The 57,671-nt window shown below is 43.6% G+C and carries 60 protein-coding genes and 2 pseudogenes (2 of these 62 running past the window's edge); 18 read left to right on the top strand and 44 right to left on the bottom strand.

Features of this window, described 5'->3' with window-relative positions:
• The 9 genes from DEHRE_RS15020 to DEHRE_RS10015 all read right to left on the bottom strand — a co-directional run.
• Positions 1-112, bottom strand: the 5' portion of a protein-coding gene (locus DEHRE_RS15020) for a hypothetical protein (RefSeq protein ID WP_167539427.1). It extends 32 nt beyond the left edge of the window; 112 of the gene's 144 nt are visible here — the first part of the coding sequence; the start codon lies at positions 110-112; its stop codon lies beyond the left edge, outside the window.
• Positions 113-125: 13 nt separating this feature from the next.
• Positions 126-1,298, bottom strand: coding sequence for a uroporphyrinogen decarboxylase family protein (locus tag DEHRE_RS09985; protein WP_025205952.1), 1,173 nt, complete (start codon positions 1,296-1,298; stop codon positions 126-128).
• Positions 1,299-1,301: 3 nt separating this feature from the next.
• The gene (locus tag DEHRE_RS09990) at positions 1,302-1,937 is read right to left on the bottom strand and encodes a cobalamin B12-binding domain-containing protein (RefSeq protein WP_025205953.1); all 636 of its coding nucleotides are present in this window, start codon (positions 1,935-1,937) and stop codon (positions 1,302-1,304) included.
• A 273-nt stretch (positions 1,938-2,210) separates the two neighbouring features.
• Positions 2,211-2,354 carry a hypothetical protein gene (locus DEHRE_RS15025; protein WP_015043201.1) on the bottom strand — a complete coding sequence of 48 codons (144 nt, stop codon included), beginning with the start codon at positions 2,352-2,354 and terminating at the stop codon, positions 2,211-2,213.
• Positions 2,355-2,367: 13 nt separating this feature from the next.
• The gene (locus tag DEHRE_RS09995) at positions 2,368-3,543 is read right to left on the bottom strand and encodes a uroporphyrinogen decarboxylase family protein (RefSeq protein ID WP_025205954.1); all 1,176 of its coding nucleotides are present in this window, start codon (positions 3,541-3,543) and stop codon (positions 2,368-2,370) included.
• 3 nt (positions 3,544-3,546) lie between these two features.
• On the bottom strand, positions 3,547-4,185 hold the full coding sequence (locus DEHRE_RS10000; protein ID WP_025205955.1) for a cobalamin B12-binding domain-containing protein: 639 nt from the start codon (positions 4,183-4,185) through the stop codon (positions 3,547-3,549).
• 254 nt (positions 4,186-4,439) lie between these two features.
• Positions 4,440-5,435: an SPL family radical SAM protein gene (locus DEHRE_RS10005; RefSeq protein WP_025205956.1), complete on the bottom strand. Its 996-nt coding sequence runs from the start codon at positions 5,433-5,435 to the stop codon at positions 4,440-4,442.
• A gap of 28 nt (positions 5,436-5,463) precedes the next feature.
• Positions 5,464-5,892, bottom strand: coding sequence for a hypothetical protein (locus DEHRE_RS10010; RefSeq protein ID WP_025205957.1), 429 nt, complete (start codon positions 5,890-5,892; stop codon positions 5,464-5,466).
• Positions 5,893-6,120: 228 nt separating this feature from the next.
• Positions 6,121-7,095, bottom strand: coding sequence for a D-alanyl-D-alanine carboxypeptidase family protein (locus DEHRE_RS10015; protein WP_025205958.1), 975 nt, complete (start codon positions 7,093-7,095; stop codon positions 6,121-6,123).
• Positions 7,096-7,210: 115 nt separating this feature from the next.
• Between DEHRE_RS10015 and DEHRE_RS15340 the strand changes: the two are divergent.
• Positions 7,211-7,462, top strand: a pseudogene (locus DEHRE_RS15340) (VanZ family protein); the annotation flags it as partial.
• A gap of 21 nt (positions 7,463-7,483) precedes the next feature.
• On the opposite strand, the gene vanS reads toward DEHRE_RS15340, so the two are convergent.
• Both vanS and vanR read right to left on the bottom strand, forming a co-directional pair.
• Positions 7,484-8,650 carry a vancomycin resistance histidine kinase VanS gene (vanS, locus tag DEHRE_RS10025; protein WP_427846242.1) on the bottom strand — a complete coding sequence of 389 codons (1,167 nt, stop codon included), beginning with the start codon at positions 8,648-8,650 and terminating at the stop codon, positions 7,484-7,486.
• On the bottom strand, positions 8,628-9,335 hold the full coding sequence (gene vanR / locus DEHRE_RS10030) for a VanR-ABDEGLN family response regulator transcription factor (protein WP_207637302.1): 708 nt from the start codon (positions 9,333-9,335) through the stop codon (positions 8,628-8,630). Before vanR ends, vanS begins: the two co-directional genes overlap by 23 nt.
• A gap of 394 nt (positions 9,336-9,729) precedes the next feature.
• On the opposite strand from vanR, the gene DEHRE_RS10035 reads away from it, so the two are divergent.
• Genes DEHRE_RS10035 through DEHRE_RS10055 form a run of 5 tightly spaced genes read left to right on the top strand, consistent with a single transcriptional unit; the run spans position 9,730 to position 12,364 of the window.
• Positions 9,730-10,053 (top strand): PadR family transcriptional regulator, encoded by a 324-nt coding sequence (locus tag DEHRE_RS10035; protein WP_207637310.1) that lies wholly within the window; start codon positions 9,730-9,732, stop codon positions 10,051-10,053.
• Between the two features lie 2 nt (positions 10,054-10,055).
• Entirely contained in the window at positions 10,056-10,427 is a 372-nt protein-coding gene (locus DEHRE_RS10040; RefSeq protein ID WP_025205963.1) for a DUF1048 domain-containing protein, read from the top strand.
• 2 nt (positions 10,428-10,429) lie between these two features.
• Positions 10,430-10,783: a DUF1048 domain-containing protein gene (locus DEHRE_RS10045; protein ID WP_025205964.1), complete on the top strand. Its 354-nt coding sequence runs from the start codon at positions 10,430-10,432 to the stop codon at positions 10,781-10,783.
• Positions 10,780-11,544, top strand: a complete 765-nt coding sequence (locus DEHRE_RS10050) for an ABC transporter ATP-binding protein (protein WP_025205965.1) — start codon at positions 10,780-10,782, stop codon at positions 11,542-11,544. The genes DEHRE_RS10045 and DEHRE_RS10050 overlap by 4 nt, the downstream gene beginning before the upstream one ends.
• A 49-nt stretch (positions 11,545-11,593) precedes the next feature.
• Entirely contained in the window at positions 11,594-12,364 is a 771-nt protein-coding gene (locus tag DEHRE_RS10055) for an ABC transporter permease (RefSeq protein WP_025205966.1), read from the top strand.
• Positions 12,365-12,472: 108 nt separating this feature from the next.
• On the opposite strand, the gene DEHRE_RS10060 is transcribed toward DEHRE_RS10055, so the two are convergent.
• The 4 genes from DEHRE_RS10060 to DEHRE_RS10075 all read right to left on the bottom strand — a co-directional run bounded on the left by DEHRE_RS10060 (position 12,473) and on the right by DEHRE_RS10075 (position 17,527).
• A complete protein-coding gene (locus DEHRE_RS10060) occupies positions 12,473-13,507 on the bottom strand; it encodes a helix-turn-helix domain-containing protein (protein WP_025205967.1) in 1,035 nt (344 codons plus the stop codon).
• Positions 13,508-13,829: 322 nt separating this feature from the next.
• Positions 13,830-16,160, bottom strand: a complete 2,331-nt coding sequence (locus DEHRE_RS10065) for a xanthine dehydrogenase family protein molybdopterin-binding subunit (protein ID WP_025205968.1) — start codon at positions 16,158-16,160, stop codon at positions 13,830-13,832.
• A 1-nt stretch (position 16,161) separates the two neighbouring features.
• Positions 16,162-16,641, bottom strand: a complete 480-nt coding sequence (locus DEHRE_RS10070; RefSeq protein WP_025205969.1) for a (2Fe-2S)-binding protein — start codon at positions 16,639-16,641, stop codon at positions 16,162-16,164.
• A gap of 10 nt (positions 16,642-16,651) precedes the next feature.
• Complete coding sequence (locus tag DEHRE_RS10075; RefSeq protein WP_025205970.1) at positions 16,652-17,527, bottom strand: FAD binding domain-containing protein; 876 nt, start codon at positions 17,525-17,527, stop codon at positions 16,652-16,654.
• Between the two features lie 331 nt (positions 17,528-17,858).
• Here DEHRE_RS10075 and DEHRE_RS15645 point away from each other — a divergent pair, with 331 nt between their 5' ends.
• A complete protein-coding gene (locus DEHRE_RS15645; RefSeq protein ID WP_144284048.1) occupies positions 17,859-17,975 on the top strand; it encodes an RNA polymerase factor sigma-54 in 117 nt (38 codons plus the stop codon).
• 36 nt (positions 17,976-18,011) lie between these two features.
• The gene (locus tag DEHRE_RS10080) at positions 18,012-19,526 is read left to right on the top strand and encodes a sigma-54-dependent Fis family transcriptional regulator (protein WP_025205971.1); all 1,515 of its coding nucleotides are present in this window, start codon (positions 18,012-18,014) and stop codon (positions 19,524-19,526) included.
• Positions 19,527-20,017: 491 nt separating this feature from the next.
• Here DEHRE_RS10080 and DEHRE_RS15350 read toward each other — a convergent pair.
• The 7 genes and pseudogenes from DEHRE_RS15350 to DEHRE_RS10115 all read right to left on the bottom strand — a co-directional run.
• Positions 20,018-20,257: pseudogene (locus DEHRE_RS15350) on the bottom strand (hypothetical protein); the annotation flags it as partial.
• Positions 20,258-20,803: 546 nt separating this feature from the next.
• Positions 20,804-21,394 carry a flavodoxin family protein gene (locus tag DEHRE_RS10090; protein WP_025205973.1) on the bottom strand — a complete coding sequence of 197 codons (591 nt, stop codon included), beginning with the start codon at positions 21,392-21,394 and terminating at the stop codon, positions 20,804-20,806.
• A 213-nt stretch (positions 21,395-21,607) separates the two neighbouring features.
• Positions 21,608-22,510 (bottom strand): methylenetetrahydrofolate reductase [NAD(P)H], encoded by a 903-nt coding sequence (gene metF, locus DEHRE_RS10095; protein ID WP_025205974.1) that lies wholly within the window; start codon positions 22,508-22,510, stop codon positions 21,608-21,610.
• Between the two features lie 75 nt (positions 22,511-22,585).
• Positions 22,586-23,260 carry a cobalamin B12-binding domain-containing protein gene (locus tag DEHRE_RS10100; RefSeq protein ID WP_025205975.1) on the bottom strand — a complete coding sequence of 225 codons (675 nt, stop codon included), beginning with the start codon at positions 23,258-23,260 and terminating at the stop codon, positions 22,586-22,588.
• Positions 23,261-23,867: 607 nt separating this feature from the next.
• Positions 23,868-24,902 carry an MFS transporter gene (locus tag DEHRE_RS10105; RefSeq protein WP_025205976.1) on the bottom strand — a complete coding sequence of 345 codons (1,035 nt, stop codon included), beginning with the start codon at positions 24,900-24,902 and terminating at the stop codon, positions 23,868-23,870.
• Positions 24,903-25,143: 241 nt separating this feature from the next.
• On the bottom strand, positions 25,144-26,340 hold the full coding sequence (locus DEHRE_RS10110) for an MFS transporter (RefSeq protein ID WP_025205977.1): 1,197 nt from the start codon (positions 26,338-26,340) through the stop codon (positions 25,144-25,146).
• A gap of 203 nt (positions 26,341-26,543) precedes the next feature.
• Positions 26,544-27,830 (bottom strand): aminomethyltransferase family protein, encoded by a 1,287-nt coding sequence (locus DEHRE_RS10115; RefSeq protein WP_025205978.1) that lies wholly within the window; start codon positions 27,828-27,830, stop codon positions 26,544-26,546.
• 344 nt (positions 27,831-28,174) lie between these two features.
• Here DEHRE_RS10115 and DEHRE_RS10120 point away from each other — a divergent pair, with 344 nt between their 5' ends.
• The 4 genes from DEHRE_RS10120 (at position 28,175) to DEHRE_RS10135 (ending at position 30,956) form a co-directional block, all read left to right on the top strand.
• Entirely contained in the window at positions 28,175-28,630 is a 456-nt protein-coding gene (locus DEHRE_RS10120) for a DUF441 family protein (protein ID WP_025205979.1), read from the top strand.
• Between the two features lie 116 nt (positions 28,631-28,746).
• Complete coding sequence (locus tag DEHRE_RS10125; protein WP_025205980.1) at positions 28,747-29,820, top strand: hypothetical protein; 1,074 nt, start codon at positions 28,747-28,749, stop codon at positions 29,818-29,820.
• A 56-nt stretch (positions 29,821-29,876) separates the two neighbouring features.
• Positions 29,877-30,320, top strand: coding sequence for a helix-turn-helix domain-containing protein (locus tag DEHRE_RS10130; protein WP_025205981.1), 444 nt, complete (start codon positions 29,877-29,879; stop codon positions 30,318-30,320).
• Between the two features lie 441 nt (positions 30,321-30,761).
• Positions 30,762-30,956 (top strand): IS3 family transposase, encoded by a 195-nt coding sequence (locus DEHRE_RS10135; protein WP_025205982.1) that lies wholly within the window; start codon positions 30,762-30,764, stop codon positions 30,954-30,956.
• A gap of 398 nt (positions 30,957-31,354) precedes the next feature.
• Here the strand turns inward: DEHRE_RS10135 and DEHRE_RS10140 are convergent, their stop codons facing one another.
• The 16 genes from DEHRE_RS10140 to DEHRE_RS10215 all read right to left on the bottom strand — a co-directional run bounded on the left by DEHRE_RS10140 (position 31,355) and on the right by DEHRE_RS10215 (position 47,407).
• On the bottom strand, positions 31,355-32,215 hold the full coding sequence (locus tag DEHRE_RS10140; protein WP_144284049.1) for a DnaJ-like cysteine-rich domain-containing protein: 861 nt from the start codon (positions 32,213-32,215) through the stop codon (positions 31,355-31,357).
• 54 nt (positions 32,216-32,269) lie between these two features.
• On the bottom strand, positions 32,270-33,814 hold the full coding sequence (locus tag DEHRE_RS10145) for a helix-turn-helix domain-containing protein (protein WP_025205984.1): 1,545 nt from the start codon (positions 33,812-33,814) through the stop codon (positions 32,270-32,272).
• Between the two features lie 78 nt (positions 33,815-33,892).
• The gene (locus tag DEHRE_RS10150) at positions 33,893-34,792 is read right to left on the bottom strand and encodes a hypothetical protein (protein ID WP_025205985.1); all 900 of its coding nucleotides are present in this window, start codon (positions 34,790-34,792) and stop codon (positions 33,893-33,895) included.
• Between the two features lie 162 nt (positions 34,793-34,954).
• Positions 34,955-35,578, bottom strand: a complete 624-nt coding sequence (locus DEHRE_RS10155; RefSeq protein WP_025205986.1) for a hypothetical protein — start codon at positions 35,576-35,578, stop codon at positions 34,955-34,957.
• A gap of 149 nt (positions 35,579-35,727) precedes the next feature.
• Complete coding sequence (locus tag DEHRE_RS14140; RefSeq protein ID WP_025205987.1) at positions 35,728-36,873, bottom strand: hypothetical protein; 1,146 nt, start codon at positions 36,871-36,873, stop codon at positions 35,728-35,730.
• Entirely contained in the window at positions 36,852-37,535 is a 684-nt protein-coding gene (locus DEHRE_RS10165; RefSeq protein WP_025205988.1) for a hypothetical protein, read from the bottom strand. The genes DEHRE_RS14140 and DEHRE_RS10165 overlap by 22 nt, the downstream gene beginning before the upstream one ends.
• Positions 37,532-38,092, bottom strand: coding sequence for a hypothetical protein (locus DEHRE_RS10170; protein ID WP_025205989.1), 561 nt, complete (start codon positions 38,090-38,092; stop codon positions 37,532-37,534). The genes DEHRE_RS10165 and DEHRE_RS10170 overlap by 4 nt, the downstream gene beginning before the upstream one ends.
• Before the next feature lie 164 nt (positions 38,093-38,256).
• Positions 38,257-39,195 (bottom strand): hypothetical protein, encoded by a 939-nt coding sequence (locus DEHRE_RS10175; RefSeq protein ID WP_025205990.1) that lies wholly within the window; start codon positions 39,193-39,195, stop codon positions 38,257-38,259.
• A 40-nt stretch (positions 39,196-39,235) separates the two neighbouring features.
• Positions 39,236-41,422 carry a radical SAM/SPASM domain-containing protein gene (locus tag DEHRE_RS10180; RefSeq protein WP_025205991.1) on the bottom strand — a complete coding sequence of 729 codons (2,187 nt, stop codon included), beginning with the start codon at positions 41,420-41,422 and terminating at the stop codon, positions 39,236-39,238.
• The gene (locus tag DEHRE_RS10185) at positions 41,422-42,726 is read right to left on the bottom strand and encodes a hypothetical protein (RefSeq protein ID WP_144284050.1); all 1,305 of its coding nucleotides are present in this window, start codon (positions 42,724-42,726) and stop codon (positions 41,422-41,424) included. The genes DEHRE_RS10180 and DEHRE_RS10185 overlap by 1 nt, the downstream gene beginning before the upstream one ends.
• 16 nt (positions 42,727-42,742) lie before the next feature.
• Positions 42,743-43,177, bottom strand: coding sequence for a hypothetical protein (locus DEHRE_RS10190; protein WP_025205993.1), 435 nt, complete (start codon positions 43,175-43,177; stop codon positions 42,743-42,745).
• A gap of 37 nt (positions 43,178-43,214) precedes the next feature.
• Complete coding sequence (locus tag DEHRE_RS10195) at positions 43,215-43,445, bottom strand: hypothetical protein (protein ID WP_025205994.1); 231 nt, start codon at positions 43,443-43,445, stop codon at positions 43,215-43,217.
• Positions 43,446-43,527: 82 nt separating this feature from the next.
• Positions 43,528-43,881, bottom strand: coding sequence for a hypothetical protein (locus DEHRE_RS10200; protein ID WP_025205995.1), 354 nt, complete (start codon positions 43,879-43,881; stop codon positions 43,528-43,530).
• Positions 43,882-44,040: 159 nt separating this feature from the next.
• Positions 44,041-45,801 carry a protein kinase domain-containing protein gene (locus DEHRE_RS14145; RefSeq protein ID WP_025205996.1) on the bottom strand — a complete coding sequence of 587 codons (1,761 nt, stop codon included), beginning with the start codon at positions 45,799-45,801 and terminating at the stop codon, positions 44,041-44,043.
• Positions 45,794-46,252: a hypothetical protein gene (locus DEHRE_RS14150; RefSeq protein ID WP_025205997.1), complete on the bottom strand. Its 459-nt coding sequence runs from the start codon at positions 46,250-46,252 to the stop codon at positions 45,794-45,796. The genes DEHRE_RS14145 and DEHRE_RS14150 overlap by 8 nt, the downstream gene beginning before the upstream one ends.
• 411 nt (positions 46,253-46,663) lie before the next feature.
• On the bottom strand, positions 46,664-47,407 hold the full coding sequence (locus tag DEHRE_RS10215) for a formylglycine-generating enzyme family protein (RefSeq protein WP_025205998.1): 744 nt from the start codon (positions 47,405-47,407) through the stop codon (positions 46,664-46,666).
• A 297-nt stretch (positions 47,408-47,704) separates the two neighbouring features.
• Between DEHRE_RS10215 and DEHRE_RS14840 the strand changes: the two genes are divergently transcribed.
• From DEHRE_RS14840 to DEHRE_RS14445, 4 genes are all read left to right on the top strand, one after another.
• The gene (locus tag DEHRE_RS14840; protein ID WP_158407249.1) at positions 47,705-47,848 is read left to right on the top strand and encodes a hypothetical protein; all 144 of its coding nucleotides are present in this window, start codon (positions 47,705-47,707) and stop codon (positions 47,846-47,848) included.
• Positions 47,849-47,902: 54 nt separating this feature from the next.
• Positions 47,903-49,450 (top strand): IS21 family transposase, encoded by a 1,548-nt coding sequence (istA, locus tag DEHRE_RS10220; RefSeq protein ID WP_025205999.1) that lies wholly within the window; start codon positions 47,903-47,905, stop codon positions 49,448-49,450.
• A 46-nt stretch (positions 49,451-49,496) separates the two neighbouring features.
• Positions 49,497-50,906, top strand: coding sequence for an IS1182 family transposase (locus DEHRE_RS10225; RefSeq protein ID WP_019226930.1), 1,410 nt, complete (start codon positions 49,497-49,499; stop codon positions 50,904-50,906).
• Positions 50,907-51,006: 100 nt separating this feature from the next.
• Positions 51,007-51,153: an IstB-like ATP-binding domain-containing protein gene (locus DEHRE_RS14445; protein WP_084544193.1), complete on the top strand. Its 147-nt coding sequence runs from the start codon at positions 51,007-51,009 to the stop codon at positions 51,151-51,153.
• A 66-nt stretch (positions 51,154-51,219) separates the two neighbouring features.
• Here the strand turns inward: DEHRE_RS14445 and tnpC are convergent, their stop codons facing one another.
• From tnpC to tnpA, 3 genes are all read right to left on the bottom strand, one after another.
• A complete protein-coding gene (gene tnpC / locus DEHRE_RS10230; protein WP_025206000.1) occupies positions 51,220-52,761 on the bottom strand; it encodes an IS66 family transposase in 1,542 nt (513 codons plus the stop codon).
• 94 nt (positions 52,762-52,855) lie between these two features.
• Positions 52,856-53,212, bottom strand: a complete 357-nt coding sequence (gene tnpB / locus DEHRE_RS10235; RefSeq protein WP_025206001.1) for an IS66 family insertion sequence element accessory protein TnpB — start codon at positions 53,210-53,212, stop codon at positions 52,856-52,858.
• Complete coding sequence (gene tnpA / locus DEHRE_RS10240) at positions 53,206-53,562, bottom strand: IS66 family insertion sequence element accessory protein TnpA (RefSeq protein ID WP_025206002.1); 357 nt, start codon at positions 53,560-53,562, stop codon at positions 53,206-53,208. Before tnpA ends, tnpB begins: the two co-directional genes overlap by 7 nt.
• A 133-nt stretch (positions 53,563-53,695) precedes the next feature.
• Between tnpA and istB the strand changes: the two genes are divergently transcribed.
• On the top strand, positions 53,696-54,310 hold the full coding sequence (gene istB, locus DEHRE_RS10245) for an IS21-like element helper ATPase IstB (RefSeq protein ID WP_144284051.1): 615 nt from the start codon (positions 53,696-53,698) through the stop codon (positions 54,308-54,310).
• 414 nt (positions 54,311-54,724) lie between these two features.
• Positions 54,725-55,015 carry a hypothetical protein gene (locus tag DEHRE_RS14690; protein ID WP_144284052.1) on the top strand — a complete coding sequence of 97 codons (291 nt, stop codon included), beginning with the start codon at positions 54,725-54,727 and terminating at the stop codon, positions 55,013-55,015.
• A gap of 293 nt (positions 55,016-55,308) precedes the next feature.
• Here DEHRE_RS14690 and DEHRE_RS10255 read toward each other — a convergent pair whose 3' ends face one another.
• The 3 genes in view from DEHRE_RS10255 to DEHRE_RS10260 are tightly spaced (each overlapping or abutting the next) and all read right to left on the bottom strand, a layout consistent with a single transcriptional unit that may run on beyond the window.
• Positions 55,309-57,369, bottom strand: coding sequence for a S8 family peptidase (locus tag DEHRE_RS10255; protein WP_242836943.1), 2,061 nt, complete (start codon positions 57,367-57,369; stop codon positions 55,309-55,311).
• Entirely contained in the window at positions 57,333-57,518 is a 186-nt protein-coding gene (locus tag DEHRE_RS15355) for a hypothetical protein (RefSeq protein WP_242836945.1), read from the bottom strand. Before DEHRE_RS15355 ends, DEHRE_RS10255 begins: the two co-directional genes overlap by 37 nt.
• On the bottom strand, positions 57,511-57,671 hold the final stretch of the coding sequence (locus tag DEHRE_RS10260; protein ID WP_025206005.1) for an ATP-binding protein. It continues 907 nt past the right edge of the window; the window shows 161 of its 1,068 coding nt (coding positions 908-1,068); its start codon lies beyond the right edge, outside the window; it ends in the stop codon at positions 57,511-57,513. Before DEHRE_RS10260 ends, DEHRE_RS15355 begins: the two co-directional genes overlap by 8 nt.

A 57,671-nucleotide genomic window follows, 5' to 3' on the forward strand; every position in this document is an offset into this window, starting at 1 on the left:
AAATCATTTCCTGTCCGATATCCCAGCTCATAGCCATTGCAGGATCCTTATCTGCGAGTTCCGGATGCTGTTTAACGATATCACTCCAAGAGATTAACAATTGTTCTTCCACCGTGAAGCACCTCCTATTTATAAATACCATACTCCATGACAAATTTGTTTACGGCAATGACGTTTTCTGCTTTAGCATCCTGCGGCGCGATAAGTTCCTTATCGGTACCAAAAATGTATCCTCCACCAGGTGCCAGATTATCCAATAATTCTTTTGCTTTGGCAATACATTCTTCCTTGGTGCCATATTGCAGCAGTGTCGCCGGGAAAAGTCCGATGATGCACATGGTATCTTGGAGCTTTTGTTTCATTTCTTTGGGATCTCCGTGTTCAAACCAGCCCATTGTTTTCTTAGCCGGAAGTTCTTGAAGATGATTGTAAAAACGTGACCAATCGCCTTCGTAGAACGGTATTACATAGACATTATGGGCAGCGAAAAATTCCATGATCATTTTAAACGACGGCCAGTAATACTTGTCGAAGTCCGCTACTTTCAGCATGGTAGGTAAATGCAGCGGTAAAAGAAGAGCTTTTGGGTTTGGGCTCGGCGGTGCCATGTGAACCTGCCCCATGCCAAGTCTGATGACCAACGGTGTAAACGCTTGGATAGCCTCTGACAATTCCGCCGGACGACGGCGAATGTCCCCGAATACTCCTTTAATGCCCCTGAAGAAATCCGCAATCCAATCCATTGGGTGTAAAATAATGCCGTCAAATAGCACGGGCATTCCTTGCGCGGCAAGTGAACCCTTAATGGCTCCCTTTTGGGCGCCAAACATCCCAAACTTCATGGCGCCTTTGGCAAATGCTAAATCCCTCATCGGTGAATCCTTAGCCAGCTCAGCGTATTTTCGCGGCAACACCTTCTCTACCAAGAACCTGAATGGATCTTTGCTGAATTCCGGATATTCATCATCTTTCATTATTTGGGCAGATTCGTCGGAATACTGGACAATATTGCTGTCACTTAAGTAGTGAAATGCCTTACTCCCCAACGCCTGATAAACGCCGCCTGGTCTGGCAAAAGGCTGATGAAGCATATCCATCGGAATATCATTCGCCATCTTCAGCATTGCTTTACCGCATTTATCCATGTCCCAATTCGTCTCAGAATCAGTATATCCTCCATAGTAAGCACCCCAAGTCCCATAAGTACCTAGCACTGGGACGCGATCCGCTTGTTCCAACCTTAAAGTTTTGAAGACACGGTCCAAACGTTCTTGATAAGTATTCATTACTTCACTCATTGATCAACCCACCCATCCTTGGCATATTTTCACACCTTCAGCTGCGTTTGTCGAGAAGGCGTCGGCACCTATGCTTTTACAAACAACCTCATTAACCGGTACTCCGCCGATAATCACCTTGACTGAACTTCTGAAGCCTGCTTCATTAAGCGCATTAACCGTTTCCTTCATACTATCCAGCGCCAAAGTCAATACGCCGCTTAATCCCACAATATCAGGATTAACCTCTTTAACCTTGTCCACGATCTGGCTGACCGGAACATTGATCCCCAGGTCGATTACCTCAAAATTTGCGGCTTCAACCATGGATCTGAAAATATTTTTACCTATGTCATGAAGATCTCCGAAAACTGTAGCCAGGACAATTTTTCCACCTTTTGCTGAGGAACCTGCACTTAAAGCCGGTTTGAGCTTGTCCATTACACTTTGCAACACTTCCCCGGCAAAGACCAAGTCTCCGATAAAGTACTCGCCCGAATCATAACGTTCACCTACGAGCGTCATACCTTGCTGACAGGCTTTAACAACTTCTTGAGCTGCGGCATTGTCGTCTTTGCTTAGTACTTCATCAATCGCCTTGTTTAACACGTCTTCGTCCAAATCGGACATCGCTTGAGTCAGGACTTTCAAATCCACCACTTCAAATCATCCTCCTTAAATTTTTTTGTTTAGTTTTGTAATTCTGAAATAATTTTTTTATTCCATTAACTCGTCTATACAAGTAAAGATATCATTTGCAAAAAACATATGAATTAGTGGGCGATAATTTGTTCATAGGTCTTTTGATTTTTTCCAATGATAATCGTTAAGTCTCCCCTTTATGATTAAGTAAAACGGGGCCGTTGCAAAACGAATTAAGATAATTCGTTAGCAACGGCCCCGTTTTATTTAGTCTTCCTTATTCTCTTTGTTTTAAAAGAGTGCAAGGAAAGTTACATAGGCAAAAATCATTTCCTGTCCAATATCCCAATTCATTCCCATCGCGGGGTCCTTGTCTGCGAGTTCCGGATGCTCTTTAACGATATCACTCCAAGAGATCAACAATTGTTCTTCCATCGTGAAACACCTCCTATTTATAAATACCATACTCCATGACAAATTCATTTACGGCGATGATGTTTTCCGCCTTGCCATCAGCTGGCGCAAGAAGCTCCTTATCGGTGCCAAAAATGTATCCTCCGCCAGGTGCCAGATTATCCAATAATTCTTTCGCTTTGGCAATACATTCTTCCTTGGTGCCATATTGCAGCAGTGTCGCCGGGAAAAGTCCGATGACGCACATGGTGTCTTTGAGTTTATCTTTTATCTCTTTAGGATCACCATGTTCGAACCAACCCCCTGTTTTCTTGGCTGGAAGCTCTTGAAGATGATTGTAATAACGCGACCAATCACCTTCGTAGAACGGTATTACATAGACATTATGGGCAGCAAAAAATTCCATGATCATTTTAAACGACGGCCAGTAATACTTGTCGAAGTCCGCTACTTTCAGCATCGTAGGTAAATGCAGCGGGAAAAGAAGGACTTTGGGGTTTGGTTTCGGTGGCCCCATGTGCACTTGACCCATGCCAAGCCTGATGACCAACGGTGTAAACGCTTGGATGGCCTCTGCGAATTCCGCCGGACGACGGCGAATGTCTCCAAATACTCCTTTTATGCCCCGGAAGAAATCCGCAATCCAATCCATCGGGTGTAAAATAATACCGTCAAATAGCAAAGGCATTCCATATTGCGCGGCAAGTGAACCCTCAATAGCTCCCTTTTGGCCGCCATACATTCCAAACTTCATGGCTCCTTTGGCAAATGCTAAATCCCTCATCGGTGAATCCTTAGCCAGTTCGGCATATTTTCGCGGCAAAACCTTTTCTACCAAAAACCTGAACGGATCTTTGGTAAATTCGGGATATTCATCATCTTTCATTATTTGGGCAGACTCGTCGGAATACTGGACGATATTGCTGTCACTTAAGTAGTGGAATGCACTGCTCCCCAATGCCTGATACACGCCACCCGGCCTGTTATAGATCATATGGATCATATCTACTGGAAGCTCATCTGCTACTTTCATTAGGGCTTTGCCGCATTTATCCGTATCCCAATTGGTTTCTGCATCGGTATACCCTGCAAAGTAAGAACTCCAAGTTCCATACGTGCCCAGCACAGGAACACGGTCGGCTTGTTCCAGTCTTAAGGTTTTAAAAATTCGGTTCAGACGTTCTTGATATAGGTTCATAACTTCACTCATTAATCAACCCACCCATCCTTGGCATATTTTTACGCCTTCAGCGGCGTTTGTTGAGAAAGCATCTGCCCCTATGCTTTTACATACATTCTCATTAACGGGTACGCCGCCGATAATAACCTTAACTGAATTTCTAAGGCCTGCTTCATTAAGCGCATTAACTGTTTCTTTCATACTATCCAGCGCCAAAGTCAGTACACCGCTTAATCCCACAATATCAGGGTTAACCTCTTTAACCTTGTCCACGATCTGGCTGACCGGAACATTGATCCCCAGGTCGATCACCTCAAAATTTGCGGCTTCAACCATGGATCTGAAAATATTTTTGCCTATGTCATGAAGATCTCCAAAAACTGTAGCTAAAACAATCTTTCCGCCTTTTGCTGAGGAACCTGCACTTAAAGCCGGTTTGAGCTTGTCCATTACACTTTGCAACACTTCCCCGGCAAAGACCAAATCCCCGATAAAGTACTCGCCCGAATCATAGCGTTCACCTACGAGTGTCATACCTTGCTGACAGGCTTTAACAACTTCTTGAGCTTCTGCGGCATTGTCGTCTTTGCTTAGTACTTCATCAATAGCCTTGTTTAACACGTCTTCGTCCAGATCAGACATCGCTTGGGTCAGGACTTTCAAATCCACCACTTCAAATCATCCTCCTTAAATTTTTCTTTCATACCGATTGTGCTTGCAGTTCTTAGCCTGGAACAATATCCTCATTTTATTCTATTGTCTATACAAGTAAGTATATCATATGCAAATAATATGCGTTATAGTTACAACTAAATCTTTGTTTATATTTTTAAAATTTTCTCGCATACACTGCAGAAATCCTGCAGACCAAAATCAATTGGTTTGTCAGGGGCAAGCGGTAAATCAGTGGTTACTGCGCCCACTAATTAAACAACATAAATAATGGGTATATTACCCAGCTTTTGTGATATTTGCTCTCTTAAGAACTGCTCACTCTGTTTTCGTATATGATCGCGATAGCAATATTTCCCTCGCCCTCTTCCTGTCATAAGCGTTTTATCGTAAAGCTCTATGGCATTAGGAAATGCTTCACTGTTGATTGCGCGATGAACATAGCTGTAAGTCATAAAAATGATCTCAATGAATATTTCTTTCTTTACTTTATCACTAAGTTCATCGGAGAGTTGTTCAATGAGCTCCGAATATTGAGCCATCCAATCATCTACTAATATAACGGGAGCAATTAAAAGCCCAACCTTATATCCTGCATCGCACATTATATTTAATGCTTTAATTCTATTTTTTAGTGATGATGTTCCTATTTCCGCCTTTTGAATAATAAATTGAGGATTTACGCTCATGCGCATAATGGTTCTGCCCCTATGATCTAATTTAAGAAAAGGTTCCACCATAGCAAACTTTGTTGGAAATGTAATAAATCCTTTATCGTTTTGTGCAAAGTTTTTTATTGTCCATTCCAAATTGCCGGTTATCGTATTTTCCAAAACCAAATCGCTGTTGCTTCCGATTTCAAACGTCAAATCGTTTGGTGAGGAATTCGCTTTTTTAAGCAATTTATCCATCATCTGCTCACGGTTAACAAAAAGTCGCAAATATGAGCATTTATTATAATTACACACCAGATAGCAATACAAACACATGGCACTACATCCAGAGGAAGTAAATGGTACCAGAAAATCAGACACCTTATGATTGGGCTCATATTTATGAGTCTTTCGTATGCCAATGATGAGATATCTTTTCATCCTTGCAAATTCTTTATTAGAATTTGAACGAAGCGGCTCAATATTGTTATGATTCCCAATCTCCACCCATGGAACATCCGAAAACTTGTCTTTTAAAAATATGCCTAGTTCATATCCAAGAGCCGCCGGCTCATAATATATTTTATCTGGAAACAAATCACCATCCCCTTGAATTAATAATCAATTATAAGAACTTCTTCAGCTGCTGAATATTATTCTCTTCATATTTCAGCAGCTTTTCCATAAGATCCAAGATATCCCTTTCAGCTCCCGGGTATTTCTTAATGTTTTTTACAGCATCGATTACACCCATATTGCTTCCGATTATTAGCATTTCTGAAATATGAGAAGGCGTTTTGTCGGTCACAGTTTGTATGTTGATCATCAAATAGGTTTTAGTTTTATCAAATGTACTAATGCCTTTTTCATCATAACCGTTTTTGTTTAGCAGTGACTTTGAGGCAGTATGGATTTCTTGGTACTCATTCAACTGAGACTCTAAATGTTTTTTAAATTTCTCATCGTCGACAACTCCAATCAATTGTTTTATTGTATCTACGCCCATTTCAGAATTCTGGTAGATATAGTTTAACAGTTCTGCATTTCCATTCATTGCATATCATCTCCTTTAGATTAACGTTCCCTAGTTTTAGCTCAAGTATTCGAGTTCTCTATATCCCAGCGTACTCTTATTATTTTAAACAATTATGGCTTCCACATGCCTTGAGGTTACAAAAAAGATGCCGACTGAGCCGGTGGGGCCTAGGTGTCAGGATGTATTTCAAAAAAAAGCCTGTGGATGCAGCAGTGTAAAATCTTAATAAATTCTTATGAGAACTTATTATTTTCTTATACTGTTGTATACAGCTAATGCATCGGTAATATTATACTGTTCCGAATGCTGATCTCCTTTTGCACCAGCTGAAATCAGAATATATTCTTGTTTATCCACTTTGGCGAGACTCGCGAGACATAGACCGGCCTCATCGGTATACCCAGTTTTCCCTCCTAAAATTCCCCCACCGATAATGTTTTGATTGTTGAGTTCTTCAAACATGGTATTGTAAAAGGTTATCCCGCCAGGATGCTTATTGGTAGGTTGTGTGGAATGACGGGACGAAGTAAAAATCTCCCGGAAAGTATCATTTTGCAAAGCATAGCATAGAAGAATAGCCAGATCTTTGACTGTTGTGTAGTGGTTTTCATTGTGAAGTCCGATCGCATTTTCAAAATGGGTATTGTCCATACCAAGACCTGCCGCCTTTTGATTCATTATTTTTACAAAATTCTGCTCTGATCCCGCAACCTGATCAGCAAGTCCAATACTACACTCTGCGCCGCTCGGCAGCATTACTCCGTATAAAAGATCGATTGCCCTGACCTGCTCACCCGGTTCGAAACCTGCCATTGATGCATCTGCTTCGTACAGCCCCTGAAACGTAGAATTGGTAAGTTTGATTTCTTCGTTCAGATCAGGTAAATTTTCTATCGTAACAATGGCTGTCATCATTTTAGTCAAAGAAGCAGGATAGATTTTTCTTTCGCTGTTTTTTTGCATCATGATGGTATGATCTTTAAACCGGATCAAAATCGCATTAGGACTGTTCAGCTTGTCGAAAGATATAGAAGCAGAAGAATCGGGGGTTATCTTTAAAGAAGAATATGACGAGGTTTTATCGTCATATTCTTTCTCAAATATTTGGTGGTTTCCTGGAGTAATGATTGATTTGTAAGCCAAAGCGGCAATGACAATTATTAATGGAAATGTTACAAATATACGTATTCCTGACTTTTTCTTTTTTACTTTTCGTGCCATACCCTAAAACAGCTCCTTATTCTGTGCTGATATTATTCAACCACAGAACAAGGAGCTGTTTTGGAATTCCAGCTTATGAATTTCTTAAGATTTTCTTATAACGGTATCTGGAGTTAGAGTAACGGATATTGATGATTTACTGATGAATACGCTTGGAGCGTTAATCGGATGGGTAATTTTTAGGCTGCTGAAAGAACATTTATTAAAATTACAGGACAAGGTTGCTGTCCAAAGTACCAATATCGAAAAAACCCCCTTACTCCTTCGAGAAGAGGCCTGTTTTTCTATGGCTTGCGCATTCGCCGGTATGTTCTTTGTGTATAACCCATTTTTAATTTACCCATTTTTAAGATCTTTATTAAATTAACAAAAAGACAAGCTATCTGACTTATGCAGATAACTTGTCCTTTTCTTGCTTTTGTGGAAGCACGACAGTAAAGACTGTCTTTTCTGTATTACTTTGCACGAAAATATTGCCTCCATGCGCGTTTACGATTTCTTTGGCAATAGCCAATCCAAGCCCGGCGCCGCCTGTATTGGCAGAACGGGATGTGTCCAGCCGAAAAAATTTCTCAAATATCGTTTCCAGTTTTTCTCGTGGGATAGGATTACCTTGATTCGTAAAAGTAATAACAATATTTTTGTCCTGCTGTTTGGCAGAAATGTCAATGACGCTGTTTTCATAGCTATAGGCTAGCGCATTTTTCAGAATGTTATTAAACACCCGGGCCAGTTTGTCTGCATCTCCCCACAGGGTAAGTCCATCGGGCACATTGACGGACACCTGCTTTCCTTTTGGAGTCAACATTGGATAGAATTCATCCGCCATCTGCTGGAGCATGAACTGTAAATTGATTTTTTCTTTATTCAAAACAATCGTTTGAAGATTAAATCTTGTAATCTCAAAAAACTCATCGATAAGCTGCTCTAAACGATAAGCTTTTTCCAAGGTAATACCGACATATTTTGCCTTCTGCTCAGGAGGCATATCAGGAGCTTCATCCAGAAGACTTAAGTATCCTATAACGGAGGTCAGAGGTGTCTTGATATCATGAGCCAAGTAAACTACCAAATCATTTTTGCGCTGCTCGGCCTCAAGCGCGGCTTTCTTTTGTTTTCCCAAGTTGTTTTTCATCTGATTAAGCTTATTTTCCATAAAATCCAATTCCGGTGCCAAGATAATTTCAGCATTATATTCCTCAGCAAGTTTATCCATTCCGGCGCTGATTTCATCAAAATATTTTGTGAACCATGAAACAAAAAATCCAAAAAGGGTAACTAAAAAAATCAGGCTTACAACAAAAAGAATCATATCCATATTGTTGCGAATCACCAACTGATAGATCGTCAATGCGTCCGAATAATTAAAATGAAAAGCATTGACTAAAAATTGAACGATAAGATCTCCGAACTGTCCACGCAGGATTTCGCGCAATAGATAAACAGTCACAGCGGCGGTAACTGTGATCAGACTGATTTGCAAAAATACTTTCCTTTTTAATTTGGAATAATCATTCTTTCTTTTAGCTCCCTTACTCTTCAATTTTATAGCCAACCCCCCATACCGTCTTGACATATTTAGGATGCTCCGCGCTATCTTGCATTTTTTCCCTTAAATGCCGGATATGAACCATTACCGTATTATTGCTGTTGCTGAAATACTTGTCTCCCCATACCTCTTGGAACAATTCCTCCGAACTTACCACCCGTCCACGGTTGGAACAAAGGACCCAAAGAATGGAGAATTCCGTAGGAGTGAGAGAAAGCCTTTTTTCATTCAGGGTACATTCATGGGTGTCCATGTCCAATACCAAGCCGGAAAAGGCAATCAAGCGTTCTTCCTGATTTCGCTCTGAAGAATTATATTTGGTAAATCTCCGGAGCTGCGCCTTGACACGGGCAATAAGCTCCAAGGGACGAAACGGCTTGGTGATATAGTCGTCCGCGCCTAAGGTCAGTCCGGTGATCTTATCGATTTCTTCTTCTTTGGCTGTCAGCATGATAACCGGAAAATTATGCTTTTCCCGGATTTGCTGACAGATAGAAAAACCATCTACATCAGGAAGCATGACATCCAAAATGGCGAGATCCAATCGTTCACTTTCAATGCAGTTAAGGGCATCCTTGCCGTCATAAAATTTTAAGACATTATAATTTTCGTTTTTCAGATAAACTTCTACCAAATCGGCAATAGCCTGTTCATCATCAACTATTAAAATATTTGCGGCCAAAAGCGTCATCTTCTTTCTTTTAAGTATATATCCCCATAATTATTATACCGCAAAGCAATAATCCATTTTATAGCTTCTTACTTATTATAATCTTAAGAATTTCTGAATATCGCAATACTGATAGTCTTTTACTTGTGGTCCAGAATCATCATCAGCGGAACTCCTATTTCCAGAGACAAAGTCCGTTCACTCTTGCCATGATAGGCCTCATCCTAAAAAAGATGTCCTACCCATCTGGTTTCCCCTTAGCTGAAGGTCATCTGCTTGCCGCTTAGCATCCGTTATAGATGAAATTTATTATCAGAGCAAACGCTATTGACAAAGCATCTACTATGTCTTACTATATAGCAGTAGTAAGTAATACTTTATACTGGTCATACCGAATAGCAAGGGGGTGCTTGTGCTGGAAAACCTAACGGAAATGCTCAAAGGCGTGCTTGAGGGCTGCGTCCTTGAAATTATAAGCCGCAAAGAAACCTATGGCTACGAAATCACGCGGCGGCTGAACGCCCTCGGCTTTCCAGATGTTGTGGAGGGAACGGTGTACACTATCCTGATCCGGCTTGAAAAAAGCAAGCTGGTAGAGATCACCAAAAAGCCCTCCGACATGGGGCCGCCGCGAAAGTTTTTCGCGCTCAACGACGCGGGGCGTGAGGAGCTGCGGAGGTTCTGGGAAAAATGGGAATTTGTCGCGTCGAAAATCAACCAATTAAAGGAGGAGCAGTAACAATGCTTGATTCTTTTAAAAAACTGATAATAGGCGACATGGAAGAAAAACGGGCCTATAAACAAATGATGAAAAGGGTTGACGCCCTGCCGAAAGATTATCGGTTTGCATTTCGCAAAATTCAACATTATATGTATAGCGTTGGCCCCTCTGGTGGTGACATGACGATATTTACAGACTTGACGATGTTTACGGACTTAGTGGATTTATTCGAAGCAAGCGCGGCAGAGAGCAGACATATTCTTGATGTCATAGGCAATGACGTCGGCAAATTTTGTGATGAGTTTATGCGCGCGTCGGTTGCCAATACTGAAACACTGCGAGAAAGAATAAACAAAGAGGTCATGGAAAAATTTAACAAGGAGGGGCGATAACGATGCTGGAGCTTATCAAAAAGATGATCGGGGACAAAAAAGAGTATAGGGAGCAAATGGCAAGAGTAGAAGCGCTGCCTGAAGACTATCGGTTCGTATTTAAAAAAATCCAGGGATACATGTGGAATTTCGCGGGAGGAGACGGCTCTGACATGTTGAAAACTCAGTACGAATTGATAGAGTTGTTTGAAGCCAGCGCAGAGGACGGCAGGCACGTTCTCGACGTGACGGGCGAAGATGTTGTCGGGTTCTGTGACGAGCTTTTGCGCGACACGAAAGTGTGGACCGATAACTTCCGCCAAAAATTAAACCGTGACATTATGAACAAATTCGGAAGGGAGAAAGATTCTAAATGAAAGACATCGCAATCCAAGTGAAAGGACTGCAAAAGTCTTACCATAAGCTTCATGTCCTCAAGGACGTGAATTTGGAGGTGGAAAAGGGCAGTATTTTCGCCCTGCTCGGCTCCAACGGCGCGGGCAAGACAACGATTGTCAAAATCCTCACCACGCTGCTCAAACAGGATAGCGGAACTGCCATCGTCAACGGCTTCGACGTTGCGGCAAAGCCCGACTATGTACGGCAATTGATCAGTCTGACCGGGCAGTTTGCCGCCGTGGACGAGATTTTGACCGGGCGGGAAAACCTTATTATGATCGCCAAGCTCCGGCACCTCGACAACCCACGTCAGATTGCAGGTGATTTACTGAACCGCTTCGGTCTGACCGAGGCCGCCGACCGCAGGGTATCCACTTATTCGGGCGGTATGCGCCGCAGGCTCGACATCGCCATGAGCCTGATCGGAAAACCGCAGCTTATTTTTCTCGACGAACCGACCACCGGGCTTGATCCCGAGGCGCGCATTGAGGTTTGGAAGATTGTCAAAGAACTTGCTAACAGCGGCACGACGGTATTCCTGACCACGCAACATCTGGATGAAGCTGAACAGCTTGCCGATCAAATTGCCATTCTGCATGAGGGCAGGATTATCGCGGGCGGCACACTCGCGGAGCTGAAAAAGCTGTTCCCGCCCGCCAAGGTGGAGTATGTGGAAAAACAGCTAACATTGGAGGAGATATTCCTGGCCATCATCGGCAAACGTCCACGGATGGACTAATACCGCGGTGCCATGGATGGCAAAGAGCGGTAAAAAGGAGGAGAAATAAATGGAAACAATCAGGAAACACTTTTTCAGCGATATGAGCGTTATGCTCAGACGTTCCATGCTTCATATTTTCCGCAGCATGGATACCATTATCACGGTCACCGTCACTCCGGTCGCGATGATGCTGCTGTTCGTTTATGTGTTGGGCGGCGCGATTCAAACCGGCACGGATAACTATGTGAATTACCTGCTACCCGGCATCCTGCTGATTGCGATTGCAAGCGGCATCGCCTATACGGCTTACCGTCTGTTTATGGATATGCAAAGAGGCATCTTTGAACGGTTCCACTCCATGCCGATTGCGCGTTCGGCCGCACTGTGGGGGCATGTGTTGACCTCTCTGGTATCCAATGCGATTTCGGTTGTCGTCATCATTCTCGTAGCGCTAATAATGGGTTTCCGCTCGTCGGCAGGCGTATTGTCATGGCTTGCCGTGGCTGGTATACTCGCGCTGTTTACGCTGGCCTTGACCTGGATCGCGGCGATTGCCGGACTGTCCGCAAAATCGGTGGACGGTGCAGGCGCCTTTTCCTACCCGCTAATCTTCCTCCCATTTATCAGTTCGGCGTTTGTGCCCACCGAATCGATGCCGTCAATCGTTCGTGCTTTTGCCGAAAATCAGCCGGTTACTTCGATAGTGGACGCCATCCGCGCGCTCCTGTCGGGGCAACCTGTCGGAAATGATATTTGGGTTGCGCTCGCGTGGTGCTTAAGTGTACTGATCGTCGCATATCTGTTTGCGATGCGCGCGTACAAACGGAAAGCAGCTTAATGTTTGCAGGCATTGAAATGTTAGTGGTCAACAAAAACATCAAGTAAAGGGATGGTCGCGTGTGTAAATACGAGTGGATATTATGCCCGGTGAATTAGTTATATTTAACTAACTGTTTACCAACTCCTGCCAACGCTTGCTTTTTTTCATGTAGCCATATGTTTCCTCATCTCTAAAACAAGTCAGCAAGTTCTCATGTAGTTCTTTACAGAACTCCTCGTTCGTTTCTTTAAATTCCATATGTTGATAAAGAGCCGACTTCGTAAAATCGCATATTTTTTCAAAAGTAGCTATCATTCGCTCCATCGTTTCTATCGTTGCTTCTATATCTTTCTCTGATGTTGCCAAGTCAAGTCCACACGAAGCCTCATGGTATTCTCCCATTTCAAAAATGCTCGCTAACTCTCTTTGTTTCTCAACAAGCATATGGGCTTTTCCCATGTCTTTATCCCGCATTACTAGCATATATATGCTGTGAAATACCATGCTCATCATTTGATAGCCCGAAAATAATAATTCTTCATATGCTTTATATGCCTCGTTCACTCGATTTGTTCTGCTGTAAATAACCGCCTGCTTTCTTTTCCTCTCTGGATTCTGTTTTGAATAGTAAACCAGATATTCCTCTGCTTTCGCGTACTGTTCCTTTCTTGAATAGAATCCAAACAAGGAATCGGCAGCACTGGTTCTAATATTCTCATCTTCACTATCCAATGCACGAACATAGCAATCATTAATGTAACTGTCGTATTTCTCCGAATCCGGAATATCTTTTGTCACGCGCCATGCATCAAAAATTACAGCCATTTGCCAAATCAACTGTTTACAATTAGGATGTTGTTCCATTTTGCCTTTTGCCCACTGAAACGCTTCTTCATAGGTTTCACATTTTATTTTAGCATGAGCTTCATATACAATACTTTTTATTTCTTCTGCTGTAAGTTCTTTCTGAAAGGACAATAGCGTATCCAGGGTAATGTCAAGCAGTCTGGCAATAGGAGCCAATAACATAATATCTGGCTGCGAATTTCCATTTTCCCACTTATTGACTGCTGGTGCCGTCACTCCAAGACGATTTGCCATTTCTTCCTGGGTTATATTTTTTCTTTTTCTGTATTCCCGTATCACTTCACCTATCTGCATAGTAAACGACCTCCTGATTCTGTTTCAATAATCAACGTCTTTTGCTGACATAATCATATCAAGAGGCATCATATCTAACAACTGAATATGTGTTAATTATTCTTAAAAAAAATTAACTACCATTCATATCAGAATATAACTCTTATACAAAAATCTTTATTTTCTGTAAATCTGTATCAGCGACAAATTCCTGTTTGTCTATACGTTTTGTAAAGACAAAGCATAATTGAGGCAAATCGTCTGGAACAGTTTGCGGAAAGCCATCTAATTTGCCGGCAGACCCCTTGAGTGTCAAGGGGTCTGCCGGCAATTTTTTTGCATGCTATTTATTTTTTTGTTGTTCCTGAAGTTCTTTCCAAACGTTTTCAGGCGTTAATGGAAGCTTTCTAAAATGTATCCCTGTCGCCTTTGAAACTGCGTTTACAATAGCCGGAGCTACTGGTGCGGTACTGCCTTCACCACACTCTTTCGCACCAAATGGGCCTTCGGCATCTGGTTCGCCGCAAAGAATCGTTTTTATACGGGGCATATCCAACGCGGTCGGGAAACGGTAATCCCGGAAAGAAGGATTGAGCAATTTACCATCTGCAGAAATCTTGCATTCTTCAAACAAGACATATCCAAGTCCCATTTGTACAGAACCCTCAATCTGACCTTCTACAGCACGTACGTTCAATGGACGTCCACAATCATGTGCAAACACAAAATCCTCAATATCTACGATGCCAGTCTCTTCATCCACTTTGACTTTAGCTCCTCCGGTGCTGAAGCTGTACGCGGGTGCGAAGTTGGTTTTACCCTCCATATAGATTTTCTTATCGCCTTTGTGGGCATACGCACCGACACCAACGACCTCTTTGCCTCCGTTTTCTTCTTGATACGCAAATACGGCTTCACCATAGGACATTCCCTTTGTCGGATCCGCTTCTACAAAAATACGGTGGTCTTTGCAGATAAGCGCTCCTGCGTCAACACCAAGCTTACGCGCAACCGTATCGATCAGTTGGCGTTTGGCGTCAACCGCTGCACGCCGGGTTGCATTTCCAGTAAGGAATGTCACACGGCTACCATAGGTTCCTGAGTCAAATGGGGACAACGTTGTATCTGAAACCACAATTTTAACCTCATTCATATTTAAGCCGAGCTCTTCTGCTGCAATCAGTGTCATTACGGTGTCTGAGCCTTGACCGATGTCATTGGAGCCAGTAAATACAGTAGCATACCCCTGTCTGTTGAGTCTCACGATAACGCAGGCAGAATAATAAGCTGGTGTATTCAGAATTGGGAAACCAGTGCCGGAGACAAATCCGGAGCCACCAAACCCGATTCCTTCGCCCTCAGGCAGATTGTTCTTGTTTTCGTTCCATTTCAAGTAATCTGAAGCCGCATCCAATGTTTCAGTGAAAGCACAGCTTGTAACTTCCAAACCGGCAGGAGAATCATACCCCGGTGTCATTGCATTCATTTTGCGAAGCGCGATTGGGTCAATCTCCAGCGCTTCAGCAACCTCATCCATGTGAACTTCATTGGCAAAATGCACCTGTACTGCGGAATAGCCGCGCTGTGCCCCAGCAACACAGTGATTTGTGTACACACGTTTTGCAAAATAGTCCATATTGGGTATTTTATACGGGCAGGTTGCCCATTGAAGCGAAAGAGCGGTTGCAGGCATTCCGGTACCGCCATAAGCACCGCCATCCAGTATGTGATCACACCGCTTTGCCAAGATGGTTCCATCTTTTTTAAATGCTGTTTTAATGCCAATCTTAATCGCATGTCTGGTACGGCTGGCAAAGAATACCTCCTCGCGGGTCAATACCATCTTGACCGGGCGTCCAGTCTTCTGAGCCAGAACGCAGCAGCAAGCCTCATGCGGGTATTGGTCAAGCTTACCACCGAAGCCGCCGCCGATAAATGGCTTAATAACTCTCACTTGAGTCTCCGGTACCCCCAAAGCATTCGCAATCCAGAAGCGACAAACAGAAGCGGTCTGCGTAGTGGACCAGAGCGTATACTCACCGTTCTCATAGGTGGCAACAGCAGCATGCGGTTCCAGCGCAGCATGCACAGCAATGTGTGTATCGTATTCGTATTTATCGGTATACTCGGCATCCTTAAAAGCTGAATCAACATCACCGCATTTTAGGGACGTTGCCATACCAATATTGTTTTTTACAATTTCATGAACATGGATAGTCGGTGCTTCATCTTTCATCGCTTCTTCTGGTGTAATGACTGCCGGAAGTACTTCATATTCTACTTCAATAAGCTTCGCTGCTGCTTCAGCGGTCTCTTCATCGATCGCTGCTATGGCTGCAACTTCATCACCAATCAAGCGTACTTTTCCTTTTGCAAGGGGATATTTATCTGCTAATTGTATTGCAAACTCCGCATTACCAAGCCTGCCTGCGTTGAAATCATCTCCTGTTATAATGGCCTTGACGCCAGGATATGCTTCAGCCTTGCTTGTGTCGATACTGATGATTTTTGCATGCGCATGGGGACTGCGTAGAAATTTACCATAAAGCATTCCTGTCATGTGAATATCCCCAGTATATTGTGCATGTCCTGTTACCTTAGCCTCTGCATCAACTCTTGAATAATTTGTTCCCACAATAGAGAAGTTTTCATCCTTTTTTTGGTTTGCACTCATCTTATTTCACCCCCCAATCCATTTCTTTAGCAGTTGCCTGAATCGCTTCCACAATCTTTGCATATCCTGTGCAACGGCAAAGATTCCCGGCAATCGCATCCCTGATTTCATCTTCCGTCGGATTCGGATTCGCATCCAGCAAAGCTTTCGCAGACATGATCATACCCGGTGTGCAGTAGCCGCACTGCAAAGCCCACTTATCAATGAACTGACGTTGCAGTGGACTGAGTTGACCATTTTGGGCTATCCCTTCAACGGTTATGACATCCTTCCCCTCCACCTCTCGTGCAATAACCAGACAGGAATTAACCGGCTTGCCGTTCAGCAATACCGTACATGCGCCACATTCGCCTTCCTCACAGCCTTTTTTGGTTCCGGTGAGTCCAATGGTGCCACGAATAAAATCCAGTAAAGTAAGATTGTCCTTTACTAGCGCTTCTACTTTTTCTCCATTTAATGTAAAGTTAATTATATGTTGCATAATCGACCTCCTAACCTCTTTTTTGACTTTCTAATGCTTTTTTAATGGAACGGACTGTAAACACCCTGATCATATCCTTCCTGTATTCCGCAGAAGCACGGACATCGGATATGGGCTTGCAATCTTCTGAAGCTGCTACTCCTGCCTTTGCAATCAACGCGTCTGTGATCTTCTGTCCAATCAGAACCGCTTCTGCTTTGGGAGAACGAATCGGGGTAGCTGCCACCGCGCCCAGTGCAATACGGGCATCGGTACAAATACCATTTTTCACGATTAACACCGCAGCAACACCCACAATCGCCAAATCCATAGCCTTTCGGTATGCGTGCTTTATATAGGCGGCATAGGTATTTTCACCAAGAGCGGGAACCTGTACTTCAGTAACAATTTCACCCTGCTCCAATGCTGTCTTCTTCGGTCCTTTAAAAAATTCGCCGATTGAAAGCACATACTCATGGTCGGCACCAGTTATTTTTAGCTTTGCTCCCATAGCCAGTAAAATAGGCGCAGTATCTGCTGAAGGTGAAGCATTGCACAGGTTGCCAGCGATTGTGCCTTTACAGCGTACTTGAGTGGAAGCCACATAGTGCGCTGCATCTGAAACTGCAGCATATTTTTCTTTCACTAGCGTAGATCTTTCAATCGTTCGCAGGGTCGTCAGCGCACCAATTTTCAGTCCAGTTTCTGGATTATAATCCAGATAGTCAAGCCCTTCAATCTGTTTCAAATCGATAATATACTCCGGGGCGATTACATGATCTTTCATCAGAACGATAATGTCCGTGCCACCTGCCATGACCATGCACCCTTTTCCTAACTCCGAAGCAAGACTGTTTGCTTCTCCCAATGTCTTTGGGGCTAGGTATTCGAATTTAGGCAATACCATTTTCTTCTCTCCTTTGCTTTTATTATTTATAAAGCATTCTACCTAGTAAAATTGCAAAATCTATGCCAAGTACCGTACGAATCAAAGCATGATAAAGGTTTTATACTCTGAACGATCTAAACTCGTTAAAAAAGTTTTTTATTGATCCGCGTAAAATAATGCTGCAGAATTCGAGCAGACAATAAACTAGCCAAATATGGCTTTTTAAAATTGCAGTTTCGCCATAATTGGCAATTTTTTTTTCAGAGTACCTGTTGTCTGCTTAACTATACGATTAATTTTAGCGATTATTGGTAAAAAATAGAAAGCCGATTGATAACCCTTATAACTGATGATAAAATGGAATCGATTATTTATTCAGGGTATTCTCATATCAAGACGGGGCGTAACAAAGTACCGAGAAGAGCTAAACATCGTAACAGCTATGACAGAAAAAATCCTGCTATAAAGGCAGAACTCCTGGCGTAGAGGGAGGATTTTTAGAGTGGACGATTCTGAATTTGAACTTTTCCATGAAATAGCAGCACGAATTTGCAGCAGCCTTCATTTGGAAATCGCTATGTCAAGAACTTTGATATATATTTCAGATTTTATTCCTATCGATGAAATGTATATGGCTTTGTTTGACAACAAAAAAAAAGTTTTTCGCCTGATTGCTCGTGCTTCACGGACTGATGGCATCATAATGAATCATGAAATAACATCACCTCCTTCCTATCTTCATGAAGTGGAAAGGTTTGACCGCAAAAAAAGCCCTTTAATTGTCAATTCACCGAAAAATAATCCTTTAATATCTTCACTCTTCCCTCAGCCTAAAATGAGAAACAGTTCCGTTCTGATTCTTCCTTTAACAGTTGACGAGAATCTTATCGGCGTTTCAATGATGTTTGCCTATGGAAGTAATGTCTATACCCCTCAACATGCAAATTTGCTCTCGAAGGTGACAAAACCATTCAGCATCGCACTATCCAACTCGTTGGAGCATTTAGAGTTAGAAACACTGAAGCAAGACCTCGTAAAAGAAAATATTTACCTTCGAAGAAAAATCAATGAAAATTCAAGCACTGAATTTATCGGAAAGAAAACAGGTCTTAAAAATGTCTTCGAAATGATTCACAAGGTGGCTCCGCTGAGCAGCACTGTGCTCGTACTAGGTGAAACTGGCACCGGCAAAGAATTGGTTGCCAATGCCATTCACACAGCTTCCAACCGCCAAAACGGACCCTTTGTCAAGTTAAATTGCGGAGCTATCCCTGAGTCTTTGGTTGATAGCGAACTTTTCGGACATGAAAAGGGGTCATTTACCGGGGCACATACCAAAAAGCTCGGGCGATTTGAGCGGGCAAACAATGGTACACTTTTTCTTGATGAAATAGGGGAATTACCAATTGATATGCAAGTCCGACTTTTACGCGTTATACAGGAAAAAGAAATTGAACGCGTCGGTGCTGAAAAATCCATTCCAGTCAATGTCCGCATCATCTGTGCTACACAGAGGGATCTGACCGCTATGGCGGCGGAAGGCAAGTTCAGACAGGATTTGCTTTTCCGCATCAATGTCTTTCCAATAGTTCTCCCTCCTTTGCGTAAGCGAAAGGAGGACATCCCCTTATTGGTCCATCATTTTATTGAGAAAAAGTCAGCGGAATTCGGATTGCGCACACTTCCAAAAGTCCGTCCAGAAGATATGCAGAACCTCATGGAATATTCCTGGCCAGGCAATGTGCGGGAATTGCAAAACATCGTTGAGCGGTCCATCATCCTGAGTCGAAGTGGTACTTTGGTTTTTGATCACATTCTTCCTGCTCTTTGCGAAAAATCTAGTTTGCAGGAAATTGAACCTGTAGTGAAATTAGATGATTCAATGCGAATGCATATTGTAAACGCTCTTCATCAGACCAAAGGACGCGTCAGCGGTCCTAACGGTGCCGCCGTGCTTCTTGGTATCAACTCCAGTACATTGCGAAACAGAATGAAAAAACTTGGCATTAATGATTGAATCTTTAAAGGGTAGGGTCAGAGCTTGGAAGATTTAAGGCAACAAGCCACTATCATTCTTGTTGCCTTTCTACTTTAAGTACACTTCATGGAATATTTCTCGATTTCCGTGATATGTGTATTGCAGCACCATGCGGTGTATTTTTTGCCACTTGAGTGGGTACGACGCTTAAATGTAGCACCGCACTGACCAGAAAACATATACCACCGACTTCCTCACAAAGACACGAGTAAAGAACCATGGCCTTGTTCCGCAGTATTACGCTCTGTGGAAAGGATACCTTCCTCATCACCCTGCAGAACAAGATTGAAACCGTCCTAAGCTATGAAGATGACACCACCCTGGCTGACATCAACAAGCGGCTGGAGGACCTTCAAACGGAGCTTATGAAACTGGCTAACTCCAAGGCTGAATATGATAAAGTAGGCGATGAAATTTACCGCCTACGTGACGAAAAACAGAAAGTACAGCTCGAAATCATTGGGCAAGACGAACTGAAAAAACGCATTGCCGATATGGGCGGCTTCCTTTCGGCTGTGCCGGAACCACCGGCTGCCGCGAACAGTCACACTGCCGTACCGTTTCCATCGCCATTCCCGCCCGGAACGCACCAACTGCTCTCCCTGTCGCTGGAGAAAATTAACCAGATCCACTGAATTGGCCCGCTGCTTTTGTTTGTCCGTAAAATAAATATATGGCTTTGTCGGTCGTCCCCATTTACGGGCTTCCAGGATATAGTTGCAAACTGGATTTCCATGAAATTTGGTTAAGCAGAATTTTGTTGATACGAAGAAATTGAATACATATTCAAATCCCTCTCTTTTTAAAATAAAAAAAGACAGTCTCTTACGGGTTCACAAAATGGTCAAGAATAGCACCTCCAAAGTCACCTCCCCAATCTTGCCATGCCATCCTGCCGGTGATAATTGCGAGCAGAAGATTGTAGTCGCTCGTTTATGCCGGGCATGGATAATCTCAAGAACGTCACTCATCATTATAGTTAATAATCATTTTCAAGCGTAAATTTGGAGACAATCATTAAATAATAATCTCCCTCTATCCAATCAAAGTAGAAGACCACTCGAATTTAGAATAGGCAAGAATATGACAGCTCCTTCCGGTAAAAACCTTAGTATATATTCCACGGAAGGAGCTGTAAAAATTATTTATATATAAGCTTAAGTTCATCGCTTCGCCTTATGTCAAGTTAGAGATGAAGGCGAATTTCCCGTATTCCCGACGTAAGCGTAAACTCCGTAGGCGTGAAAAGGAGTCCACTAAAATCCAGCAAGGGAGTGTCTGGCTCCTTCGGCAGCTTTTTCCCCGAGGCTGCGGGCGGCTTTCAGATATTCCGGATAATTCCGGATATCTCCCTTTTTATCAATACTCTTAATAAGCAGCTCACCGGCGGCTTCATAACCTGTCGCATCATAGAAATATTTCATTACAAGTTTGGCGCCCTCAAATAACCGTTCGCCTTTTGTTGCCCCCACGCCAATGAAGTAGGCCTTTTTATTCACTGCAAAGCTAGGTTCTTTTAAAATATACTTTCGGGACCAGAGGGCCTGGGACCTATCAATTGCGCTTTTAGCCCACCCAGAGACCGTATAAAAATACATTGGGGAAGCAAAGATCATCACATCGGCTAAGGCAATCTTTCCATAGATTCCCTGCATATCGTCCTTTTGAATACAAATTCCTGCTTTTTCACAAGCACCACAGGATAAACACGATTGGTACCGGCATGTTGATAAGATAATCTTTTCTGTCTCTGCCCCCGCTTCATGGGCCCCTGCCAATGCTTCATCCAACAAGGTTTCCGTATTACCGCCTTTCCGCGGACTCCCCGATATTCCTAAGACTTTCATTCTAGTTTTCTTCCCTATCATTTTTTATTTCGATATCCAAAAATTCATCAGAAATTATTAAAGTTCAGCTGCTAAATCCTTCAGCTTTCTAGCGGCAATACGCAATTCATCTATATTTTCAGTATTTTCTTGAATCGCTGCTAACTGCTGCTGTGAGATCGCACCTGACTTCTCAGCCGATTAGAACATATCTACTACAGCAAAAGAAATCGATTAATAATTGCTTACATTTTTATTCCGGCTGTTGGTCGCATATAATAGCGAGTCAAGATTTCGGACCAGGTCTTTGGCGATTTGTGGTTTGTTCATTGTGTAAATATGAATGCCGTCGACCCCGTGGGTCAAGAGATCGATGGACTGTTGCGTGGCGTAGGCAATCCCGGCGTCCTTTAATGCTTCTGCATTGTGTTCAAACTTATGAATGATTCGGACAAGATTTTTCGGCACCGTCGCATTGGACAAGGCGAGCATTTTTTCGATTTGGGACTGATTAGTAAGTGGCATGATGCCGGCGATGATCGGAATATCAACGTTCGCTTTTTGCAGTTTCTCTTTAAAACGGTAAAGAACGTCATTATCAAAGAAGAGCTGCGTCACCAGAAAGCTGACTCCGGCATCTAATTTCCAAAGCAAATTCTCGATATCCTGTTCGGGATACGGGCATTCTGGGTGTCCTTCCGGATAGCAAGCACCGCCGACACAGAATACATGATGCTTGCGAATATACTCTGCAAGATCGGAAGCATATTGAAAATCTCTGATCCGGTTACGTTCCTCTGCCCCTTTGGGAATGTCCCCGCGCAGGGCAAGAATATTTGAGATATTTTTATTAGGCAGATCATTCAGCATTTCATCCATCTGCTCTTTGCTGGAGTCGATGCAGGTCAGATGCATTAAGGCATTAAGGTTATATTTTGTTTCGATGAGGGACGCAATCTTTTCAGTTGTCTTACTCGTACTTCCCCCCGCTCCGTAGGTGACACTGATGAAATCCGGTCTTAAAGGCGCCAGAGCGTCAATCGTATCATAAATACCCTCAACAGAAGAAGTCTGTTTTGGCGGGAAAATTTCAAACGACAGGACTTTCTTTTCCCTAAGCAGTTCACTAATATACATAGGTAAATCCTCCCCGATTAAATAGAAAGAACAATCAAACATATAGGCTGGTACAGAATGGATCCGAAAGGATGATTACGAACGACAACTTACCCATTCCCGGCAAATTTTTAGGCCTTCGGCAGCGCTTGATGTGAACGCATCGGCTCCGATCCACCTACAGGCTTTGGCAGTTAAAGGGGTTCCGCCGGCAATGACTTTGACCTGCTTTCGAAGTCCCGCTTCTTCCAAGGATTCGACCGTATTTTTCATCGCTTCCAACGTCAGTGTCAGAACACCGCTCATGCCCACAATCAAGGGTTTTTTATTATCTGTTAGATCGCTCTCTATTCTTTCATTGACAACTTTGATAAACTTACCAGGCGGCTGGTCGATCCCAAGATCCCATACCTGAAAACCTCCTGCCTCTGCCAACTCTTTGAATACATTCTTACCGATGTCATGGATATCTCCGGATACGGTTCCAAGAATGATCGTACCAGCCTCCCCCGACCGACCAGACCCTAAGACTGGTTTTAAGAGTGCGATCGAAGCTGCTAAGAGATCTCCGGCATTGATCAAATCGCCCAAAAAATATTCACCCTGATCATAACGTCTTCCAATGTCAGCCATACCTTGCTGGCAAGCTTCCACTGCTTTCTTAGCTTCATATTCTGAAGGGTCGTTTCGAATAAAGTCACTGATTATGTTGCGTACAACTGCTTCATCCAAGTCCGCGAAAGCAACTTTCAAACTATTTAGTTCAAACACTTTTTACCGCCTTCCGATAATATAATTTTTATGAGTCCTGCCGCAAATGCCAATAACGCACCCGCTAAGGTCTTGCCAAGAGCGACTGAAGCAATGATGATATGACAATTTCATGGAAGCAAAAAAGAAACCGCTAATATAAAATGATAAACCCAACGTATTTCATTGTCATTGTTTATAGTTTACTAAAATTGCACCAAATTTTCGTTATTTATGCTCAATAAATCATTTTGAATGACATCATAAATCAGGAATCTCCTTTAGCCCGTGCCCAAATGCGTTTGAATACATTCCATACAGGATACATTGGTTAAAAAGGGCTTGCCGATCTGCTTGGAGATTATTCTCTTTTTGTAAAGATCTATCGGCGATATTACCCGGCCAGGGGCAAAGAATCATCGCGTTCTTTGCCCCTGATCTAATCCGTGATAAAATGTTTTGCTGATGAGAACTAAAATCGGCCTCCGGTGGCTTTACTGCCCCATTATCGTTCTAACGCTGTTATACTATCTTACTTCATCTTTGACAAATAAAGCTGCTGCAGTAAGTATAAGCGGAACAATTACAAACACTGCAAAATTCGTTGTCAGAGAAGCTTTTTGCGTAATCAATACCCCCCAACCAACGGGCCGAATGAACCGCCAAAACGCCCCATCGCAGATGTCCATCCTAGGCCGGTGGCACGAAAAGAATTGGCGTAATTTAACGTAACAATCAAGTAGACCAGAGATATTATCCCGTAAACCCCAGACCCCATAAAAAACAATAACATAAGACTATTTGTCAATGGATATCCTGCTTGTACCATTAACTTTGGAAGCCAGGTAATAATACCGTAGTGTGTAAAAAAAACCATCGCGAACATGATCCAAAACAGAACCGTTTTTTGTACTAAACCGTTTTTGAACAGACTCAAAAAAGGAGCCTGATTGAGATTTCCACTATCGACTACATACTTGTCCTCTTGAGCGGGAATATACGCAGGGTCGACTTTTGTCAATGTCTCACTAATTTTTTCTAACTTATTATATTTTATTAGCCGATCCATCGATTCAGGGATTGAAAAGCTTACAAACACAACAAATATCAAAGGAATAAAACCAATCCAAAACATTGGCCTCCAGCCATAAACAGGCAGAATACCCATCCCAATTAATGCACTTATCATCGTCCCTATAGGTATGCCGAGAGTACTGATTGTGACAAGTTTAGACCGATGCACAAAGGGAGAATACTCCGTAAGCAGAGCGACTGTAATCGGTACAACCCCGGCCAGACCTGCTCCGGCAATAATTCGGCAGACGGAAAAAAAGGCAGCGGATTTCCCAAATCCCATCAGTCCTGTAAATAAAGCATAAACAATAATACCTAATATCAGAACTTTCTTCCGTCCTATTCTGTCCGCAAGCATACCTGCTACGATTCCACCAATCATCATTCCGTAGAGTGTATTACTGCCGATAAGCCCAAACACTTTGGCACTGATCCCGGTGTCCATCATAAGAGTAGGAAGGGCCACTCCATAAACCCCTTGATCATACCCGTCAAATAGCAATATGCTCATACCCACCATAAAAACAATTATAAAAAATCTATTGACTTTACTATCTCCAATCATCTTTCCAACGTTAATCGTTCTCATTTGACACCGCTCCAAACTTTTTACGTGATTTTGTTGAGGGGCAATGCAACTTAGTACTGAAAATACGCTAACACTTAGCGCAGCTACAAACAGAAATCCCACAGACATTTCCAAACCATGACGTACTGAATGTTCACTGTTGGAACGCAATAACATTACGCTTAGGATTTCTGTTTGCCTAACGCTGCTGTCAAAAACAGCTCACTTATGTATTTTGTGTGTGGGTGTATTCATACAAGTATTATTCTGCCGCTTTTTTTGCTCCGCCTGCAAGCGCTGCGCAAATTACGCCAAGAAATGGCCCGGCAGCCATAACTGCCCATATCGGGGTTGAAAAAACGCCTTTCGTCGAAACGAGCATTGCGCCAATGACAACGGGGCTGATTTGCGAAGCAAACTGGAAAACAAAGTTAGATACACCCGTTGCTGTCGCCGCCATTTTACTTCCTGCGTAATCAACGATGAGGGCACTCAAATGGCTGTTTGTTGTAAATGAAATAAAGCCCAATACAAAACTGCTGATGAGTAACCCCGTCAGCTGTGTTTGCGCTCCAAAAATGAATATCATCACGCCAGTAATAAAATAGCCGAATATTAGGAACTTTCTTCTGTCAATTTTAAATTTATCGACAGCAGTACCGGATAATAATGATGAAATGATTCCGCCAATAGCTATCAAAATCCCAACTGTTCCAATATTTTGAGCAAAACCCAAACTCCTTGCATAGCCAAAAGCCCAGTTATATAAAGCCAATTGAAACCACATCAGACCAAATCCGGACAAGCTGATCAACAATACCCCTTTATTCGTGAATAATACTTTAAAGCCCCTTAAAACATCGCCCAAGGTTTGGGTCGCTTTTTCCGGTTTATCTCCTTTCACAAAAAGGAAGATGAGTACGGCAACGATGATGGAAAAAATGGCGGCGAATTTAAACCCTGCTTGCCATCCGTACGCATGCAGAATTTTCGGGCCGAATAAGCTGGCAATAAAATATCCTGCATTAGGACCGGCCAGTATGATCCCGAAAGCCATACTTCTTTTTTCCATGGTAAAATAATTACTGATTACTCTGGCACAACAAGCATAAATTGTGCCTGCACCCAGCCCGAGAATAATTCGCAGTCCCATCGCTTGGGCCGGAGTTGAAACCATCGTCATGGCATAAGAAGAAAGTCCGCCAACAAGCAAACTGATACTCATAATGAATTTAACGCCAAATTTATCTGCTAAGACACCGGCCGGTATTTGCGTAATGATATAACCCGTGAAAAAAATGGAAAAAATTGTTCCTGCAACTGCTGCATCAATTCCGAAAACCTTCATCATTTCCGATTGCATCGGAGACCAAATGAATCGGGTCACGAATGTAGCGACAAAAGCTAAGAGCATTAAGAGCAACATAAACCATTTTACAGATCCCTTGTTTTGTTCCATATAGTAGCTAACCTCCCTCGTTCATATAAAAAATATTTCGCACTGTTTACCGTTTGCCTTCTTCTGAAGAGTTCAAGCCACCATTCTGACTGAAAAACAGGATCATTTGCCTTATCAATCAAATCAGCAGGTGGCTCAAACCGTTCCCAATGGTCACTATTCTTGTTTTGTGTTCATCGTTATTTGCATCACTGTTTAGTTGCTTAAAGTACTTTGTGCAAATCGCCTTTTGATCCGTCGGGTTTATAAGGAGCCGGGGCGACTGTTGCGCGTATTTCCTTCTGCGGATGGCCGGGAGCCCCCCATACAATCGTGACTTCATTGCCGATTTCTGCCTGGTCAATATCCAGGACCGCCAGACAGAGCATCTCACGGAAGTAATAGCTATACCCATATGAGGATGTTGTCCCGACTAGTTTTCCGTTTTTCAGGACCTTGTCGACATACATCCCGCCTCTCTGATATCTTGGGAATTCAATGAAGTCATAATGGTCGCCTTTTTTGAACATGGACGCATAGACATCAACAACATCTTCCACATTCCAAACCAGAGTTCGAACGATCCTCTTTGGATTGGCTATTTCCTGTTCCAGTGCTTCGCGCCCCAAGAAATCATGGTCAAACTTAACAACCTTCGTCCATCCTAATTCGACAGGGCTGCGATAGTAGTCACTGATATCATTTCCTTCAAAACTGCCATAAAGATTTAATGTGGTCATAGAAGCAGGCATTGATGCTTTAAAGGTTTCTAAATAGTCACTTAAATCACTGCTAAACATAGCTGGAATATAGTCAGTAATGATCGTTGGGAAACATGCTTCTAGATGGTTAATAAAAACTGTTCTTCCGCCCAAACGACGGACTCCAAATGCATCTTTATACTTCAACAATTCCTGTATGATTTCTTCTTTCCACTCATGAGGTCCAACAAGCTCATAACCTGGTTCTCCTGCCATACCCTGCCGAATCGCATAAAAACTTCTGCCGGCTATCTCAATTTTTATCATGTGCATATACTTGGTATCGCGCAGATTGGCTCCACTGGCTTTTTCCAGAAGAGCTATAGCCTTAGGACCTGATACTTGCAAATTGAACCAATCATCCGGCTCTGATATAACATTATAATTCCCTTTTTCCAAATTATAGTTCATCCAATAGCATCCGCGGCCGAACAACAGGTATTCCTGCTCACCCATTTTGGCCAAAATTCCCTCATGAATGACTTTTCCGTCGACGTTGGTGTGAACGCAGTGCTTTGCCTGGCCAATATCGAACTTTTTAAAGCTTGTTGTCGAAAAATCAGAGAACAATTTCTCTACATCAGGACCTTTAAACCAGCGTTCCCAAAGAAAGGACCAGTCACCAATGTAACAGTTTTCCTTCCAGGACATACTTTCATCCATCCAGTCAGTATACTCAGGTTCTCCAAAGCGTACCGTAAGATATCCAGGTGGTGTAACTCGGTACCGATTCATGTCTTGGTTACCCATGGATAGTTATTCTCCCTTCACTCGCCATTTTTGACTAGTTTTAAGACACCACTCATCAGCTATTTCTTCTTACTCTATAAATGCTCTCCTTTCACAAGATTTTTTCAGCGTATAGTATCATACGCTTACCTGCTATTACATTTTAAGAAAATGATCGAAGCTGCTGAGTGTTAAAAAAATTACAAATTTAATTTAACATTAGAATCAAGTATTGTATTTGGTATACAATACAAATAATTATCTGATTATTTAGTCTACAGAACAAATCAAAATGAGAAGGTTTGTTTTATCATAGTCAGAAAGAGGGATAAGATAGTTTATTTTAACTTTAGGAGTTGGTTTTGTTGGAATCAACGCTTATCTTAGTCGTAATACTGGCGGTGTCAATCATAGGAAAAGCAAGCTCTGTCTCTGTTGCTACTTGCCTGCTTTTAATGATAAAGCTTTTACATGCTGATCACTATATTTATCCCGTCATCGAAAAAAACGGAATGTTTCTGGGGTTAGTCATACTGATTGCTGCGATCCTGATTCCGATTGCCAATGGAAATATCACCATTATAAACATTAGAAACGTTTTAACCTCCTGGATTGGCCTAACTGCAATAATACTATCATTTTTTACAACCTATATAAGTGGACTGGGTTTTCAATTCCTTTCTGTACAAAACCATAGCGACATCATGACTTCGTTAATTATAGGCGCCGTTGCGGCAGCTGCGCTTTTAGGGGGCGTACCGGTAGGTCCTCTGATCACATCTGGAATACTTGCAATTATTGTAAAGGCGTTTAATAATTAATTATATGAGTTAAGAATCTTCCCCTAAACAATGGGTGACCATACTATAAGATAGAGAAACAGCTTATCATTTCGAATTTTCCAGTGATCTGCATAGAATAACCGGAGGTGGTTGAAATGTCTTTATCTATTAATGATTTGTCGTCCGTGTTTAAGAAATTTGATATCTGCCTACCCACGGATCTGAATGCAAGTTTTGAGGCTGTTACCCTGTTGGCTGACAAACAAAATACAATTGAGGAAGATATTCTTTATGTCGCTACATTGGACAGCCTAAATGGTTTGAGGCATCAACCCTTCCAGGCCAATCTACTCCTTATTTTCAGCCCGCTGGAGTCTTTTGACATATCTGGCTTTTGCCAACATAACATCACCGTGGTGACCACCGATATCAGCTGCGTTGAAGCATACGCTATGGTAAAGAAAGCCTTGAAGGATCGCAAAGACTTCGAAGAAAAATATCTGATGATCTTGTCCATTCTAACGATGGAACTGAACTATCAGCAAATTGCCAATAAACTCTTTCAAATCTTAAACCATCCTATCGCGTTTACTGATATATCCTTTAAAACACTTGGCTTCACCGACTGTGTCGAGATCAATGATTATGTCTGGCAACATTACACAACTCAGGAATACGAGCCGGTTGCTTACCTGAATATTGTGAAAGACGCCGGGCTGCAATCGGTCTTTGATAGCGAAGACCCGGTCTTAAATACCGAGCCCCTCAAACTCCCTCACCGCAGGCTGGGGTGTAAAATAGGCAACGGCGTCAACATGCTGGGCTGGGTGACTCTCATTGAATACTTTCAGGAATTTACCCCTTATGACTTCCAGCTTTTAAAATTGGTTTCCCAAGTGCTCCTGACGGAATTCAAAAAAGACTCCAACTACAACTATTCAAGGGGGCAAGTTTTTGAATATCTCATTATCGATTTATTGAACGGAACAATCAAGAAACCTTCTATTCTGCAAAATCGGATCCAGCAGTTGGACTTTACCATTCAGGAACATAAACACGTTCTGGTTATCAATTTGAAGTCAAAACATCGTGATTCCCTGGTATTAATTCGTAAGGACCTTGAATCAATCCTCTATGGGAGTAAGACATTGATCTACGGCGATAATTTAATTCTCATTCAAAACAAAAAAACCAAAACCCGTTTACCGATATTGAAAAAACACTTTTAGAGCAATATATTGAGTCAAATCATCTACTATGCGGTATAAGTCAAGAATTTAGTGATTTGGCAAACATCCGCCAATATTATGGGCAAGCGCTTAAAACCGTCGATATTGCCTTGAAACTTGATATCGGTAAAAGTCTGTTATTTTATGACGATGTCATGCACTATCACATGATCGATGAACTCCAGAAAAATTTGGAAGTGAACAATTTTTTTGACCCGCTCGTAAGAAAATTGATTTTATTCGACAATAATTATAAAACGAGCTTTACCTATAGCTTATATACATTTCTAAATAATGAAAGTGATTATGTTGAGGCTGCGCGAATTCTGCAAATCCATAAGAACACTATGGTTTATCGGATTAAACGAGTAAAAGAAATCCTAAATACCGACCTGAACAATAATAATGCCATCCATCACATGATGCTGACCTTTGATTTATTAAAATATTTGCATGGTGAAAATTTTTGGGAACATATCAATGCCATTTCTGTACAATAGCTGTAGCCTTCAAAAATATCATCTGGCTCAAAATTGACTAAACCGTAAATCGGTATACTTTGATCTTTACAGGCAAGTTCTATTTACAATATTTTCAATCTGTGAGAACATGAGTTAATTCTTATATATTCTTACGGAGGTTGGTTTCTTGATTGATTTTTATGCTCTTGGTTTGTATCTCAGAAACTGGATCCAAATAATTACTTGCTTTTTCCGCACGAGATTAATATCTAATCTTGCCAAAGACATGGAGATTCTTATCCAAGCTCCTGCCTGGTTGGCAATCAGCTTTGTTCCTCGTTAAGCCGGAAACGGTAATTGGCTGGCATCGGAAGTCCTTCAAGCTTTTCTGGAGACGGAAGTCCCGAAAATCCGGCAGACCTAAGATCTCTCCCGCAACTATAGCCCTAATCAAAAGAATTCATCGGGAAAACCCTTCACATGAAAGATGAAATAGACATTTCTCAGTGCACAACGTTTGAAGAAATCCACCAAGCGATCAGCGACTGGACTGATTATTACAATATCGAGCGATACCAATGGGATTTGGCAAGATTAGCTCCACGGGAGTATTACAAGTACCTCGTTACAGGAGAATACCCTTTAACAATACCAAAAGCAAAAGGTAAAAATTGAAAGTAGGTGGGGCTCTGCCCCACACCCCGAGGTTTTTCGCTTTGGTTTCCAGGGAGGCAGTGCTTACCTTCAAAAAAAAGAAGCGGTGCTAATACGCATCGCCTCCCTTGTAAACCCACACGGGCGCTCGGGTCGCTCCTCAGCGTTGCCCTATCCTCCCTTGTGGTAAAGCACGGTTAGTATAACATAAATACCTATTTGATTGGAACGTTAAAAACCCAAATTGTCCTTGACATGGGGTACACATTAAACATTCTGTATGCCTTGTTTCGATGATTCGGATTAATATTTTGAATTGAAGAATGCCTTTAGCTTCTTAACTCAGTCTTTCATTGTCATAGGGATTTTTCTTTCAGTCTGGCGTTCTGCACAATCAAATCAAATGCAATGTATCTGTATTATCTCTTGCCCGATCCACCGCAGGAAGGACAGATCACTTGCCCGCTGCCACCGCATCTTGAGCAAAACACAGTTCTTTGCGTCTGCTTATATTGTTTTGAAACGGGGTCATATGCCTGCTGATATTCAATTTTACTTCCTGTGCCGCTGCAATAGGTGCATATACTTCGCCCCGATCCGTTGCAAGTACCGCAGTTTGAGCTGCCGGTCGAGCCTCCCGAACTCCCCTGGCCGTTGCCGGCGGAAACAACGCCCGAAGTTCCGGCGCTTGGAACGCTTAGCCCTGCCGTACCGGAGGCAGCAAGGTCAATCGTTGTGTTTGTGTCTAAGGTGGCGGCACTGCGGTCACTGGAAAAATCAACAATGCCATTGTCGAATATAGACAGAAACAAGAAGCTCGGTACATAAAGACAACCGTCGATACAAACAGCAGTCTCCGTTCCTACTGCCTTAATGCTTTTTCGTCCATAGGTCATTTCCGCAACGCCAGCCGTTACCTTGAGTACGCTGCCATTAATCTTGGTGGTCAGTGCGCTTTTATCTTCGCTGCAAAAGCACGCTATCTCTATATGGGCCAGCACATCTTCTAATGGGTAATACCCACATTTAGGACTGTCCGGATAGGTAAACGGCAAATTATCCGTTGACACCTCGTTGCCGTTTATCACTAAACGGTAGCGCGTTCTGCTCTCGTCATCCTCAAAGGGAAACGTTTGCTCCTGCTCGTTTTCCAGCGCTGCATTTTCTCCAGTAGTTGTTTGCTCAGGTGATGACTCAACGGGGTTTTGGTTTTGATTACAAGCGCTTAGTGTGACACAAAGCATTGCAGCCAAGATTAACGCCAAAAATCTACGTTTCATATTCATCACACCTTTCTAATTTTTTTGTTTTCCTTGTTCTCCTTGACATCAAATTTACCCTCCTTTGGACAAGTTACTCTCCTTCAAGCGTATTAACACATCCTGCAGAATAGCCGTTACTCCGCTCCGGTTGCCGATGAATCCTTCGCCCTGCGCCCACAGAGAATCAAAGTGAGCTTGAAACTCCCGCACAAGCAAAAGTTGGTCAGAGTGGATCATCACCGGCTCTGGCCCGCTCCAATGATTTATCGCCACATGATGATTTTGCTTAAGCTGCCAGCAGTTGTTGGCATGAAGCAGGGTAATGTCATCGAGAATCAATAAATTGAAATTCGGAACGCAATTGAGGTAGTGGACATAGCCGCTTAAAATAGCGGCACAGCCCTCGGCGTCCAAGATTACAAAGCCCTTGTTCATAAAATACAGTCCCGGCATCCGACAAAAGCCGTCCTGCGCAATTTTGTTCAGTCTTGCCAGGGAAAGTATCTCACGGAACACCGCACCACCTTTCAGCGTTTCGTCCATACCGGACTTGAAGCGGATAAACTCCGCACTACGCCACGAAAGTTCTTCCTCGTTGTGCCCCTGGGTTCCCAAAAAGCGATCGTAGGCATACGGGGTCATATACATAGGGTTAATATTATCTTTGACCACATCAAGAGCGCCGGGGGTGGCAAACTCCGAATAGATGATTTCCAGGATGTTGCGGGAATAATCGTCGCCGTAAATATTCAGCACCGGTTGGGCGTAGCGAATCGTCTGCTCAAAGCTCTTTTGCGTTTCCTGGACAAAAGCCGCGTCACTAATGATCATTGCCACGGACGGAGCTGCATTTTTCGGTGTTTCGGTAATCAGCACCGCGTATTTTTCGGGAATGATAAGGTGCATCTGATTGGTGACGGTCTGCGTCAGGCCATGCACCACCGACAGCCGGATATGCCCCGAAACCAGCGATTGCATATAGGTGTCGATCAGACGGGACATCGCCTGCGTATTGCCCGAAATGCAGACTAACAGCCGGATGCGCAGTTTGCTCTTGGCAATCATGTGCAGGAGCAGTCGGGACACGTCTTCGCTGACCACAGTGGCGATCTCGTCATTAGAGAGAAAAATATCCACACCGCTTTCATCAGCCAGCTCCGCTAAAAGCGGCTCCAGACCAAGGGCAATATCCAAATACCCGATTTTGACCAAACTTTCGGAATCATTGACGGAGAATGTCCGCGTTTTTTTCAGTATGCTTTCTTTGGTGACCAAAGCAGACGGTGAGCTTCCAAGATTGCGGCGGAGAGCTTCGCCGTCGCTTGCCAACCACATGATCAGGTTTTGCTTGGTACGATACACGGTGGAAATATCGGTGGGAAGCCCGTCTTTTTCAAACTGTGCTTTTAGCCATTCGATGTCATAGACGCGCTGGCTGCGTGCCAGTATGTATTCGGCAAGCGCATCCATTGGTACGCTTGACGCCTTAAGCAGGCGCTGCCCGTTCAGCCACCGGCTGACTAGAGAGGGGTCAACCATGAGCGCCTTGGCCAGTTCATTATTGGAAATGCCGAAATAGTCCATCATTAATTTTAGTTTTTCGGTAGGTTGCATCATGGCTTCCCTCTTTCCTCAGCAAATGCCGTTGGCTACAGTCTTTTTTCTGCTTATCGGTTATTTTTTAGCGAGTATTGGTTAGCGATGATCATTTAGCGTTCCTGTTCCTGTAATCTTGGCAATGTCCCCACCAAAATAAGCATACAAGTCGATTGTCCCGTTATTTATCAGGGAACCGGTTTCGTTATATAAACTCCCGCCATCCTTGACGGAGATAAAGCCGTTGTTTGTCAGGGTGCCAAGATTTTTAAACTCCGAGCCTCTTTCAATAAGCAGTTGTCCACCATTATCCACGATATAATTACCGTTATTGTCGGCACTGCACATACCGGAACTGGCCGTTCCGCTGCTTCTTACTGTCACCGAGCCGTTGTTGATGAAACTGCAGATACCGCGATTAAAGGTACCCTTTACGATGATTGCCCCATCATTTGTAATAGAGCCTCCCACCGGAATGAATTCGTCGCTGATGGTGAGTGTAGTTCCTTTTTTGATATATATTGCCAGGTCATCTTCGCGTTCGTATTCGAGCTTGCTCGTAATTTCCATATCAGAGCCGACATTGATCACCGTAATCTTTGTATCTGCCACCGCAGTCTGAAGTTCGGCAAAGCTGGACACAATGATCTCACCGGAATCCTGTGAGACAGGTTCCGGTGACTTCGTGGGTTCCGGCGTTGTTGCTTTAGGCGTTGCGGCCTTCGGCGTTGTAGCTTTTGGCGTTACAGCTTTCTGAGGTGTCACGGTTTCGATTGGTTTTGTGGCTTTAGAATCACCTGAAACAGGTTCCTGAGTCTTGTTCGTTTCCGACGTTACGACTTTCTCGACCGTTCCTTCGGCTTTTTGCGGATTTTCGGTTTCCGTTGAAGCAGGATTCTCCGTAGCAGCGGGATTTTCCGTATTGGATGCCTTCCCGCAGCCGGTGAACAATATGGTCATTAGGCAAACCAATACTAAGATTAAAATTGTCTTTTTCATGATCATTCCTCCAAAATTTTATTTATTTTTGTCAACCTGTCATTGACAAATCCATCATATCAAGCGATAAACGGGAAAAGGTGTGCTGGCTGCACACCTTTTCCCGTTTATTTTTGAAAGACTTCTCCAGTTCGTCAAAACCGTCCAAAGACGTAAGAGCAACTACGTGATTTCCGAGAGTTTACCAATGATATATTTTGTTTTCAAGGTTTCATTTTCATTTCTACGGCATTCTTTTTGCTTACAGAGTGCCAAAATAAACACAAAGCCTGTCAGTCCGAAAAGTGCCAGCAAAATACTGATCAGGTACAGACTGCTTTCATGGAAAATGCGAACCACGCTAACCGAAAGAACAATATAGAATACGACCATAGCGGAAATCAGTCCCACGCCCCACGGGAGAATGTTCATGAGCCCCATAATATAAGCTGTGACCAAGAGTCCTGCTGATAATACGGCAACAATCCAATGTTTCAGGTAGGAGGCCGTAGGGATTTCACCGACACAGCCATCACAAAGGGCGGCTCTGACACTGCCTTTTTTCCTGAAATGCGTCCTGTCTGCCAAGGTGGAATGTTCATATACCTTATGCGTTTGCAGACCATACTTCTCAATTACGCGGCTGTCCGGAGAATATACAATCTCGCGGCGGGTATAGATATCATATTTGTCTATATCGTCACACCAGCATTCCTTTTCTTCACCACACTTTCCGCAGCGTGTGAATTCCCGATGCAGTGTTTTCTTCTTGAGCATATCACTTTCCATTTGTTTCGTTTGTTTCATGTTTTACCTCCGTTCATTTGCACCATACGCATAATCCTGCCTACAGCCAGTCCAGCCATAGCTGTTTTGACATAGTTCAGCGCCCAATGCTTGATTGTATTCTCTGCTCAAGAATTGCGGTGTTCCTATTTCAAATAATATTGACATATTTATGTATGAGGTTGTATCAAAGTAAGGTAACGATCACCATGATCGTCTTCATCGCCGTGGTCGACATGCATTAAATACGTCCTGTGCTGTTGTGCCTGGGCCTGCTCTCTATATTCGTCAGGGAGATAAGGGCTTTTATACAGTTCATGGAGTAACGACATGGCCAGGATGTTTTCTTCGGTCACCTTCTCCCGGCAGGTATCCTGTGCTACAACGAAAGATTCCAGCAGTTCGATAAACTCTACGTTAATTAAGGGGGCAAGCTGATCCACGCCGAGAGGATCTCCGTAATACACCGCACTTCCGCTGTGATTACTGATGATTTTACTGATCTCATAATATGGCGCATTGAACTTCCGGGGGCGCAGTTCGTCCAATTCCGATAGCGCCTCTCCACGAACCGCAGCGTTGGTTGACAACGCCTGCCTGATGCATTCCCGGATGCGGACGGAACAATCCTGTCGCGTACTTTTCTTTTTCTCAAAAAAATCGTCGTTTTCCTCCAGGTCAATCTCAGCTTGAGAGTGGGCGTCATAATCGTGCCTTTCGGCGAGTTCCTTTTGGTAGCACATGATCTCCCGCGAAGCATAATCAAAAGAACGATCATCCGCACTTATCTGGCGCAGCACGTCAATATTGCCAACTCTTCGCAAAAGGTCGGCCTTGAGAAGCAAAACCTTGCGGCGTTTTCTTTTGGTATAGCATTTGGGCAGCAGCTGATCCACTAAAGCTAAGCACCTGACGCGCAGCCTGGCGGCATTTTCTATGTCTTCCTCATCATCGCATACCCAGGCCGCGCACAAATAATTGCGGATACTGCCGGCGAGGTCTTTTCTTCGCTCTAAATACAGCGCGTATTTTTCAAAGGTAAGTGCGAGCTCCGGCAAAGTATCCGACCCTTTAGTCTCCGCATAGAGCTGCCTGAGTACCGTTTCCTTCAGGCGGGGCTTTTTCCGGATGTCAGCCGCCACATAGCCGCAATGGGGACATTCCTGGACCCAGACTTTCATCGTAGAGCGCAGCATCTCCGCGGGACGAAAATCCAGATCCGGCTCTCCGAACACGCTGTAGGAGCCAAGCTCTGTCTGCACACTCGCTTTCCCGCAGACGGCACAGACTACTTTTATTTCCATAAATGTGGACATGGCGGCACCTCCATTTTGGACAATAGCTTGGGATGTTCCTCAATACTGTGGGCTGCTTCGTCTGCCAGCAGCGCAAGCTCTTTTTCAAAAATCAGCTGCCAGCGGTCGCGCTCATCCAAGGCATCATCTTTCTCATTCATCTCTAGTACTGCTGCAAACCTGCCCATACGCCGTAACAGGTCGGCTTTCAACAACACATACCGGCATCTTTGGCTTTTTAGCACAGAGCTGGCCAGATCATGCGCAAAATCGAGGGCAAAACGTCGCATGGTACGCGCGCGGGTGGCCTTCTTCATATCGTCATAGACCCAGGCGGCATAGAGAAAATGATCGCAGGCATCGGGCGAATTCCCTTCATGCGAAAGGTAGCAGGCATATTTGGCAAAACGTGCCGCCAAGGGAGCATCGGTCAGCTCGTCAAACGGTTGATAACACTGTTTAAGTTTAGCCGCAGTCTTATTTGCCGGCAAAGTGATGTTCCTTTCGATATATCCGCAGTTTGGGCATTCTTGAAGCCAATACTGCATCGTATAGCGCAAGGACGGCGCCGGTCTGCCGTCCAAATCCGTCCCGCCATCGGTACTAGACGAGCCGAGTCCGGTTTGCCGGCTTTTTTCGCCGCAGACAGCGCAAGTAACTTCATACTCTGCTAGGGTACTCATTGTTGGCGCTCCTTTTCGTTTAAAGCAATAAATTCCAGCGCGGCTTGGTCGGTCAGCTTGTTCACTGTGTCTTGATGAACGTCGGAAATTTCCACCGCATAGGCGTGGCGAAAGCCGTCGCACTGCTTGGCTTGCTCTAAATATCGTTCTTCGCCCGTTCGATAGAAAAGGTGAAGCCAGATATACTGCGCCTCCCAAAGCTCCGGACAGTCCTTAAAATTGGGGGTGTAGGGGTGGATGGCGATATCCAGGAGCAGTCTTGCCAACAGCTCATAGCTTTCGGCGGAGTCCTTATTCTGTACGGCCTGTCTGGCCATACCCAGTGCCACGTCATACTTTTCAGCAGCATCAGCAAACAGGTCTCGGGCAGCATTACTTCTCGCCATCTCATTACATTCGCAGAACTCGAAGTGTTCACAGCCGTGACAATCCACGGAACCATATTCAAAGCCGCAGGATAATGATCCTTCCCTTGGTGCTTCTTCCAGCTCCCGTGCCCTTTTTTCACTGCCTTCGGCCTCCGCAATCAATTCTTTCAACGAACTATCAGGCATCATGGGGGTGCCTCCGTTTCTTGGTGTGGAAAAGATTTGTCAGATTCTTCGTTAAGAAATATATAGTCATGGCGTTTTCCGCAGCGCTTACAGACACAACTATCCCATTGATGACCAAACAAACATTTTAACGACATACCAACACCTCTTTCTCCCGGACGTGTGTTTTATTCATCAGCAGCTTCAAACCCAAGCGGCACATAGTATTCCGCTGCGACGTTTTTATCGGTGTGCGAATCATCCTCGTACGCAACCTGATAGGAAGACCACTCGAAATAACAAGCTCCGTATGACGTTTCATCGATGTGCCGGGCTTCTGTTTTGGCATTATGTTTTTTGATGTAGGCGCGCCACGCGCCGCTGCAGTACATCGCCTGAATATAGTGTGCTGCCTGGAGATTTTGCTTTTCTTTGACCAGATAGAACAGCATTTCAATAATATGGTTGTATTCGCCCTCCCACTGCTGCTTTTGGTTTTGATAATCATCTTCCGCCTGATTGACGATTGCTCTGAAGGTGTCGTCCCTATAAAAATCCCACAACAAGCCGGAGATTTTCGATAGTTCTCCCCAATACCGCAGATCCATTAGCGCGTCAATTGTCTCTCGGCTGCAATACGTTTTCCATCTGTCAGGCTCGATTGTTTTAAGCATTTGCAGGACGGCCGGCATATTCTTTTCATTGGAGTTCCTGGCCTTTTTAGTAAGCACCGCCCGTAAACCAGCAGGATCCACAGTATCACGCAGCTTACTGAACGCTGTTGCTGAAAAATGGATGTTCGCGTTTAAGGCAATATTGAAGAGTAACTCTGGTTTTGTGATGCGGGGCAGCAGACTGCTGTCCCCATTGACAAGGGCTAACTTTGCCAGCAGGCTTTCGTCGGTTATCTTGGTGATAGCTTTATGACGTTCTTCATGTAAACGCGTATGCAGCGCCACCTCCATTAACTTGCTTTCGTCGGAAAGCCTTTCGATGGCCGCCAAGCGGGCACTGCCATACGCTTCCAGTGCCGCCTGCTGCAAAAGTTCCTGATCATCCATTTTACCGATGGCGGCAATCGCTTTTTTCTCGTTTTTGCTTCTCCATGCAGGTCCGAAGAAATTCATACTCCCACCCACCTCTCATCACCTTACATTGCAACCTCTTTTACAGTCTTTCTGCCAGCTGCAGAAGCATCGCTTTTCTTGCCGAGCAGTCAAATTCGCCGCTGTCGGGGTTTTTCTTATCCTTGACCCACGCTTTGCACATCCCACCGCAGAGGTAACGCACCCGGCATCCTTGGCACTTTTCATTGGTATCCACATGGTGGCGGGAGAGATCTTTAAACGCTTCATTTTGTAAAATGCTCTCCAGTCCGTCCCGGATGTTCCCCAGCCGCTTATCCGTACCGCACCAGGCATAGCATGGATAGGCGCCGCCATCCGGCTCAATATAAAGATTTTGCCCCAGCCCGCAGGTATACCGGGCGGCGAAGGCACTGGTAATATCGCTCTCTTCCCCACAGAGAAAATCCTCTTCGCTTGGCGTATTTAGCGTATTTGATGTACTCGGTGATCTTAGTGTGCTCTCCGATCGGCCCAAGGGCAAAACCGGACGCAGGCGGACTTTTTCTATCCCCAGCTGCCTGGCCAGCGCATAAACGGCCGCTCCTTCCGGGCCGTCCCGCTGACTCTTCGCCAGGGTGGCGCAGAGCCCGACTTTTTTGATGCAGCCCAGTTCTTTAAGGAGCTGCAGATTCGAAACGGCTTTTTCGTAGGAACCTTGGCCGCGCCTGGCGTCGTGAGAAGTCTTATCGCCGTCAATGCTGACAATGATCTCCGAAAACACCTCGCCCAGAACCGCCAGGCGATCCTTCCCGATATCAAGGCCAAGAGAAGTGCGCAGGCTGAGGCGCATTCCTTTAAGATTAATATCGCGGAGCCAGGCCAGCACGTTATCGATATCACTGTGAATCAGCGGTTCGCCGCCGGTAATGACGACAGCGTGGAAGCCGTTTTGCCGGGCAGCCTGTACGGCAGACCAAATATCCTGAGCCCTCATCTCCGGCATTTCCCGTTCGCCGCCGCGGGCGTAACAATGGTCACAGCGCAGCGGGCAAGCGAAGGTAATATGTAAATACAGCTTATTCAGGCGGTCTTGCCGGATATAATCGGGCGCCCACTTTTGACCCCATTTCAGTGCCCATTTGCGTTTATAGCGGTTTACCTCCTGGTCGAACGGATGCGGAAGATCGCCTGCCATAGCAAGCATTGGCGCCTCCTTTTCTGAAAGCCGCTTGGTCATGACACCGCCCATCTCCAGAGCCATCCCCTGTGAGATAGTATCATAGACCGCTTGATAGGCCCCGCAGTATGGATCTTTTTCGCTGCCCTTCGCCAGCATATTGTAAAGGCAGCCGCCATGGCAATACGCCGTATGCGGACAAGTGCCGCAGGTGGTCTCGGCATTTTGTTGCTTTTCAGCCAAACGCCGGAAAGCGGCGCTGTTTACGATATTGGTCTCTGACGGGAGCTCACGGACATTCCCAAGCGAATATTCCTCTTTCCCGCAAAACCGTTGGCAGGAATAGATCCCGCCGTCCGGGGCGATAGCGGCAAACTTGCCGAGGCAGTTAAAGAACGTGCACACGCTGCCTTTCCTGTCAAAGCAGCCCTTAACCATGGAATCGATTGTTCCGACCCTGTTGCCGGATGTCCTTTCCCTGTATACAGCTAAGGTATCAAGCAATACCTTGTCCATATCATCCACAGAAGCGCTCAGTTCGCTTGGGAGAGCGTTCATCGGCTGCACTGCGCCATGTATCGCGTAGGGGATATGTTCATACGCAAAAAATTCAAAAACTTCCTTGGCTCTGTCAGCAAAGGCGGGCGTGAAAGTGCAGATGCAGTGGGTATTGATGCCGTTTTCACGCAAACGCCGAATCCCCGCCATCGTTTTTTGAAAATATTCCCTGCCGCGCTGGACATCGCACATCTCTTCGAATCCGTCCAGGCTTGTGCCGATACGGATATCGTATTTCCGGATCAGAGCGATCATCTCGTCGGTGAGCGCCCAAAGATTGCTCTGCAGGGAGAGCCGCAGTCTTAAACCAAACCGCTCGCGCAGCATCGGCAAAATGTACTCGTAATAGCCTTTTTCTGCCAACAGCGGTTCACCGCCGTGAAACGTAAGATTTATGCTGCCATCTTTGGGAGCAATGTTATCTATAAAGTCTATGGCCTCTCTGACGCACAGCATCGTTTCGCCCCGGTTTGGCCCGAAGCAATAACGGCAGGATGCCTGACATTCCATCGTTGGCAGGAGCATGAAGTTTCGCGGTCTGAATTCAAACATCACAATCCCCTTCTTTCAAATCGGCGATCGAAAAGCCATACTTCCGGCAAATCCACATGCAGCCCGGGGTCATTTTTATCGCTTTTCATTCGCGGCCGAAACGGCTCTGTTTCATACTTCTTTAAGACATCATGAAATAATCCCGCCTGATAGATTTCCCGCAGAATAGCCATATCTCCCTTTGCTGGAAACAAATGGTCTTTATTTCTGGCGATTAGGGTTTCCACGAGTTCCATTGTCAAATACTCCTGCCAGTTTTCGCAGATTGTGCGAAGCCGGTCAAACGCCGTTTGGGGAAGAATATCTTTTTCCATCAGTGTAACAAGCGTTGCTGCATCACGCAGTTTTTGAATCGCCAGATAGTCGCCTCTGCCGCCGTTTAAAGCGACCTTTGCCAGACAAGCCTGATCGTACAGTCCCTCCATGGCGCTAAGTTCTATCAGAAAATCATTCGTTCGCATGACGATATCCGCTAGCAGCTCCTGCTCAGTAATCTCTTTAAGGGCGGCTTTCCTGATCCTCTCGTGTTGCGCGTTTAAGACCACATCGCAGATTCGTTTTTGATCTGTCATTCCTCCCAAGGCCAATAAACAGTCGTATTCAGTCGTCTCGCTCACCGCTATCTCTGCCAGGCGTGCATCATCCTGCAGCCGGAGCAGGGCGTATAATTGTTCATCGGAGTTGCCGTTTTGGGCATAGTGCCGGAATACGCTCTTATCCTTAATCCTATCGCGCAGGTGTTTGTACTGAAGAAGTCCGCTGTTCTCCATCACCGCATCACGCAGCTTTTCATCGTCCGTCAATTTTGCAGCGGCACTTTCCCTGTCTCCTGCCGCTTTGCCCGCTGCAATCCGATACAAAAGCTCCTGATCGGTCAGCCGTTTCATCGCCTCGATACGTACCGAGTGGAAATCGCTGCCGGTCAATTCAAAGAGCCTGTCTTGATCGGCGGTTTTCATCTCTTCCCAAATCTCGTCTTCTTCAATATAGCGTACGGTAAATTTGTTGGGCGGAAAGTCCTGATGATCCTGGACGTCGCCGAAGCTTACGTCTTCATGCTCCCAAAGCCCGCATCCTTCATAAGTACTGACCTTCTCCCGGAAACGCCTGGACCTGTATATCCGCAGCAGCGTGTCGCGTGCTTCTTTGCTGTAAAGGCCGGAAAACGCCAGCCTGGCCAGCTCATCAATACGCTCATCCGTAGGAAAATTGAAAGCCTGCTCAAAATATTCCGTGTCATATTTCTTCGCTTCTTCCGCAAAATGCGCCCGTCTGAGAAAGTCTGCGCTTCTGTCTGTCATCATGTTCCCCTCCCCATTACTATCTGTTATAAGGAGCTAGCCTAAAGTCGGTAGAATCACCATCCAAAATTTCTTTTTTCTCATTTTTATATATATGCTGGCAATATTTGCACTTTTGCTGATAATACTGTGTCGTCATCGGGACATAATAGTCGTTGCCGATATTATTGGAAAGAATCAATCTTTCTCCGGTCTCCGACCATGTTTTACTTTCAATTACCTGGCTTTGTCCGCAGAGCGGACATGAATCACCGTCAATAAGCTCTTTCCCACCGTTTAGTTTTATCACAGCTGCTTCACGCGCCTGTCGGCATTCACCTTTCATTGCCGCTTGAACAAGCGTTGCCTGGTCGGTCAGCTTTTCAACGGCTTTCAATGCTTTGTATTCATTCTTGCTCAGCCAGTCCTTATTTTCGTTTTTTCTCATCCATATCTGTTTAAATATTCCCATCATGTTTCCCCTTCCTCCTTCGTTTCAGGATATTCCATACTTATTTATCTGTCAGTATTTCATAGGATCTTGGCAGTCTCTCTTTGCTGTCGGAATCAATCCGCAGTAATGAAGCAGCGGGAATCACCACCTCTTCTTCCGCCTGTCTTTCCAGCACCAGCAGCTTCTGCCGCAGCTCCTCTGCTTCGGCTCCCCGGCTGTCGGCATAGTTTGCTAATGCTCCCAAAGCGATAACTATGATTACTGTCATCCCCAGCACAAGTCTTTTCATGCCTTCATCCTCTTTCAGGCCTTTATTTTTTCTTCGAGTAGTTATGGCTCTATTTATTGTCGCTTGACGTCATCTGTTTCGTTTAGTTTTCGCCAATCTCTTTGTCTGGGTTACACTTGCGGCAGCGCATATGGTACTGCTGCGTTTCTATCATGCCACCAACGCCGCAAAATTCACAGTCCAGCAGCTCATTCCCCCCGCAATGCGGACAAACCTCCTCTACCCACACGTAATAGCTCTCCCAGTCATGATTCTCAAAGCCGCATATGGTGCACCTGCACTCGGTTTCATCCCAGGCGTGGACGCATTCTTTTTGCCTGCGAAGCCGCTTTCTTTCCTTGGAAAAATCACCGATCTTCTCGACAAAAAGTGTTATTTGTGAAATTACCACAATCAGTACTAAAAATCCTGCTGTTCCGATCAAAACGTATTTCAAGATCTATCACCTCACATACGCCTCGTAATATTACGCTATGCTCTCCTATTTGCTCTCGTTCTTGACACATTGTCATTGACAAGTAAATCATAACAAACAAAAAAAATAAAAAGGTGTGCAACCTGCACACCTTTGATAAGTTTTTACGCTTAATCTGCTTTATTCATAGATGATCTCGAATAGTGCTTTTGGCGCAATGGCTTCCGCTGCCTTTTTCATGGAAGTATCCACTACTACCTGCTGTAAACCAGGAAGCGACAAGAGCGGCGAAAGGTCACGGACCCTCGTTCCGGAGACGTTCAAATAGACCAGACTCTCATGAGCTTCAATACCGGTGAGGTCAGTCAGCTTCGTCTCATTGAGATATAGTTCCTCTAATCCTTCCACTCCGGCCAGAAAAGTCAGCGAATCAAAGTCCGTTTTCATAATTTTGAGTGTCCTTATCGTTTTTCCCTTCAGATACTTATACGAATCCGTATCATTGGAAATATCCAGAAAGTCAAATTTTGTACGTCCGGCCAGTACCGCAGGATCGTAATGGTCTGCATCATTGAGGTCAAGCAGTTCCAAGCCTTTCAGGTTGATGACCGGGGAAATGTCGGCCACCATTGTTCCGTTTAAGCCAATTGATTTTAGCTTTTCAAGCCCCGCTAACGATGAGATATCCGAAACCGGATTATGTCTCAGTTCAATTCTTTCCAGTGACGCGAGCCCTGCAACCGGCGAAATATCACTGATATTTTGTGCCGAAAGGCAAAGTTCCCGCAGATTGGGAAGAAAGGCTAAATCAGAGAGCGATTCAATTGTCCCGTTGTTCTGATTCCAACCCTGCTGCAACCGCTCAAATTCCGTGACATCTGCGGTACTCTTATCCGCAAATATGTATAACTCGGTGACAGATTCAAGGTCGGCGGACGTCAGCGTGTCTCCAGCGCTTTTTCCAAGTTCAGTGCGGACAGCCTGTTCAATGAGAGGTTCGGCAAATTGTACAGAACCAGCAGTGGGTATTACTTTCGCGGGAGCATAGGCTTCATTTGATGCAAGAAATGACGGCTTGGTAATCCATCCCTGCCAGAAACCGATTCCGATAGTCAATACGAGCAGCCCCGCAATAAGACCTGCCGTTCTTCGCCATTTGCTTACGTTTTTATGTAAGAGCGCGCGTTTGAGCGTTTGGGCGTCACGGTAACGATACTCCGGAGAAAAGGCCGTACATTTCTTGATAACCGCCCCCAGCCAACGGTTCTTAATGCTTACCTCGCCGGGCTTTGTTTCTCCGGTCAACATCCAGCACAAAACCACGCCCAAAGAAAAAATATCGGCACGGCAATCCGTTTGGGCAAAGCCGTACTGCTCCGGCGGAGCAAACTCCATTGTGCCAAAAAACACGGTGTCCCTGCTTGCAGTTTCATCATAAACACGGGAAATGCCGAAATCGATGAGCTTGATTTTACCATGATCATCAACAACGATATTCTGCGGTTTGATATCCCTGTGGATAATGGGCGGTGTTTGACCGTGCAGGTAGGAAAGAATATCGCAAAGCTGTGTCCCTATGGAGATAATCTGTGGTTCGGAAAGCGTGTTGCTTTTTAAATACTCGTTCAAAGGAACGCCTTCGGCATAGTCGCGTACGACACAAAGCATCGCCTCGTTTTGATACTCTCCCACAAATGCCGGAAGTCCATCATGACGGAGCGCCCTTAACAAATCGCTTTCATTTTTCCGGGAAAGAAGTGATTGATCCGTATAGCATTTTGCCACAAGGTAGACATCTGATTGACGATCTCTGACCAGCAATGTTTCACCCATTTGGTTATGCGCCAAGCACTCCATTTGTTCATACTTTTGCAGGAAGTCTTCGGGGAAGCGGCTGTCGTCAAAGCTTAGCAAAAAACCGTCAACAGCCGACTTATTCATCTTTTTTCTTTCTCCCTAGCAGTGTAATTCCGTGAACATGCAATGTTTCCTGGGTTTCCATATAAGTCATGTGATGTTCCAGACAATATATAATGGCGGCATCCCGGTCAATTTTGGGATACAGCGCATTACTCCGGGCAATGCGAAGCAATTTCTGGGTGTTTTCTGTGTCCATTTCAAAACCGATCGCCAGTTGAATTGCCTTTTCCCTCGACGGTTTTCTTGTGCCGTTAAAAAGCTGATGCCCGAAGGTGCGTTCAATACCGGCTTTGTTTATGATACGTTCTTTGACCTCGCCTCTTTCCGCACACAAAGCAGTTATATATTCATGAAAAGTAGGAACATCGACCGATTTTAAATCTTCTTTAATAAATTTCTCCAGATTTGTGGCTTTAAACAGTCTGCGAAGCAGGGTAATTGTTCCGACCTCTTTTTGTTCTTCATCAGCCATCAGTTGTTCCTCCTTTTCCGGAGCGCAACTCCCTCAATGCGCCCATCTCTGCAAAACTTTTGTACCCCGTGTTCACATATATTCCGTTATCTGCGACATTACGCACAGAAATATAACCTGTTAAAAAGACCTCAATCTGTTACGTCAAATACACTATCACAATTCCTATTATATACGGTTGTCAGTAAACTTTTTGCTGTTTTTTGAAAATTTGGGGATCTGGTTCATAAAGACATGAAATCTTGGATCATAGCTTTTTCATAATCACCTAAAAGATTCATTATTATTTTCGTTTTTTCGACATAAGTACACAATTTTCCACATGCCTTGAGTAGACAAAAAAGATGTCGGCTAAGCCTGGTTAGGCCTTGGCGGAAGGGCTTATTTCAGGAAAAAGGCGGTACAGTGCTATCAGATAGTTTTAGCCAAACGGAATCCCAAGTCATCAATGCAAAATGACGGATGACCACGGCGACGGCATGTAGCGCCGCATCCTCTAGCCGATTCGGCCCAACTCCCTCCACGAAAAATACGGTATGGACCATATGTTTTTTCATCATACAAATCCCAGCACCATTCCCATGAGTTTCCTAACATATCGTATAATCCCCATTTATTTGGCTCTTTTTTACCTACCTTGTGAATCCTGCTTTCCGAATTTTCACTGTACCAGGCAATATCCTGAATTTCCCCATACCTGTATCCAGTTGATCCCGCTTTACATGCATACTGCCACTCTGCATCTGTTGGCAATCTGTATCCAACGGCATTCCAATCACAAAATACATTACTGCCATTGTGGTCAAAAGTATAACACTCTGTCAATCCACGTTCCTTTGAAAGCAGGTTGCAAAATGAAATAGCATCGTACCAAGATACATTCACCATTGGAATAGAATTCAACTCTACGTTGACCAGTGCTTTTTGGGTTATTACTCCATATAGACTTTTTGTCACAGGATATTTGGCAAGAAAAAAAGGTTTTATATCGACTTTTCTTTCTGTTTCTGTCAAATTGCCTTTTAGCCCAGGTATGCTCATTTTGGAATCTGTACTAATCCATTTCTGTTCATCCCAATAATCCCTTAAATGCTCCATACCACCAGGAATAGGTACCATCAGGCAATCTAAATAATTCTTTATATTGCTATCCATCAATTAACTCCTATATTATGAATGTCATAAGCATACTTATGTTATTCTATCAAAATCTTACATCAATTCCAAACAGCAAACCATCAATATCTTCCGGTTTCGCAGTATCTTTCCTTCGTCTGTCCATTCTGGAGTCGGAACATCATCTTTTTTATACTCTCAAGGGTTATCAGAATCAACCTTAAGACAAATACGCCACAATCCTCTATTCATCAGCCTTTCAGTCGTTCAATCCTTGCAACCGATTCTGTATGCCTCGAGGATACAAAAAAGATGCCGTATTCCTCTGGTACCCCCTTGGCGGGTGCATATTTCGGACACATCCGGACACCGATTCCGGCAGTATCCGGACAGCGTAACGGGCACATCCGGACAGTAAAACGGAATTATCCGGACAGCATTTCGGCAGCATCCGGACACCTTGTCGAGTTAGTAAGCTAACTGGTACCCTTTCTTTAGAAGAAAGAAAGGGGCAACACGATGAGGAGGCTGGAAGTGCTGAAAGTCAAAGAAATCTTGAGATTAAAACATGAAGTCGGTCTATCCTTGAGAGAAATCGGAAAATCCTGCGATTGCGGTAAATCCACCGTATCGGAAGTGCTTGAAAGAGCGGAAGATGCCGGAGTCACATGGCCCGTAACACTAACGGACAAACAATTGCTGTCACTACTTTATCCGCCGATAACCAGTAAACATACAATGCCCGAACCGGATATGGAATATGTTTTCTATGAGATGAAGCGAAGAAGTGTCACCCTGATGCTTCTCTGGGAAGAATATAAACATAAGCATCCTGACGGTATCATGTACACGCAGTTTTGCGACCGGTACCGTAAATTCAAGAAGGCCAATCAGCTCACCATGCATATCGAACATAAAGCAGGCGAAGAAATGCAGGTCGACTGGGCCGGCCAAACCATGTCTTATGTGGATCCGGAAACCGGGGAAATCAAAACGGTTTACCTTTTTGTAGCGGTACTTCCGGCTAGTGCTTACCCCTTTGTCTATGCCTATGACGACATGAAGCTGCCGAATTGGATTGATGCTCATATCAGAGCGTATGAATACTATGGCGGTGTTCCGAAAGTGACGATCCCGGATAATACAAAGACTGCCGTCACCACACCTGACCGGTTCGATCCGGTGCTCAACAAGAGTTACAACGAAATGGGACGATTTTACCGCACAACAATCATCCCAGCCCGGGCAGCCAAGCCAAAAGACAAAGCAGCGGATGAGAATATGGTCGGCAATGTCTCCAGAAAGATCATCGCGGCTTTAAGAAACACACAGTTTTTCAGCCTGTATGAGCTCAACCAGGCGATCAAAGAAGAACTGGCCAAGTTCATCGTGCGACCTTTTCAAAAGATGGAAGGTAACCGGGTAAGTGCCTTTGAAAAGATCGACAAACCTTGTTTACAGTCACTGCCTGCCGGGAAATATGAATTTGCCGAGTGGAAAGAGACCAAAATCCAGTTCAATTACCATGTGGATTATGAGGGATTCTTCTACAGCGTCCCCTACACCTATGTTGGACAGAAATGTTCCATCCGGGCCACCTCCAAAACGATTGAAATTTATGTGAGCGGCGAAAGGATCGCCGTATTCCCAAGAAACCATAACCCTTACAAGCGGTATACGACACTGCCGGATCATATGCCGGAGGGACATAAAGCCGTCTCGGGCTGGAGTTCAGAGCGTTTTCTGTCCTGGGCCAAAACAATCGGTCCGAACACGCTGGAACTCATTAAACACGTCCTTGAAAGCCGGGAATATCCGGTACAAACCTACCGGGCTTGTATGGGTATCATGAGACTGAGTAAAAGCTATCCATCTGAGTCTATGGAAAGAGCCAGTGAAGAAGCACTTGCTAAAAGGACGTATACTTTCAAGTACTTCAACATCATCCTGAAACAGGTAACCGCAAAAGTTCTAAAGGCTGACGATTGCAAGATCGTTGCACATGCTAACGTCCGAGGAAGCCGTTCCTACGCGGGAGGTGGCATCCACAGGCTGTGTAAAAACGTAGAGAATAATGGATAAATATGGTATAATTAAGTAAGAAAACCGAATCATAAGGGGAATAATTATGCCATATAAAAACGGAATAAACCGCGAACAAATTACACTATTTCCGGAAAGCATAGATGATTATATAACAGAGGACAATGAGGTTCAGTTTATTGATGCATTTGTAGATAATATAGAAACAGAATTTAAGTATTCCAAAACAAGTGAAACGGGGCGCCCTCCATATAACCCAAAGGATCTGCTCAAACTATACCTGTATGGGTACATCAATGCCATAAGATCGAGTAGAAAGCTTGAAAAGGAATGTCATAGAAATCTAGAGGTAATGTGGCTTCTAAAGAGTCTAAGGCCGGATCACAAAACGATAGCAAACTTCAGGAAAGACAACAAAGAAGAAATTCCAAAAGTATTTAAAGAATTCACGCTGCTCTGTAAGAAACTATCAATGTTTGGGGGAGAAATAGTATCGGTAGATGGAAGTAAATTTAAAGCAGTAAACTCAAAAAAACAAAACGTTGTAAAAGAAAAAGCTGTTGCAAGGATAAAAGAAATTGAGAAGCAGATAAACGAATACCTGAAGGAAATTGAAGAAAATGATAAGAATGAAGAAGACACAAAAACGATAACGAAAGAAGAGCTGCAAGAGAGAATTGAGACAATTAAAAAACGCAAAGAAAAATATGAAACCCTAAAGGCTAAGATGGAAGAAACGGGAGAAACCCAAATATCAAGCACAGATCCAAACAGTAGACTAATGATGAACAACCGTAAAATGGAAGTCTGCTACAATATACAAACGATAGTAGATGAGAGAAACAAACTGATATTAGACTATAAAGTAACAAATGAAGTAAGCGACATAAATCAACTGTCTATCATGGCATTAAAAGCGCAGGACATACTGCAAACTGAAAACATAGATGTTTTAGCAGACAAAGGATATTACAAGTCAACTGAAATCAAAGCCTGTATAGATAATGGAATGGTTCCCTACGTATCCAAGCCAGAAGTAAGTGGCGGAAAAGGCTATAAGCTCGAGAAATTTGAGTACATAAAAGAAAAAGACATATACATATGTCCAGGGAAGCAAGAACTAACATACAGAAAACAAACAAATAAAAACGGTAAGATAATAAGGAGCTATTACACAAAAGGTTGTAAATATTGCAAAATCAGAAGTCAGTGCACAGAAAATAAGACCGGAAGAGAAATTCAGAGATGGGAACATGAAGAAATATTAGAAGAAATGCAAAAACGATTAAAGGAAAATGCAGAAAAGTATTTCTTGAGAAGATGTTTATCTGAACATCCATTTGGAACAATAAAACGGACAATGAATGCAGCATATTTGCTGATGAAAGGCTTTGAAAAAGTAGAAGTTGAAATCAGTTTGATAATGCTGTCTTATAATATTAAAAGAGTAATAAACATACTGGGAGTAAAGAAATTGATTGAAGTACTGGGGTAAAAGACCTTTGTATTTTTATATTTGTAGTACAACAAGAGCAATTATTGGTAAATCAATTTTATAACTGTAAATTAAGGATGAGTTTTTACACGGTCTGTCCATGCTTAACAATCCTACCGTGGAGAAACTGAAAAGTTTAAAGCTAAAAGTCATGGCCGAAATGGTCAGTGATCCGGATGTCCATTTAAGAGAGCTTTCCTTCGAAGACCGGCTGGGACTCATGGTAGAACGCGAGGTAAGCGCTTAACAACAGAGTGCCTTTAAATATCAATTCAAATAAGCTATAATGGCAATCCTCAACCGGAGCGGCGAATCATTTTTTACACTCTTCCTGTACTCGAGGCGACCAAGGCATCAGTTCTTCCAAAGCCTCCGGATTATTTCGATAATCTGTATCCGGCATGTACATGAGCAGATAGCTCAGGTATGTATAGACACTAAGCCCATTCGCCTTAGCGGTCTCCACAATACTGTACACAGCAGCGCTTGCGGAGGCACCCTTTGGGGTATCGGCAAATAGCCAGTTTTTTCTTCCTAGAGTAAAGGGACGGATGCTGTTTTCGGCCGCGTTATTGGAAATGGAACACCTTCCATCAAGTAGGTAGTTCTCCATATACTGTTTCTGGTTCTTTGCATAGGTCACTGCTTTGCCGAGGGCAGAGCTCTGCAGTATATGGAGGGAGTCCAGCCAGCACCAAAAGGCATCTAGAACCGGCCTTTCCAGCTCAAGACGCTTGGCATATTTTTCTTCCGATGTAAGTTCGGACAGCCCATCTTCGATTTTAAACAGCCGATTGCAATAATCCCGACCGATTTCCGCATTTGTTAGCGGAGAATCTTTCGCCCGGTTATCCGGGATGGCCTCTATGAACTTGCGGCGGAGGTGAGCCCAGCAGCCGCATCGAACAATTTCTGCCAGCTTATTGTATCCTGAGTATCCGTCGCTGTGCAGGAACCCGCTGAATCCCTTCAGATATTCGGCGGCATTTTCGCCGCTTCTTGTTGTCCTGTAGTCATACAGGATAATGGGCTCCTTCCCGTCTTCTCTAGTACGGTACAGCCACATGTAAGACTTGGACTGTGGCCTTCGGCCATTCTCCTTCAATACTTGGACCGGTGATTCATCACAATGGAGGACATCTCGCTTCAGGAGCTGTTCCCGAAGGTATCTGGTAACGGGATACAGGTAATCCTGTGAGCACCGGATGATCCAGTTGGCCATCGTCGCCCTTGAGAGGGAAAAACCAAGCTGCTCCCAGTCCTTTTCCTGGCGGTAGAGTGGCATGGCATTCACGTACTTCTGGTACATGACATTTGCTACCGTGCTGGGCGATGCCAGAGAATGATGCATGAGAGAAGATGGTGTCAGTGCTTTTTCTATATAAGGTGTATCCGTATGCTTGCATTTGAGACACTCATAGGACATTCGCACATACCGGATAATCTGCAATTTTGGTGGAATGTATTCCAGTTCCTCACGGACGGTCTCTTTACCAATCGGCTTGAGCGTGACTCCGCAGTTGCCGCAGTAAAGATCTTCCTCGGGAATCTCACATAAGATTTCTTTGACAGGAAGATCCTTAAGTAATACCTCCCGTTTCGTTTTAGCCTTTCGCCGCTTATAGCCGTTTACGTCCTTTACGACGGGTTCAGGGACATGAGGATCGGCTTCTAACTCTGCCTCATTGAACAGGCTAAGTTGGTCACTGATTTCCTCACGCGGCGTTTTTTCACTGGAACTGCCAAATTTCCCTTTGCGGAGAAGGAGCACCATCTCGGTAAGGTTACTTACCTGCTGTTCCAGGCTCTTTATTGTATTTTCCAGCTGCTCGATGTAGGTGTCCTTTGAAACCATAAAACGGCTTTTCTCCCAACGGTTTTTATGGTTTTATTATACCACAAAAATGGGCTAAAATCCAGTAAATACGGCACTTTCAGCCGTTTTAACCTCAGCAAAAAGCGCCTGGTTTCACCTTCTTTATGGCTCTTGGCTGATCTATCTCCAGACCTTCCATCAGCCACTTGAACTCCTGCCATGTAAGAGACCTCACCTGATCTGCAGACCTGGGCCATTTAAAGTTTCCGTTTTCGAGGCGCTTATAAAGAAGTACAAATCCGTCGCCTTCCCAGAGCAAGGCTTTGATACGATTCCGACGCTTGCCACAGAACAGATAGAGACTGGATGCGAAAGGATCAATGCCGAAGGTTTCCTGGACAAGGGCTGCTAGTCCGTCAATAGATTTACGCATATCCGTATAACCGCAAGCGATGTAGATCTCTTTTGCTGCTGTAATGTCTCCTAACATAGAGATTTTAAAGCTAGCAAAACGGCTTCAAGAGTTTTTTGGGATGTTCCTTCCTTGACTTCAACCGTTGCGGATGGAAGATGAATGATGACGGCAGCACCAGTTCTTAATGTATCCACATGAAGTTTTGCAAATTCGACGGGCTTCTTGTTTTCAGGCTGTGTAGTCGGAAGTTGATGTAAATATGCTTTCATGCGGATTTGTTTCAGCCAGTAGTAGTATGCCGATTCACTTATATTATTCTGTTGACACCAAGATTTTACGGTCATACCACTAGCCTGAAATTCCTTAATCAACCGCACCCACTGTTCCATACGGAACTGGATTTTAACTGGGGTTATTTCATCCATTGTGATCCCTCCACTATCGTATTTCAGAGTACTTGAAAAACTTGAAAAACTCTGAAAACTTTGAAGTCTATTATCACATGGATCACCTTTTTACATAAGGCACTCTGTTGTTAAGCGCTTACAACGCGAGTGGTTGTCAAAGAAAAATGCCCGGATCGGGAGGCTCTTGCGCCAGGCTACGCTTGGCATGGATGCTTGCATTGAGGATATCGACTACACCGTCGATCGTACTATTGACAAAAAGGTTATCCAAACCCTGGCGACGTGCGCTTTCATCGAACAAAAACTTAACGTTGTAATTTCCGGCAAAACGGGAAGCGGTAAATCGTACATCGCCTGCGCCTTAGGGAATAGTGCCTGTCGGCAGGGTTATCCTGCTAAATACTTCCGAATGCCTGAATTACTTTTAGAAATTCAGGAAGCCAAACAGGAAAACCGGTATAGCCGGTATATGTCAAGCCTTCAAAACATCAAGCTCCTGATCCTAGACGACATTGGTCTGAAAGCTTACTCGCTTGAAGAAAGCCGAGACATCCTGGAAATCGCTGAAAGCCGTTACAACAAAGGTTCTATGGTGCTATCCGGCCAGGTTTCTCATACACAGTGGTATGATCTGTTCCCGGATCCAACAATTGCTGATGCCATTATGGACCGTGTGATTCATAATGCGTACATCCTGCCTTTGGATTCCAAAATATCTATGAGAGAAGTGACTGCCAAAAAGATGATCAAGGATCTGTCGTTTTAGAAAACAGGTTGTGGATAGTGCCGCTTTGGGGACAACCCTGCGCTTACGCTCCAGGTTGACCACAAAGCTTGGACAGGCAGCATGGGGTATTCCTTAAAAGAGCCTGACCACACTCTCCACAACCACGACGGCGAAGGTTCTTGTTGACCATATCCATAATTTGGGGTATGCTTCAAGGCATTGGGGCTACTACAAATTACATGAACAACTAACCGACAAAGTGTCCGGATGTTCCCGGTTTACTGTCCGGATAATTCCGGAACGGTGTCCGGATGCCTCCGGAATGCCTGTCCGGATACGCCGAAATACGCAAATACCGAGAGGTTTTTAAAAGCCTCCATCGGCTGGATCAGATACAAGCCTCTCTTGCTTTATATTACGCAAAGAGCTAATTACGAGACAGAAATCGCAAAAATGAAAAAGAACTTAGAAAATGTCATCCCTAAAATTTGTGATTATTTTGAGAATGATGACTTTAAAGCTATATTGACTGAGCTGGAATTTTATCATACGCATGTGCAAGAGCATTATAATGATTTTGAAAATACGAAGTCGGCTTGGCTAAAAATAATAAAATTTCTCAAAAATACTGAAAAAGTATACACAGAAAAAAGTTGTCCTCAGAAAAAGGGGAGATATCCACAAGTCAAAGGAACGGATTTGCCTATCGGCGCATCGTTTATGACTGTAAAATGGCCCAATTGAATACGATATTTGCTATGATATGTATACTTCACTTATTCTTTCGACAAAAGACAACAAATTTCGACATGCCTTGAGGATACAATAATGATATCGTGAAGACCCATTGGTTCCTTGGTGGAAGTGTATTTTTAAGAAAAACAAAGATTATTCATCTCTTTTCTTCCAGCTTTATGGTGATATACAGCGCAAACTCTACTGAAATATATGATACAAATTTAAGAACAATATAAGAATGATCAAATATACTACCTGAAATAAATTAACTGGATTTTACTTAAACTCAATATCTTCATTTACTTTTTATGAATATCAATTCTATTTTTAACATCAATTCTGTTAACCAGCCAACCATTTAAAGTGCAATTTTTTATAAATTCGTCAATTCTATTAATACCATTAGTTTCTTTCAATGTAACTATAACGCCAAAACGAATCCCCATTCCATCTTTTGGATCTAATCTATTGTTTGTTTTAATTTCCATCCCCCAATTTTTATTATTATATGATATTTTGGGCATCATTCTATCTTTAGGTCTTTCAGCAACATATTTTACGTTGTCCCATTTTCTAAATCTGTCTCTTGCTTCACCTTCTAGGAGATAGTTTTTCTCGGTATTTAATGCTTCCTCTTGATTTTGCTTATCACCTTTAATATCGATTACCTTTCCCTGATTATTGATTCTTCCGAAATGAAGATTAAGTTCTGTATTAGTATAATCAACACCTTGCGTTCTATCACACATAGGGAAATAACACATGGTTGCTCTTGCGATATATGGGTATTTATCATCTTTAATCGGAATCGGGAAATGATAATTATAAGTGTTCCATTTTTCGCTTACATCAGATACTAAAAATTTAATCTCATCTTCTTTTGTTTGAACAATATTGTCTATTTTGATAGGCACAACACCATGTCCATAAAGAGCGACTTCTTCCGGAGTTGGCTTTTCATTCCAATCTCTTGCAGCATCAATAATCATTGCTTTAGCAACTTCTCTGCTCAAACCTAAAACATCAATTAAATAGGATAATTTACGGGCAATCCAAGGAGAAGCAAACGAAGTACCAGCAACATTTGCTGCACCTAACGGTTCGCAAACTTGAATATATTGCTCCTCACTCCCGCCATAATAACTAATATCAGGTTTTGCAAAAAATGATAATGCAAGCCCTTTTCTTGCATATTTTGTTGATAGACCTTTCCTAGTCACCGCATTCACAACCATGCTGTTTATTGAATCAGCAGGCGAACCAATTTTCACAATATCATCACTAGGTTTATTTGTTCCTGCTACAACAAAAATAACATCATTTTCATACTGAATTTGATCTAATACCGTAGCTTCTGCGGAAATAAAATTATCATTAACTTCTTGATTACTCCCAAGTGAAATATTCCAGACTTTTATATCTTTATTATTAGCAATAATATTTTTTATTTGCTTTATAATTGTAAAAGATGAGAATTTTGAGCCAGTTGCAACACCAAAGTGGCGTACTTTAAATCTACCACATCCATCATCCAGCCATGGATTTAACCTAGCACCATCTACAATAAGCGAAGACACAGCCGTACCATGACGATAATCATTTGTGCTTTTCGGAAGATTATCATCAACCATATCATAATATTCTACCCATTCACTAAAATAAACACGTTTATCAAACAAGGTATCAATGACTCCAATAGTTGGTTCAATGCTCGGAGAAGGGATATACAACATACCCTGCTGGTATTCTTGAATAAAATCTTCGGGGGATAATTCTGCTAAATCCACCGTTGCCATTGAAACAAGGTAAGGAGCTTTTTCAAATAAAAGCTTTAACTGATTTTCGTCTAAAAATACTGTCTGGTTATCTAGTATTCTACTTGTTAGAATATCAATTCCTATATTTTTAAATAATATTTTTGTATCTGTACCGGTGTTATATATTGTAATAATGCTTTGCTTGAGTTGGGGGGGGGCCATCTCCACCTCAAAATCATCGATATATGAAACATCCGCTACCACTTGTTTAAAAACAGATTTGCTCATTGAAAATTGTTTAAATGGAACTTTATCGATTATTTTATTGTCATCAAAAATAGTTTTATTTATACCATCTTGAAACCTAGAGTTTAAAACATCACTTGCTTTAGAAAGCAAATCAATACTTTTATCTAAATCTATAATATCTAGAAAATAAGTAATTATATGTTTACTCTTTTCGCCATTGAATTTAGCCCCAACAATAGCAAAATTAGAGTCTTTTCCTCTAAACAATCCAGATATCCGATTACTTTTTGCAACTATTTTATTGTAATAAACACTAATTAAGATGCCTTGAAAAGGTTTTTTTCTAGTTCCCAAAACTCTTTAATTTGACCTAGTTTAGATTTCAGTCTAAGCAATTGCTCACTTGACACTACTTTTTTACTGTTCAGGGCAGCTCCTCCGCCATTGCCGCTTTTTGAAGCTTGAACAAATCGCTTACCTTTCAGTTCTAGTACATTATTCATCTTGATCTTCCTCCTTATTCAGCTTTCTTGATACAGCACTTTTAGATTCCCCTTTAAGTTTTTCTATTTCTCTCACTGTAAAACCTTGTATATGAAGTTGGGTAATGTCAGTTTGTTCGAGATTACCGATTAGATTATTGTAAAGTCTTCTTA

It is taken from the genome of Dehalobacter restrictus DSM 9455 (assembly GCF_000512895.1).
Classification (GTDB): Bacteria; Bacillota; Desulfitobacteriia; order Desulfitobacteriales; family Syntrophobotulaceae; genus Dehalobacter; species Dehalobacter restrictus.

Bases quoted from the DNA above. Each gene is read 5' to 3' on its own strand.
- DEHRE_RS09985 (WP_025205952.1), bottom strand. From the start codon at position 1,298: ATGAGTGAAGTAATGAATACTTATCAAGAACGTTTGGACCGTGTCTTC.
- DEHRE_RS15025 (WP_015043201.1), bottom strand. From the start codon at position 2,354: ATGGAAGAACAATTGTTGATCTCTTGGAGTGATATCGTTAAAGAGCAT.
- DEHRE_RS09995 (WP_025205954.1), bottom strand. From the start codon at position 3,543: ATGAGTGAAGTTATGAACCTATATCAAGAACGTCTGAACCGAATTTTT.
- DEHRE_RS10010 (WP_025205957.1), bottom strand. From the start codon at position 5,892: ATGAATGGAAATGCAGAACTGTTAAACTATATCTACCAGAATTCTGAA.
- DEHRE_RS10015 (WP_025205958.1), bottom strand. From the start codon at position 7,095: ATGGCACGAAAAGTAAAAAAGAAAAAGTCAGGAATACGTATATTTGTA.
- vanR (WP_207637302.1), bottom strand. From the start codon at position 9,335: ATGACGCTTTTGGCCGCAAATATTTTAATAGTTGATGATGAACAGGCT.
- DEHRE_RS10040 (WP_025205963.1), top strand. From the start codon at position 10,056: ATGCTTGATTCTTTTAAAAAACTGATAATAGGCGACATGGAAGAAAAA.
- DEHRE_RS10045 (WP_025205964.1), top strand. From the start codon at position 10,430: ATGCTGGAGCTTATCAAAAAGATGATCGGGGACAAAAAAGAGTATAGG.
- DEHRE_RS10050 (WP_025205965.1), top strand. From the start codon at position 10,780: ATGAAAGACATCGCAATCCAAGTGAAAGGACTGCAAAAGTCTTACCAT.
- DEHRE_RS10055 (WP_025205966.1), top strand. From the start codon at position 11,594: ATGGAAACAATCAGGAAACACTTTTTCAGCGATATGAGCGTTATGCTC.
- DEHRE_RS10060 (WP_025205967.1), bottom strand. From the start codon at position 13,507: ATGCAGATAGGTGAAGTGATACGGGAATACAGAAAAAGAAAAAATATA.
- DEHRE_RS10065 (WP_025205968.1), bottom strand. From the start codon at position 16,160: ATGAGTGCAAACCAAAAAAAGGATGAAAACTTCTCTATTGTGGGAACA.
- DEHRE_RS10070 (WP_025205969.1), bottom strand. From the start codon at position 16,641: ATGCAACATATAATTAACTTTACATTAAATGGAGAAAAAGTAGAAGCG.
- DEHRE_RS10075 (WP_025205970.1), bottom strand. From the start codon at position 17,527: ATGGTATTGCCTAAATTCGAATACCTAGCCCCAAAGACATTGGGAGAA.
- DEHRE_RS15645 (WP_144284048.1), top strand. From the start codon at position 17,859: ATGATAAAATGGAATCGATTATTTATTCAGGGTATTCTCATATCAAGA.
- DEHRE_RS10090 (WP_025205973.1), bottom strand. From the start codon at position 21,394: ATGAAAGTCTTAGGAATATCGGGGAGTCCGCGGAAAGGCGGTAATACG.
- metF (WP_025205974.1), bottom strand. From the start codon at position 22,510: ATGTATATTAGTGAACTGCTTAGGGAAAAGAAAGTCCTGTCGTTTGAA.
- DEHRE_RS10105 (WP_025205976.1), bottom strand. From the start codon at position 24,902: ATGAGAACGATTAACGTTGGAAAGATGATTGGAGATAGTAAAGTCAAT.
- DEHRE_RS10110 (WP_025205977.1), bottom strand. From the start codon at position 26,340: ATGGAACAAAACAAGGGATCTGTAAAATGGTTTATGTTGCTCTTAATG.
- DEHRE_RS10115 (WP_025205978.1), bottom strand. From the start codon at position 27,830: ATGGGTAACCAAGACATGAATCGGTACCGAGTTACACCACCTGGATAT.
- DEHRE_RS10125 (WP_025205980.1), top strand. From the start codon at position 28,747: ATGTCTTTATCTATTAATGATTTGTCGTCCGTGTTTAAGAAATTTGAT.
- DEHRE_RS10135 (WP_025205982.1), top strand. From the start codon at position 30,762: ATGAAAGATGAAATAGACATTTCTCAGTGCACAACGTTTGAAGAAATC.
- DEHRE_RS10140 (WP_144284049.1), bottom strand. From the start codon at position 32,215: ATGAAACGTAGATTTTTGGCGTTAATCTTGGCTGCAATGCTTTGTGTC.
- DEHRE_RS10145 (WP_025205984.1), bottom strand. From the start codon at position 33,814: ATGATGCAACCTACCGAAAAACTAAAATTAATGATGGACTATTTCGGC.
- DEHRE_RS10150 (WP_025205985.1), bottom strand. From the start codon at position 34,792: ATGAAAAAGACAATTTTAATCTTAGTATTGGTTTGCCTAATGACCATA.
- DEHRE_RS10155 (WP_025205986.1), bottom strand. From the start codon at position 35,578: ATGAAACAAACGAAACAAATGGAAAGTGATATGCTCAAGAAGAAAACA.
- DEHRE_RS14140 (WP_025205987.1), bottom strand. From the start codon at position 36,873: ATGTCCACATTTATGGAAATAAAAGTAGTCTGTGCCGTCTGCGGGAAA.
- DEHRE_RS10165 (WP_025205988.1), bottom strand. From the start codon at position 37,535: ATGAGTACCCTAGCAGAGTATGAAGTTACTTGCGCTGTCTGCGGCGAA.
- DEHRE_RS10170 (WP_025205989.1), bottom strand. From the start codon at position 38,092: ATGATGCCTGATAGTTCGTTGAAAGAATTGATTGCGGAGGCCGAAGGC.
- DEHRE_RS10175 (WP_025205990.1), bottom strand. From the start codon at position 39,195: ATGAATTTCTTCGGACCTGCATGGAGAAGCAAAAACGAGAAAAAAGCG.
- DEHRE_RS10180 (WP_025205991.1), bottom strand. From the start codon at position 41,422: ATGTTTGAATTCAGACCGCGAAACTTCATGCTCCTGCCAACGATGGAA.
- DEHRE_RS10185 (WP_144284050.1), bottom strand. From the start codon at position 42,726: ATGATGACAGACAGAAGCGCAGACTTTCTCAGACGGGCGCATTTTGCG.
- DEHRE_RS10190 (WP_025205993.1), bottom strand. From the start codon at position 43,177: ATGATGGGAATATTTAAACAGATATGGATGAGAAAAAACGAAAATAAG.
- DEHRE_RS10195 (WP_025205994.1), bottom strand. From the start codon at position 43,445: ATGAAAAGACTTGTGCTGGGGATGACAGTAATCATAGTTATCGCTTTG.
- DEHRE_RS14145 (WP_025205996.1), bottom strand. From the start codon at position 45,801: ATGAATAAGTCGGCTGTTGACGGTTTTTTGCTAAGCTTTGACGACAGC.
- DEHRE_RS14150 (WP_025205997.1), bottom strand. From the start codon at position 46,252: ATGGCTGATGAAGAACAAAAAGAGGTCGGAACAATTACCCTGCTTCGC.
- DEHRE_RS10215 (WP_025205998.1), bottom strand. From the start codon at position 47,407: ATGGATAGCAATATAAAGAATTATTTAGATTGCCTGATGGTACCTATT.
- DEHRE_RS10225 (WP_019226930.1), top strand. From the start codon at position 49,497: ATGCCATATAAAAACGGAATAAACCGCGAACAAATTACACTATTTCCG.
- DEHRE_RS14445 (WP_084544193.1), top strand. From the start codon at position 51,007: ATGCTTAACAATCCTACCGTGGAGAAACTGAAAAGTTTAAAGCTAAAA.
- tnpC (WP_025206000.1), bottom strand. From the start codon at position 52,761: ATGGTTTCAAAGGACACCTACATCGAGCAGCTGGAAAATACAATAAAG.
- tnpB (WP_025206001.1), bottom strand. From the start codon at position 53,212: ATGTTAGGAGACATTACAGCAGCAAAAGAGATCTACATCGCTTGCGGT.
- tnpA (WP_025206002.1), bottom strand. From the start codon at position 53,562: ATGGATGAAATAACCCCAGTTAAAATCCAGTTCCGTATGGAACAGTGG.
- DEHRE_RS14690 (WP_144284052.1), top strand. From the start codon at position 54,725: ATGAAAAAGAACTTAGAAAATGTCATCCCTAAAATTTGTGATTATTTT.
- DEHRE_RS15355 (WP_242836945.1), bottom strand. From the start codon at position 57,518: ATGAATAATGTACTAGAACTGAAAGGTAAGCGATTTGTTCAAGCTTCA.